A 56,589-nucleotide genomic window follows, 5' to 3' on the forward strand; every position below is an offset into this window, starting at 1 on the left:
GGTGGTCGAGCCGCCAACACGGCGGAGTTTCGGCACCCGGATGATGGGGTCGCTCGGCCAGCAATTGGCCGGTCAGGTGAGCCTCGCGTATGAACCGCGCGGCTTCGTTTACGCGCTGGACGTGCCGCTGAGCTCGGTCGCTGCGGTCGTGTGAGCAAGTCTTCGGGCGTCGTGTGAGAGATCGACGCCCGGTCGCTCGGCGTTGACGGCAAGGCGTGCGTGCCGCGAGATGCGGTGCGCCAACCGGATCTCGCCGTCCTGGACAGGTGTCAGTTGCCCCGTCCGCCCAAATGCCTGAGCATCTCCGCGGCGTTCTTCAGGATCACGGCCTGCTGCATCGCTTCTGCACGCTCCTCGCCGAGCGGCATGTTCCGAGCTTTGTCGCGAGCGTCCGAGGCCTTGAGGTTCAGTCTGCCAATCAGGGACGGCTGAGCCAGGGCCAGTGGATGAAGCCGTTCGTCGGCCGGAGCCGATAGTGCGCGTCCGTCCAGGTGATCTACCATTGAAGGAGCATCGCACAGACGATCAGAAGCACAAAGAAGATCGGCAGCAGCACGGGCGGAACGAGCCGCTCGTGAATGCCGGATGGGGAGTTCGTGACATGTAACCGCCTCATTGTCGCGGCGGGAGCGCGATGCTCTCAGTCACCGATGATAGCCGAGGGGCGCGCGGTGATATCAGTGATGTGGCGTTCCATGCCTGGAATAGCTAGAGGACCTCAACAATTTAAGTGGTCGTTGCTCGTGTATTTCGAGAGCATGTCTGGGGCGTTCGTTTCTGCCCACCGACCGATCGCCTGAGAAAATACGACGAAGAAAATACGACGAAAAAGGCCGCGGATTGCGCCGCGACCTCCTGCATTTGCCTGCTTCGTCTCTCAGTAAGTGCCGATTCCGACGCTCACGCCGGGAGCGCGGAAGCCGACGCCGCCGCGGTCGTCATAGCCACGGCGCTCGATGTAGCGCTCGCGTGGTGCATATCCGTAAGCATCGCGCCCTTCGCGGATGATGACGCGTCTTTCGCCACGTTCGCGCCAGCATCGTCCGTCTTCGTTGCAGACCATACGGACGTTTTGAAGGCTGCTCTCCGGCGTGAACGATGCGCTGGGGGAAAGCGGGGCCGCCGAAGCAGCGGTCACGATGAGCGTACCGGCTGCGGCTGCTAGAACTGTGAATATTTTCATGAAGTATCTCCAAAATAAGTTTGCGTCAGTGAGCCAATAGACTTGCGGAGCAATGGTTCCACGCAAGCAGGAAGAAACTCGTCCACTGCAGCAGTTTGTTCGCCACACACGGCCGCTACCATGAGGTCCGGCCCTAGCCGCGCACCAGCGACACCAACCAGCGGCGGCCGAACAGGATGAGGATCGCGAGCGCGTAGACGATGGCGCCGCCGGCAGCCAGCAGCACCAGCGTCACTTCATCGTGGAAATGCATCGCGCCCAGCCAAGAACCGCTGAAGCGCGCGATCAGCCAGAAGGCGGCCGCGAGGATGATGCCCGTCAGCAGAAACTTGACGAGCGACATCAGCCAGGCGCGGTCGAGCACGAGAAAACCGCGCCGCACGGCGAAGAACAGCACCAGCAGCAGATTGGTCCAGACACCGACGGCTGTTGCCAGCGCGAGGCCGATCTGGGCGAGCGATCCCATCAAGGCGAGTTTCAGCGCGACGTTGACCCCGATGCCGGTCAGCGACGCTCGCACCGGCGTCGCTGTGTCCTTGCGCGCATAGAAGGTCGCGACTGCGCTGCGGATCAGCACGAACGGGATCAGACCGATGGCATAGGCCGCGAGCGTACCGCCTGCAGCAACCGCATCGGCCTTGGAGAATGCGCCGCGGGCGAACAGCGCGCGCATGATCTCGTCGGGCACCGTGAGGAAGGCCGCGACAAACGGCACCGAAAACAGCAGCGTGAAGTCGAAGGCGCGGCGCTGCGCCTTCATCGCGCCGTCATGATCGTTGGCGGTGATCCGACGCGACATCTCCGGCAGCAGCACCGTGCCGATGGCGATGCCGATCACGCCGATCGGAAGCTGGTTGAGGCGGTCGGCATAATAGAGCGCCGACAGTGCGCCCGCGGGCAGGAACGTCGCGATGATGGTGTCGGCGAACAGCGCGACCTGCGTCCCCATCGAGCCCAATGTCGCGGGCCCGAGCGCTTTGAAGAAACCGCGGATGTCGTCGTCGAGCTTCAATGGCGCAAAGCGCGGCAGGCCGCCATGGCGGGCGAGATCGCCGGCCAACAGGACATATTGCAGGAAGCCCGAGATCAGCACGCCCCAGGCGGCGGCATGGCCCGCGCTGGGAAACCAGGCGGCGAGCGCCAGCGTCATCATCATCGAGATATTGAGGAAGATCGACGCGGCCGCAGCGCTGGCGAAGCGCTGCATCACGTTGAGCATGCCGCCATACAGCGTCACCAGCGTGATCAGCAGCAGATAGGGAAAGGTGATCCGGGTCAGCTCGATCGCGAGCTTGCGCTGCTCGGCATCCTCACTGAAGCCCGGGGCCAGGATGCTCATGGCCTGCGGCATGAACAGCCACGCCACGATCAGCAGCACCACCTGCGAGGCCAGCAGCAGCGTGAAGATACGGTCGGCGAACAGTTTGGCCGCCCCCTCCCCGCGCTCGCCATGGACGTGGGCATAGGCCGGCACCCAGGCGGCGTTGAAGGCGCCTTCGGCAAAGATCGCGCGGAAATGATTGGGCAGCCGCAGCGCCACGAAAAAGGCGTCGGCCACCGGGCCGGCGCCGAGGATCGCCGCGAGCATGATGTCGCGGGCAAATCCCGTCAGCCGCGACAGCAGCGTGTAACCACCAACCGTGAAGATGCGTCCGAGCATGCGTCTGTTTTAGAGCATGGCGAGATTAGGTCTAGGTGCTAGCCGCACGGGAGATCTGCTCCCTCCCCCGCTTGCGGGGAGGGTTTCTCCGCAACGGGACAATCCCCCAGAGGAGAAAGCCCTCACCCGCGCCTTCGGCCCGACCTCTCCCGCAAGCGGGAGAGGCGAAGCAAGATCAGCCCGCAATTGCACCGCGGACGGCCGCGATGATTCGCTCCTGGTCGGCTTCGGTCAGATAAGCGTGCATCGGCAGGCTTATGACGTCCTGCGACAGACTCTCGCAAGCAGGCAGGCCGCCGTCAGCGACCGGATATTGCTTGTAGGCGGTCTGCTGATGCATCGACTTGCCGTAATAGATCGCCGTCGGCACGCCCTGGGCTTTTAGCGCGGCAGCGAAACCGTCCCGATCGGTCCCCTTCGGAAGGCGGATCGTGTACTGCGCCCAGACCGAGGTGTTGCCGGGCGCAAGGCGCGGCACGGTGACGACATTGGACAGGCCGCGTTCATAGCGTTCGGCAACTCTGTTGCGGGCGGCGATCTCGTCGTCAAAGATCTTCAGCTTCTCGATCAGCACCGCGGCCTGCATGGTGTCGAGCCGGCCGGTCAGGCCGAGGCGGACGTTGTCGTATTTATCGACGCCCTGCCCGTGCACGCGGATGCTGCGCAAGGTCGCGGCGAGCCCGTCGTCATCGGTGAAAATCGCGCCGCCGTCGCCGAAACAACCCAGCGGTTTTGCCGGGAAGAAGCTGGTCGCGGTGGCGAGCCCGAAAGTGCCGAGCTTTCGGCCCTTGTAGCTCGCGCCAAAGCCCTGGGCGGCATCGTCGAGCACGAACAGGCCTTCGTCCCTGGCGATCTCGGCGATGGCATCGTGATCGGCGGGCTGGCCGAACAAATCGACCGGAATGACCGCAACGGGCTTGAGCCCGGCCTTGCGGGCCGTCGCGATGCCGCGCTTCAGCGACTTCGGGCACATGTTGAAGGTCGTCTCGTCGACGTCGACATAAACGGGCGTCGCGCCGGTCCGCGCCACCGGCGAAGCCGTTGCGATGAAGGTGAAGGACGGACAGAACACGGCATCGCCGGGCCCGACATTCTGCGCCATCATCACCATCAGGATCGCGTCGGTGCCGCTGGCGCAGCCGATCACGTGCTTGGCGCCGGAATAGGCCGCGAGCTGCTTCTCGAGCTCGGCGACTTCAGGTCCGTTGACGAACTGGCAATGGTCGAGCACGCGCTTGACGGCCTCATCGAGCGAGGCACCAAGCCGGCGGCGCTGAGAGGCGACGTCGATGAAGGGAATGGGTTCGGAACGCAGATGCTGGTTCATGGTCTGGTTCTTGGCGCCTTGCTGATTGTCTTGCGAAGCTTGAGTAGTCGACATGGAAAGGGTTCAGCCGGCGACGCGGCGCGGGCCCGTGCGGGCAGGCGCCTTGGCCGCAGGCCGCGACGGCGTCTCCAGGCACTGCGTCGCGATCTCGAGGCTGGCGACGCCTTCGTCGCCGGTGACCGCCGGCGTCTCGCCGTTGCGCACCGCCTTGAGGAAGGCGAGCAGCTCGGCACGGAGCGGCTCGTCATGGCCGACAGGCAGATGCCGCATCGAATAGCTGCCATCAGGTTTGAAGCCGAAGCACTCAGTGACCTGGCGCGTCAAGAGATCGCCCATCACGTATTTGCCGCGAGTCGCGACCGTGACGCTGCGCGCCTTGAACGGCGTCAGCCAGTTGGTGTTGATGTGGGCGAGCACGCCGTTGGCGGTGCGGAACTGCAACAGCGCGATATCCTCGCGCTCGGCGACCGCGCTCGACAATTGCGGCTGCACCTCGACGATGTCGGATTCGGTGAACCAGCGGATCAAATCGATATCATGCACGGCCAGATCAATGACGACGCCGACATTGGACATGCGCGGCGGGAACGGGCCGACGCGCGTGATCGCGATCGACAGGATGTCTTCGCCCGCGATCGCCTGCTTGACGGCGGCGACCGCCGGATTGAAGCGCTCGACATGGCCGACCATCAGCGTCACGCCGGCCTTTTGCGCAGCCGTGACGATCTCGCGGCCTTCGGCGACCGTGGAGGCGATCGGCTTCTCAACCAGCACATGGATGTTCTTGGCGATACAGGCGAGCGAGACCTCGTGGTGCAGATGGGTCGGCGCGGCGATGGTGACCGCATCGACGCCCGCGGCGAACAGCTGGTCGATGGTCTCGAAACCCTCGCAGCTCGCAAGCTCGGTGGTGCGCGTCAGATGCGCCGGCGACGGATCGACCACGCCGACGAGGGTGACGCCGGGAAGACCGGCGAGAACGCGCGCATGGTTGCTGCCCATCACGCCGGCGCCAATGACGCCGACGCGCAAGCCGGCCTTTGCCGGTGCAGACACTTTGGAACTCATCTGAGCAAACCCCGATTCAACGCAAATCCCCGGGCCGCTTCTAGCACGGGTGCCACATTTGTGGCGAATGCCGCCCTATTCGGCCGGACACGATTTGATTCAAAAAGTTACACGTTCCCCGGGCCTAAGCCGCTGAAAGAGTGCGCTCTTTCGGCCCGGGTGGCGTGATTCGGAGCCTGCTGGTTACGACCTTTGATAGTCGTCTTCAATCCGGATGATGTCGTCTTCCCCGAGATAGCTTCCAGTCTGGACCTCGATCAGCTCCAGCATGATTTTACCGGGGTTCTCCATCCGGTGCACCGCGCCCATCGGGATGTAGATGGACTCGTTCTCGTGCACTGTCTTCACGGTCTCGTTGACGGTGACGCGAGCCGCACCGCGGACCACGATCCAGTGCTCGGCACGATGATGGTGCTTCTGCAGCGACAGCCGCCCGCCCGGCTTCACCACAATGCGCTTGACCTGGTGGCGCTCGCCATTGTCGACGGACTGGTAGCTGCCCCAGGGCCGATGCACCCTAAGATGCTCCTCGGTGACCTTCGGCGCGACCGTCTTCAGCTTCGTCACCAGCCGCTTCAGGCCGTTGGCATCCTTCTGGCGCGAGACCAGCACCGCATCTGCGGTCGCGACCACGACGAGATCGTCGACACCTTCGAGCGCGACCAGCGCGGAATCGGTGGTGACGTTACAGTTGCGCGAGTCTTCGAACACCGCGGTGCCGTGCGACGCATTGCCTTGCGCGTCCTTGTCGGACAATTCCCACACCGCGTGCCAGGAGCCGACATCGGACCAGCCGCACGACACCGGCACGACCGCGGCGCGCGAGGTCTTCTCCATCACGGCATAGTCGATCGAGATCGCCTTCGCCGCGCCGAACGCCTCCGGCTCCAGCGTCACGAAGCCGAGATCGCGGCCGGCGTTGGTGACGGCACTGGAGACCGTCTCCACGCTCGCCGCATCGACCTTGCGGTATTCGTCGAGCAGGACGCTGGCCGGGAACATGAAGTTGCCGCTGTTCCAGAGATAGCCGGAGCTGACATAGTCGGCGGCCTTCACGGCGTCCGGCTTCTCGACGAAGCGCGCGACCGCGTGCACCTCGCCGGAGATCACTTCACCAGGGCTGATATAGCCGTATTCGGTCGCCGGCCGCTCCGGCTTGACGCCGAAGGTGACGATGCGCCCGGCGCTCGCGGCGGTAAGGCCTTCGCGGCAGGCCGCGACGAAGGCGGCGTTGTCCTGCACGACGTGGTCGGCGGCGAGCGCGAGCACGATTGCATCACTCGCGCGGTTCTGCGCGAACACCGCGCCCGCGGCGATCGCGGGGCCGGAGTCACGCCGCATCGGCTCGAGGATCACGTCGGCCTCGATGCCGATCTCGGCGAGCTGCTCCAGCACCATGAAGCGGTAGGACGCGTTGGTGATGACAACAGGACGATCGAACAGCGTGCTGTCTGAGACGCGCAGCAGCGTGTCCTGGAAGGTCGAGCGCGGGCCGAACAGCGGCAAAAATTGCTTGGGGCGCACCTCGCGCGAAGCCGGCCACAGCCGCGTACCGGCGCCGCCGCACATGATCAGGGGGATAATGCGTTTGTCCATCGTCATTTCAAACCTTGAAGTAGTCCCGATACCAGGTGACAAAATTACGAACCCCGTGCGCAATCGGCGTTGACGGTGCAAAGCCGGTGTCGCGCATCAGATCCTCGACATCCGCGAACGTTTCCAAAACGTCTCCCGGCTGCATCGGCAGCAATTCTTTGATTGCCGTCCGACCCAGCTCCTGCTCCAGAAGTCCGACGACATGCATCAGCTCTTCCGGGTGGTGATTGCCGACATTGTAGACCTTAGACGGCGCATTTGCGGCAGCCGGGTCATCCGCGGGCACAAGATCAATGAGCTTGGATACTACACGGGTGACGTCGTCAATATGGGTGAAGTCGCGGCGCATTTTGCCATGGTTAAAGAGCCGGATCGGCTTTCCCGCCATGATGGCGTTCACAAACAGAAACAGGGCCATATCGGGTCGTCCCCACGGCCCGTAAATGGTGAAGAAACGCAAGGCGGTGACCGGCAGCCGGTAGAGATGGCTGTAGGACTGCGCCATCAATTCGTTCGCCTTCTTGGTCGCGGCGTACAAGCTCACGGGATGGTCGGTGCGGTCCTGCACGGCAAATGGCAGTTTTGTGTTGGCGCCGTAAACGGAGGATGACGAGGCGTAGACGAGATGACGACAGGAGTTGCGCCGGCAGCCCTCCAGTACGTTGAGAAAGCCCGCCAGATTGGAATCGGCGTAGGCCTGCGGCTGCTCGATCGAGTAGCGCACGCCGGCTTGCGCGGCGAGATGCACGACCTTGGCAAATCGATGGCGCGCGAACAGCGCCGCAATCGTCTCGCGGTCGGCGAGATCGGCCTCGACGAAGGAAAAACGCGGATCGTTCCGCAGCAGCGCCAGACGCGCCCGTTTCAGCGCCGGATCGTAATAGCTGTTGAGATTGTCGAGCCCGACGACCGGCCGGCCTTCGCCAAGGAGCTGCCGGGCCACGTGGAAGCCGATGAAGCCGGCGGCCCCCGTGACCAAAATCGCCTGATCCGTCATCCTGTTCCCGCGGGATCCCTAGCTCACGGCGCCTGTTTAGCCGCTTTCGAGGGGGTCGCAATAGCCCGAGAGACAGCTATTGCAAGATCGGCGCCAAAACCATACCAAAGCGGCCGAATTCGGCGCCCTGCGTCGGGTTGCCTCAAATCTTCGCAAACCCTGATCATGCGGGCGAGATGCGCCAAATCCTGCTGTCGACGGCCAAGATCCTGATTTCCGCGGCGCTGCTCTATCTGGCGCTGCGCAAGGTCGATCTGACCGAACTGTTGTCGCGCTTCACCGCGACCAGCCTGTTCTGGATCGCGATGGCGATCGCGGTCACATTCCTGCAGATCTTCGTCGGCGTGCTGCGCTGGCGCGAGATCAGCACCGAATGCGGCGCGCCGCTCGAGCTCGGCCGGGCCATGCGCTACAACGTGATCGGCTCCTTCTTCAACCAGACCCTGCCGTCCGCGATCGGCGGCGATGCGGTGCGGCTGTGGCTGGTCGCGCGCGCCGGCGCCGGCTGGCGCGCGGCCACCTACTCGATCTTCGTCGATCGCGCCATCGGCCTCGTCGCGCTTGCGATCGTCATCGGCGCGAGCCTGCCCTGGAGCTACCAGCTCATCACCGATCCGCACGGGCGCTCGGCGCTGCTGCTGCTCGATCTCGTCGCGCTGGCGGGCGGCGTCGGCTTCCTGATCTTCGGTGCGCTGAAATGGCCGTGGCTGAAGACCTGGTGGGCCACCCATCACCTTCACGCCTGCGCCGTGATCGCCAACCGCGTGATCTTCAACGCAAAGCGCGGACTGATCGTCGCAATTCTGTCGCTTCTCATTCATGTGCTCGCCATCGTCATGGCGTGGTGCGTGGTGCAGTCGATCACAGCACCGGTCAGCTTCGGCCAGACATTCCTCCTCATTCCGCCGATCATGCTGATCACCCTGATGCCGATCTCGATCGCCGGCTGGGGCGTGCGCGAGACGACGATGGGCCTGGCCTTCGGTTTCGCCGGGCTTTCCGCCAACGAAGGCATCAACGTCTCGCTGCTGTTCGGCGCCGTGCTCTTCATCGTCGGCGCGATCGGCGGCCTGGTCTGGATCTTCAGCGCGGAGAAAGCCGCGCAAGGCTCGGCGCAGCTCGGGGTCCCGGAGTGAGTCCGACCACCGATGCCCTCGCCGTCGTGCCCTCGCTGCTTGCCGTTGCGGTCGCTGCACTGATAGCGGCCGTCGTCACGTGGACCAGCCGCCCCCTGCTCCAGCGCTATGCGCTGGCGCGGCCCAACGCGCGGTCCTCCCATCGCATCCCGACCCCGCAAGGCGCAGGCATCGCGGTGATATCGGCGACGCTCATCGTCGCTTCCGTGTGGGCTACCTGGGCGAATGTCGCGATCCCGCCGATCCTGGTCATTGCGGCAATCGTGATTGCGCTGGTCGGATTTGCCGACGATATCCTGTCGCTGCCGGTGCTCGTGCGGCTCGTGCTGCAAGCAGCCTGCGTCGGCGCAATCGTGTTCATCATGCCCGAGACAGCGCGCATCTTGCCGGCGGTGCCGCTCGGCCTGGAGCGCGTCCTCATCCTTCTCGCCGGAATCTGGTTCGTGAACCTCGTCAACTTCATGGACGGGCTCGACCTGATGACGGTGGCGGAGGTGATGCCGGTCACCGCTTCGCTACTGCTGCTGGGCTGGCTCGGCCATCTCGCGTGGCCGGCCGCATTGATCGCCGCGGCGCTGTGCGGCGCCGTGCTCGGCTTTGCGCCGTTCAACAAGCCGGTCGCAAAAGTGTTTTTGGGCGATGTCGGCAGCCTGCCGATCGGCCTTTTGCTCGGATGGTGCCTGCTGGAGCTCGTCTGGCAGGGACAGCCTGCCGCGGCGCTGCTGCTGCCCGGCTATTACCTCGCGGATTCCACGATAACGCTGCTTCGCCGCATCATCAGGCGTGAGCAATTCTGGTCGGCGCACCGCTCGCATTTCTATCAGCGTGCAACGGACAACGGCTTCACGGTTTCGCAGGTGATCGGCGAGGTGTTCGCGCTCAATCTCGTGCTGGCAGGGCTGGCCCTCGTCACCGTTCGCGCCGGCTCGACCGCGATCACGATCGTCTCGCTCCTCGCAGGCGCGACCGCGATCGGCTTCGTGCTGCGCCGCTTCTCCCGGCCTCAGATCTCCTGAGCCGACAGCGCGAGCCGCAAGCCCTCGTCGAGCGAGACCTGCGGTTGCCAGCCGGTCGCGATCGCCTTGGAGACGTTGAGCTCGAGCGAGCCGATCAGGCTGTCATGCGTATCCTGCCGGCCGATCATGCTGAGCAGCGCGGCAAGCAGGTCCGGCGACATGCCGAACAGCCGCGGGCTCTTGCCCGACGCCCGCGCCAGCCGCTCGATGAATTCGGGCGTCGACACCTGCTCCCGGTCCGCCACCAGAAAAATCTCGAAATTGCTCTCGGGGTCGGGATGAGCGAGCCGGCGCTGAATGAACGACGACAGGTTCTGCACCGCGAGGAAGGCGCGGTGATTGCTGATCGCGCCGAACGGCAGCGGCAGCCCCAGATGCACCGCACGCGTCAGCAGCGCGAAATTGCCCCTGGCGCCCGCCCCATAGACCAGCGGCGGCCTGATCACCGAGATCTTCATGGCGCTGTCGCGCGCGAGCGTCCTCAAGCCGGCCTCGGCTGCGGCCTTGGACATGCCATAGAGACCGCGGGGCGTGAGGATGTCCTCCTCGCTGAACGGCGCACGGCCGTCATTGCTGCGTCCGTGCACGAGAACGGTGCTGAGAAAGATGAACTGGCGCACGCCTGCCGTCGCCGCGGAGCGCGCCAGATGCAGCGTGCCGGCGATGTTGACGTTGCGGTAGAGCTGGACCGCGTGCTCCTCGTGCTTGTGATGCACGCGCGCGGCGAGATGGACGACGGCATCGACGCCTTCGAGCGCGGCCTGCCAGTCGCTCTCCGGGCCGATCGTTTCGATCACGACCTCGTCGTCCATGCCCCCCGGGCTGCGCACGGCGCGGCGGACCTTCCAGCCCGCCTGGGCGAGTGCGGGCGCCACGTGACTTCCAACGAAGCCGTTTGCTCCCGTCACCAGCACGACCGGTTTGCGTTCGGTCATCATTACTCCGAAAGGTCCGGGTTACGCAGCAATTCGTCGATCAGGCCGGCATAGGCGTTCATCGCGGTCGTCCGGTCGAATTTTGCAGCTGCCTTCACCGCGCGCTCCGCCATTGCACCGTCGTCGGATCGGGACGCGATGCGGATCGCGTCGGCGAGCTGATCGGCGCGGCCCGGCGTCACGACCCAGCCGAGCCCGTTCTCGACCACCGTCAACGCGGCCTCCGCCTCCGGCTCGGAGACCAGCACCACAGGACGGCCGACCGCCAGCAGATTGTAGAACCGGCTCGGCACCGACACCCCCGCAACGTCCTTCCGATACGGAATGATCCAGAGATTGGCAGACGCCAGGAACGCCTCGAGTTCGGCATCCTCGACCCGCCCCAGAAAGGAGACATTGGAGAGGTTTGCGTCCGCCTGCAACTGCTTCAGCCGCTCGAAGCCGATGCCCCAGCCGGACAGCAGGAAGTGGATGTCCGGCTCGCCCTTCAACAGGCGCGCCGCCTCGAACACGATATCCGGGTCATGGGTGAAGCCGAGATTGCCCGACAGGCCGACGATGAAGCGCGCGGAGAGTGCTTTTCGGAACGGATTGTCCGATGCGAGCGGACGTACCCCGGGCACCAGCGTCGCCCAGTTCGGGATGAAGCGGATCTTGTTCCGCCGCATGCCGGAGTAGCTCAGCAGCGACTGCTCCGCATCGCGGCCGATGGTGATGACGGCGTTGAGCGCGCGAAACATCAGGCTGTTGGCGAAGCGCATCGTCCGCGTCACGAGCGAGTCGGGCTTCAGCAGGCCCGCCATCACCAGCACATCGGGGAACAGGTCGTGCATGATCAGCGCCGAGCGCGCGCCCTTGAGCTTTGCGGCTGCGGCAACGGCATAAGGCAGCATGAACGGTGCGGTGACGGTCAGTACGACGTCGCCTGCCTTAAGCTCCCGGATCAGCGCGAAGAACGTGCGCGAAGCGAACAGCAGCTCGGACACTCCGCGCCGCACCAGCGCGGCCTTGCCCACCATCCGGTTCTTGACGGCAACGATGCGCGGCTTGCCCGGACCGGTCTGCGGGGCAGGCAGCGCGCCTGATCCCGACAGCACGACGACCTCGTGATCCCCGGCGACGCGACAGGCGATCTCGGCCATGATCGCCGCGGTCGTGCTCGGATCAGGCGGGTAATGCTGGCTCGCCACGACGATCTTACCAGCGATCTTGCCTTGGGACTGCATGGTCAGGCCGCGGTCGACCCGAATTCCGGAACCGCATCCTTCAGGATGGTCCTGATCGTGGTGCGATCGTCGCGCGCAATCGCCTGCTCCAGCGCTGCGATCCATTTGCGCAGCGTCTGCATCGGCGGCTCGTTCGGCTGCGCGGCCATGATGCCGGCAACCCCGATCTCGCGGGTCGGCTCCTCGGAGGCAAACAGTATCTCGTGCAGGCGCTCGCCCGGCCGCATGCCGGTGAACACGATCTCGATGTCGTAGCCGGGCTGCAGGCCGGAGAGGCGGATCATGCGCTCGGCGAGGTCGACGATCTTCACCGGCTGACCCATGTTGAGCACGTAGACCGAGACATCATGACGCTGCGTTCCGAGCGCGTGCGTCGCTGCCGTGATGACCAGGTCGCAGGCCTCGCGGATGGTCATGAAGTAGCGGACCATGTCGGGATGGGTGACGGTCACCGGACCGCCGGCCTCGATCTGGGCCTTGAACTTCGGCACCACCGAGCCGTTCGACGCCAGCACATTGCCGAACCGGACCGAGATCAGCCGCATCGGCGGCCTGGCACTGCCGTCACCTGCCGCGAGGTCGTGGTCGAGCGCCTGGCAATACATCTCGGCGAAGCGCTTGGTCAGGCCCAGCATCGACACCGGCTCGATCGCCTTGTCGGTCGAGATCATCACCATGGCGCCCGCGCCGGCGCTGTGCGCGGCGTCGGCCACGTTGATCGAGCCGAAGATGTTGGTCTTGACGCCCTCGCTCCAGTCGCGCTCGAGGATCGGCACGTGCTTGAGGGCTGCGGCGTGGAACACGATATCAGGCTTGAACTCCCCCATCAGGCGCATGATGCGCTCACGGTCGCGAATGTCGGCGATACGTCCTTCGATCGTGGCCGTCGCACCGTGCGCGGCGAGCGTTTCCGTGACCGCGTAGAGCGCCGGTTCGGAATTTTCCACGATCAGGAGGCGCGCAGCGCCGAAGGCGACGACGCGCTCGCAGATCTCCGAACCGATCGAGCCGCCGCCGCCGGTGACGATGACGGCCTTGCCCTTGATCAGCGCTTCGAGCCGCGCATAGTCGATCGTCTCGCTCGGCCGCAGGAGGAGATCCTCGACAGCAACGGGCGTGAGACGCGGCGCATCGCCGCTCTCGAGCGATGGCATGCGGCTGACGATGACGCCGAGCTTGCGGGCCCGCATCAGGATCTGCTCCGGATGCACCTCCGGCTCGAACGCCGACGGCGTCATCACGACGCGCGCAATCGCCTTGTTGCGCTTGGCGAAATCGGCCACGACATCCTCGATGTCCTCGATGTCGCCCAGCACCGGCACGTTGCGGATCGATTGGCCGCGGTCCGAGCTCGACGGCGACAGCACGCCGACCGGCCAGATCCGCTTGATCGCCCCGCTCTCGATGCCGCGGAGCAGCACCTCGGCATCCGCGGCGCGGCCGATCAGCAGCGTCGGCGCGGCATCCTCGGTGCGTGCATGACGCCGCACCCGCGTATAGCGGAAATAGCGATAGGCCATGCGCAGCGCGCTGAGGAAGGATATTTCAAGGAACCAATAGAGGACGATCGTCACCTTGCCGAGGAAGAAGGTGCCGCGGACATTGGGGGCGACGAAGATGTAGTCGAGCACCAGCAGCGCCACCGTCAGCGCGGTCGCGACGCGAATGATGTTCAGCGCATCGGGCAGCGAGATGAAGCGCCATTTCGTCGTGGTCAGGTTGAAGACAAAGAACACGACCACGCTGAAGGCGAGGAAATAGGGCAGGATCTGGAACAGCAGCGGCAAACGGTCGTAGAAGCCGTCGCCCCCCTCGAAACGCAGATAAAACGCCGCGAACAGCGCCGCCGTGGTCGCCAGCAGGTCGTGGAGCGCGATCATGAAATTGCGCAAAGTAAGATGCGAAAGACGCGTCATCCGCCGACCGATGAATATCCCGTTGGGTTGCAACCTGACCGCGCTGATAACCCATCTGAGCCAGACTTGCCAGTACAAGACTTGCCAGCACTAGGACTTGCCAGCACTAGGACCTGCCAGCATTAAGACTTGCCAGCCGCTCGGCCGTTCAGGAACCGGCCTCCCCCAGCTTCGCTTCCACCCGTTGTGCCCGGATCACCATGCCGCCGGCGACACCGACGCCGATGACGTACATCCAGCCCTCGTGGAAGTCGAACAGATGGGAGTTGAACAGCGAGGTGAAGACGTTCTGGACCACCACCAGCAAGCCGATCCAGCGGGCGAATCCGTCGCCGCGAAACAGCAGGAAGTGGGAGATCCAGATCGCGTAGAGAACGACGATGCCGATGAGGCCCCATTGCACGGCGACATGCAGCGTCTGGTTATGTGGATTCGGAAACACCCTCACGCCTGGAACCCATGAGGGCTCCCTGGAGGCTCGCTCGAACAACCCTTGAGAGGAGCCGGTCCCATGTCCCGCAAGCGGAGCCTGCACGAAGAACTGCGCCGAGTGCCGCCAATATTCGAGGCGCTCGCCCATGGACGTCGGGACGTTCTCCTCCATGTAGAGCCGGTAGTCGCGCGAAAACGTGTCCGCGGTCTTGCGCAATTGCGGCGAGGCCTGCCAGGCGACGGCGGCGCCGGCGATCAGGGTAACGCAGATGATGGCGATGCTGCGCCATCTCAAATGAAGCAGCGCGAACACGGCGAGCATGATCGGCACGGTCACGAGCGCGGTGCGCGAGACCACCACGAACGCCATGTTGACCAGAAAGCTCAGCGCCAGCGCGATCAGCAGTCCGGCGAGCCCATAGCGCTTCTCTCGCAACAGCATCATCACGGGATAGGCGAGCGCGACCGCACACAGCGTGAATTCCTGACTCTGGTCGATGTAGTTCTTGACGAAGATGCCGCGCTCGAGCGGATCGTAGGGTTTTAGCGACAGGCCGGGATAGAAGGCGACCAGCCACGACATCACCGACAGCAGCGCGCAGGACACCAGGAAGGCGATCAGCATCCAGTTGCCGCGCGGCGAGCGCTCGAAATGATAGAGCAGGACGGGAAGCACGAGCAGCTTGACGGTCGGGCCCACGGCATAGAGGCGCGCGCCCCAGGCCGCGTCCGACCACAGCGTTCCCACCAGCGCGAGCAGGAACAGCGCGATCGGCGCCGCGGAGATCGGACGCTTCAGCGATTGCAGGAACGCGCGGACATCGAGGAACGGCACCATGCAGACCAGGAACACGGCGTTGAAGATCGCCACGAGCGATGTCGACCAGGGCAGCGAGGCCACGGTCAGGATCGCGAACAAATCGACCGTCTCGCCCCAGGCCGCGGGGCTGCGAACGCGCCGCCATAACATCTGGCCGGTCGTCTCGCGGGCCAGCGTCGTCACTTGCCCCCTCCCCGCGCGCGATGGACCAGCGCGGTGGTGCTAAAGCCCTGGAGGATGTCGACCAGCACGACCACCCCGCCTGCGGCCTCGACGACCTCGTGGCCGACCACCTGCTCGCGGGTGTAGTCGCCGCCCTTCACCAATGCGCTCGGCTTGATGCGGGTAATCAGTTCGATCGGCGTGTCTTCCTCGAAAATCACGACGAGGTCGACGGCTTCGAGCGCCGCGAGCACTTCCGCGCGTGCGCGTTCGTCCTGCACCGGACGCTCCGCGCCCTTCAGGCGCCGCACCGAGGCGTCGCTGTTGAGGCCGACGATCAGGCGATCGCAGGCGGCGCGCGCCGCGGTCAGCACCTTGACGTGGCCAGGATGCAGGATGTCGAAGCAGCCATTGGTGAAGCCGACGCGCAGACCCTGCCGCTTCCACTCGGCGAGCTGCACATCGAGCGCGCCGGGCGCGAGCACGATCTTCTCCTCGGCCGCGAGATAAGCATGCGGCAAAATCTTTCGCCGCAACTCGGCCGCGCTGACGCTGGCGGTGCCCTGCTTGCTGACGGCAACGGCAGCGGCGGCATTGGCCACGCGTAGCGCCGTATCCCAGTCCGCACCCGTCGCGAGCGAGACCGCGAGCGCGGCTGCAACAGTGTCGCCGGCGCCGGAGACGTCGCGCACCTTCACCGGGACAGCCGGAACATGGACGGCATCGCCATTGCGCGGCACCAGCGTCATACCAAGCTCGCCTTGCGTGACCAGGATCGCCTCGCAATCGGCGAGCCGCATCACGTCCTCGCTGGCATCGACGATGCTCTGCGGCGTGTCGGCGCGGCTGCGGGTGGCTTCCGCAAATTCCTTGCGGTTGGGCGTGAGCAGCGTGGCGCCGCGATAGATCGCCCAATTGAGACTCTTGGGATCGACGATCACGGGCCTATTGAGCTTTCGCGCGGCGTCGATGGTGTGGCGGATCACCCGCGCGGTCAGCACACCCTTGGCGTAGTCGGACAGCAGCACGATGTCGGCGCGTGCGATCTGCGGCAGGATCGCCTCGATGAGCTTCGTCTCGACCTCGTCGGAGGCAGGCTGTGCCTGCTCCCAGTCCGCGCGCAGCATATGCGTGGAGAAATGCTCGGAGACGAAGCGGACCTTTCGCGTGGTCGGGCGCGACGAATCGCACACCAGCACGCTTTCGATGCCGCCATGGTCGGCCATCGCCGAGGCGAGCCGCTTGCCCGAATCATCCTCGCCGACGAGACCGACGAAGACGCAGCGCGCGCCGAGGGAGGCGACATTGCGCGCGACGTTGCCGGCGCCGCCGATATGGATCTCGCTGCGCTGGGCAAGGATGACAGGCGTCGGCGCTTCCGGCGAAATCCGCGACACCTCGCCATAGACGAACTCGTCCAGCATGATGTCGCCGATGCACAGCACCGTGCGGCGCGCGATGTCCTGCGCGACCGAATCGAAATCGAGAATGGGCGTCACCATGATCCAAAGCCCTCAGCGGAAGCGGTCGGGCCGGTCGAGATAATTCCCGACATAGGCCTTCACCGAATCCTCGAGCGTCGTGAAACCACCATTATAGCCGGCGCGGTGGAGGCGATCGACCTTGCTCTGGGTGAAATATTGGTAGCTGCCCCGGATCTGCTCGGGCATGTCGATGTATTCGATGTTGGGTCTGGTGCCGAGCGCGGCATAGGCAGCTAGCATCAGATCCCTGAAGCTGCGCGCCGTGCCGGTGCCGACATTGAACAGCCCGGAGACCCCAGGCGTTGCCACAAGCCACATGATCACGCGCACGACGTCGTCGACATAGATGAAATCGCGGCGCTGGTCGCCGTCGGCGATGCCCTCGCGATGCGACTTGAACAGCTGCACGACGCGGCCGGCTTTCACGTCGTCGAAGCGGCGCGCCAGCACGCTCATCATCGATCCCTTGTGGTATTCGTTCGGCCCGAACACGTTGAAGAATTTCAGCCCGGCCCATTGCGGCGGCAGCTTCTCGCCGTTCGCGACGCGTTCGGCAACGGCGAGATCGAACATGTGCTTGCTCCAGCCGTAGAGATTCATCGGCCGCAGCTTTTTCAGCGCAGGAACCGAGGCGTCGTCGTCAAAGCCCGCCTCGCCGTCACCATAGGTCGCCGCCGAGGAGGCGTAGATCAACGGCACAGCGCCAGCCGTGCACCAGTCCAACAGGCGCATCGACATGCGGAAATTGGTCTCGAATACGTGGTCGCCGTCGGTCGCGGTGGTCGCGGAGATCGCCCCGAGATGGATCACGGCGTCGAGCTTACGGCCCTTCAGCCAGTCGAGCAGTTCGGCCGGCGGGACGATATCCACAAGCTGGCGCTTGGCGAGGTTCCGCCACTTGCCGTCCGAGCCAAGGAGATCGCAGACAACGACGTCGCTGCGGCCGGCCTCGTTCAGCGCGGCCACGACATTCGATCCGATAAAACCGGCCCCGCCGGTCACCAGCAACATTCCAACCACCTGCCCGATTTTTGCGGCCCGATACCTGCCGTAGCGCATCATCCGCCAAAGTGTAAGCATTTTGGGCAACGCTTTTGGACTCGGGCTCTCCCGGCTTTACGTCCCGGCCCGGAGCGGCTAACCGAACCGCCACGATCTGCACACCTTCGGTCCTATTAAAGAATGAACATTGATTCGCAACTTAGCGGAGACGCAGACCGGAGCGACACGCGCCCGATCCTGATCGTCCCCTACATGTGGATCGGCGATTTCGTCCGGAATCACACCGTGGTCCGGGTCCTGAAGCAGCGCTGGCCGAACCGGCCGGTCGATCTCCTCACCACGTCCCTGTGCGCCCCTCTGGTCGATTACATGCCCGGCGTGCGCGATGGGCTCGTCTGGGACCTGCCCCGCAGTCGCCTCGCCGTGGGCCGCCAGTTCGGCTTGGCGCGGCTCCTGCGTGAGCGGAACTACGGCACCGCTCTGGTGCTGCCCCGGACCTGGAAGGCGGCCATTGCGCCCGCGCTGGCCGGCATCCCTGAACGGGTCGGCTTCGTCGGCGAGTTCCGGTTCGGCCTGCTCAACCGCTGGCGCTGGGGCGAGAGGAAGCTGCCCCGCTTCATCGACAAGAACGCCGCCCTGGCCCAGCCCGACGGCGCCCCCCTGCCCCCGGAATGGCCGGTGCCGCAACTCCGGGTCCCGGCCGAGGACATCGCCCGCTGGCGGCAGGCCAATGGCCTCAGCGCCGGCGCCGCCGTGGCGCTGGCCCCCGGCTCGGTCGGGGTCTCCAAACGTTGGACCTACTATCCGGAGGCCGCCCGGCTACTGGTCGAACGCGGCCTGGAAGTCTGGGTGGTCGGCGGCCCCGGCGAAAAGGGGCTGGCCCAGGAGATCGTCGCCGCCGGCGGCGCCGGGGTGCGAGACCTCACCGGCACGGATCTGCGCAACGGCGTCCTCGCCATGGCCGCCGCCGGCGTCGCCATCTCCAACGATTCTGGCCTGATGCATATCGCGGCCGCGCTCGGCACGCCCACCATGGGCATCTTCGGCCCAACCAGCCCCTACCTCTGGGCCCCGTTGAATGGCCTTGCCGCGACCATCGTGCAAGACAAGAGCCTGCTGTCGTGCCAACCATGCCAGAGCACGATCTGCAAGATGAACGACCACCGCTGTATGCGGGATATCGCGGCGAGCGAGGTGGTCGCCATCACGCAGCGCGTGCTCGGGAACGCCCCATCAGGGGCGACGACCTGAGCCTTATCGGCCTAACCGCTTCTCGACCTTCTTGCGGCTGTTGCCGACTTTCTTGACGGCCTTCTTCACCGCCGGCGCCGAGCGACGCGTCTTTTTGGCTTCGTACCCGACTTCGTAGTCCTGTCCTGCCGCGACGCGGGCGCGGTCCTGCTTGCGACCGCGCGCGGTCTGTTTCTTTGCTTTGGCCATGTGGCACCTCCTTGCGCTTTAATGACGCGAGAAGATTCAATTTGGTTCCCCCTGTAGAGATTAGCGGTGCCCGCGCGTGCCGATTTGCGCCACCGCGGCCGAACTAACATTTGTTGCTTACATCCTCGAGAAGACTTGGCATCGTCCCGTTTCGCGCCGGGGACACCAGCCAATGGACGAAGACTTCATCGAAGAACGGGTGCGGGACATTCGCCAGCTTGCGGCGAAAGCGGATCCGTTCACTCGGAAACGCCTGCTCGATCTTGCCGATACCTATGAGCGAAAGCTTCGGCCGGTGCAGCCCGCGGCGACCAGAGGGACACCAAGGCTTTCGCAGACGATGCGTTAGGCATGCCCAATGAAAAGGAGCGCGAGGCTCGGCGCGTGGTCTTCGAGCGGCCGCTGACCGCGCAGATGATGGCCATCGACGGCACCTGGCGCCGCCCCTGCCTCGTCAAGGACGTCTCCGAGAATTCAGCAACGCTCAAGGTTGAGACCTCCATCGAGGGGCTGGCGCTGACCGAGTTCTTCCTCGTGCTCTCCTCGACCGGCCTTGCCTATCGCAGGTGCCAGCTTGACCGCGTCAACGGCGATGAACTCGAAGTCAGCTTCCTGCATCAGAAGGCCAAGAAGAAACAGGCCCGCGGGACGCCCACTTGATCAGGGCCGAGAACCGACCGCGCGCCGAGCCTGCATCGCGCAGGCGCTCGCGGCAGCGAGCGAAAGGACTTTCGGGACGTTTGGGATCATGCCAATCTAACCCTGTTTTGCCCGACGAGTCAACCCGAATTTCGCAAAATCCGCAACGGCCATTACCCCAACTTCCAAGCCGTTGATTTCGCGGCCGCCGGCTACTGTGCATGGGGTTGTTTTCGCGTTTTTGTTTGTGGCCGGCGAATGCGAGGGGTCAGAGCACCGACCGATAGACCTCCCCGATCCGCGCCGCTTCCGCATCGAGGCTGAACTTGGCCAGCACCCGCGCCCGCCCCCGCTCGCCCATGGCGGTCGCAGCAGCGACATCGCGCATCAGCGGCTCCAGCGCCGCAGTCAGCGCATCGGCATCGCCGGTCGGGACCAGCACGCCGCTCACGCCATCCTCGACCACGAGCTCGGCCGCACCGGCACGTGCGGCGACCAGCGCGCTGCCCGATGCCATCGCTTCGATCAGCGTCAGGCCAAAACCCTCGTTGCGCGAGGTGAAGGCGTAGATCGTCAGCCGCTGATACCAGCGCTGCACTGCTTCGATCGGCAGCTCGCCAGTGATGACGATGCGCGATTGCAGGCTGGCAGCTTCGATCCGCTTTTTGAGATCATTCGCAAAGGGCGTTTGCTCAGTCGTGACCTGACCGACGATGACAGCGGTGAAGTCTGGATAGCGCGGCAAGAGGCGGCACATCGCATCGACGAAGACATCCGTGCCCTTCTGCGCGCGCACGCGACCAAAACAGCCGATGGCGTAGCGACCCGGCAGCGCGGCTTCCGCGAAGGCAGCGGCACGATCGCTCGGCGGCGCATAGACATCGGTGTCGACGCCGTGCGGGATCACCGTTGCCGTCACCTTCAGGAACGAGGCCGAGATGTCCGACGTCGCGATAATCGCGTCCATGCGCCGGATCAGCCAGCGCGTGATCCAGCTGTGATGCCGCTGCGCTGCCGAGGTGAACACGAGTTTTAATGGCCAGCCGAGCAGGCGCAACGCGACGCCCGCGATCATCTCGTTGTTGCGGCGCGCGTGCCAGATCAGAGCCCGCTTGCGGCGCCATAGTTTCAGGAGATCGGCAGCGCCCAGCCGCGCGATCCCCTCCGGCGCGTCCGAGCCGAACCAGGCGGCGCGAACCAGCCTTGCCAGCCGCGGCGCGACCATCCGGTTGGTCGCGGTGACCCCGGAATAGCGCCTGTGCAGATTTGGCACGATCAATTCGAGATCGCCGGGGATTTTCGCCACGTCACGCTCCGTCTCAGGAGCCCCCTATACGCAACATTAAGCATAGTGACCAGTTCAGCCGCGCCGATACCCCCTCTTCACCACGTAAACGCTAGCATCCCGCGTTGATCGAAGACGGGTGAGATCATGACTGTGCTAGTCACCGGCGGCGCCGGCTATATCGGAAGTCACACGGTCCTGGCGCTGGCGGAAGCCGGCGAGGACGTCGTCGTGATCGACGATCTCTCGACCGGTTTCTCGGCCTACCTGCCGGAAGGCGTGCCGCTGTTCATTGGCGACGCCGGCGACGAGAATTTGCTCGAAGGCGTGATCGCCCAGCACAACATCGAGAGCATCATCCATTTTGCGGGCTCGGTGGTCGTGCCGGATTCGATGCGCGATCCGCTCGGCTATTACCGCAACAATTTCACGACCGCGCGCAACCTGCTCAATGTCGCGGTCAAGCGCGGCATCAACCGCTTCATCTTCTCCTCGACCGCGGCCGTCTACGGCAATCCGGACCAGGTGCCGGTGCCCGAGCACGCGCCGACGCGGCCGCTGTCGCCTTACGGCTCGTCGAAGCTGATGACCGAGATCATGCTGCACGACGTCGCCGCCGCCTACGGCATGCAGTACGTGACGCTACGCTATTTCAACGTCGCCGGTGCCGACCCGCAGGCGCGCATTGGCCTTGCCACCGTCGGCGCCACGCATCTGCTCAAGATCGCGGTTGAAGCCGCGACCGGGCAGCGCGCCAAGATCGACGTGTTCGGCACCGACTATCCGACCCAGGACGGCAGCTGCATCCGCGACTTCATCCACGTCTCGGACCTCTCGCAGGCGCATCGCTCGGCGCTTGCGTATCTGCGCAACGGCGGCGCCTCGACGACGCTGAATTGCGGCTATGGCCGCGGCTATTCGGTGCTGGAGACAATCGACGCGGTGCGCCGGGTCTCGGGCCGCAGCTTCGCCGTGCAATACGCCCCGCGCCGGCCCGGCGACATCATGACCATGGTCGCCGACACCAGCCGCATCCGCGGCCTGCTCGACTGGAAGCCGCAATACGAGGACCTCGAGACCATCGCGGCCCACGCGCTGGCCTGGGAGGACAAGCTGTACCGCGAACGCCATGGCGAGCTCCGCCACGCCGCCTCGGCCTAGATTCCCTCCCAACGCAAGCCCTTAATTGGGCTTGAAAAACCCCGCTTGAGCGGGCACAGAGGCCATTCGATCCCTGACGCGCGCGCAGGCCTTTCCCTGCGCCGTCAATGGACACCGGATGGCTCAGTTTCCAAAGAAAATCACCGACGATCCCTATGCGGCAGCGGTTCTCGTTCGCCGCCTGGTCATGGAACAGGGGATCGTCTACTGGCGGCGCTACCTCGTTGCCTTCGCGCTGATGGCGCTCGCCGCCGGATCGACTGCGGGCGCGACCTACGTGCTCGGCCAGGTCATCAACCAGGCCTATGTCGACAAGAACATCCCGGGCATCGCGATGTTCTCGGGCATCACGGTGATCCTGCTCTTCATCAAGGGCGTGGCGACCTACGGCCACATGGTGATCCTGACCAAGATCTCGAACGCCATCCTCGCCACCAACCAGCGCCAGCTGTTCGCAAAGCTGATGCGCGAGAGCGTCGGCTTCTTCTCCGAGCGGCACTCGTCCGAGTTTCTGGCGCGGCTCACGGCCGGCGCCAAGTCGATCACCGACGTGCTCAACATGCTGGTCAACGCCGTCGGCCGCGACCTCATGATGCTGCTCGCCATGATCGGCGTGATGGTGTGGCAGGATCCGCTGATGTCGCTGATCGGCCTTGTCGCGGTGCCGCCGGCGATGCTGGTGCTGCGCAAGCTGGTCAAGCGCATCAAAGGCCTCGCCTACAACCAGTTCACCGGCACTGCCGACATCATGGAGACGATGCAGGAATCGCTGCAAGGCATCCGCACGGTCAAGGCGTTCACGCTCGAGGAGACCATGCAGAAGCGCATCGACGAGAACATCGCGATCGTCGAGCGCAACGCCAACAAGATGGCCCGCGTCGCCAACCGCTCCAATCCGCTGATGGAGATGCTCGGCGGCTTCGCCGTCGCCGGCTGCCTGATGTACGGCGGCTATGCCGTGGTCGCGCTCAACGCCACGCCCGGCGCGTTCTTCTCCTTCATGACCGCCTTCCTGATGGCGACCGAGCCGGCCAAACGGCTGGCGCGGCTCAACATCGATCTCAACAGCCAGCTCGTCGGCGCGCGCATGCTGCTCGAGGTCGTCGACAGCCCGGCGAGCGAGCATTCCGACGACGACAAGCCGGCGCTGAAACTGTCCGATGCGCGGATCGAGCTGCGCGACGTCAGCTTCTCCTATCGCGCCAATGAGACCGTGCTCAACCGCATGAGCTTCACCGCCGAGCCCGGCAAGGTCACCGCGCTGGTCGGCCCGTCCGGCGGCGGCAAGTCGACGGTGCTGGGTCTGCTGTTGCGCTTCTACGAGGTGACGCAAGGCGACATCGTGATCGACGGCCAGTCGATCAACGCTGTCTCGCGAAAGTCGCTGCGGGCGCAGACCGCCTATGTCGGCCAGGACGTCTATCTGTTCCGCGACACCATCCGCAACAACATCGCCTTCGGCAAGCCCGGCGCGAGCGAGGACGAGATCATCGACGCGGCGAAGGCCGCCTGCGCGCATGATTTCATCATGGGCTTCCCGCTCGGCTACGACACGCCCGTCGGCGAGCACGGCACCCAGCTCTCCGGCGGCCAGCGCCAGCGCATCGCGGTGGCGCGCGCGCTGATCAAGAACGCGCCGATCATCCTTTTGGACGAAGCCACCGCGGCACTGGATTCGGAGTCGGAGCGGCAGGTGCAGGAGGCGATCGAGCATCTCTGCCAGAACCGCACCACCATCGTGATCGCCCATCGCCTGCACACCATCATGCACGCCGACGCGATTCTGGTGGTCGAGGGCGGCGAGATCGTCGAGCAGGGCCGGCACGACGAGCTGCTCCGCCGCTCGGGCCGCTACGCCTCGTTCTTCCGCCTGCAACATCACGACGCCGGCGCTCTGGCGCCGATCAGCGCAACCGCATAGAGTTCGTTCCACCTCAAGAGCAGCGAGACCGCTTCATGAACGCCGCCTCCTACGTCATCCCGCTTCCGCACCAGGCCTCGCTTCCCGTCGTCGGGGAAAATGGCCTGTTTCCGGTCCGCCGCATCTGGTGCGTCGGCCGTAACTATCTCGAGCACATCCGCGAGATGGGCAATGACGAGCGCGCCCCGCCGTTCTTCTTCGCCAAGCACGCCGACATGCTGGTGCCGAACGGCGCCACCATTCCCTATCCGCCGCTGACCAAGGACCTGCATCACGAGGTCGAGCTGATCGTCGCGCTCAAGGGCGGCGGCCTCAACATTCCCGCCGACAAGGCGCTCGACCATGTCTACGGCTACGCCGTCGGCATCGACCTCACGCGCCGCGACCTCCAGATCGCCTCGCGCAAGAAGGAGCGCCCTTGGGAAATCGGCAAATCGTTCGACGGCTCCGCACCGGCCTCCGCGATACAGCCGGCCTCGAAGATCGGCCATCCCTCCAAGGGCAAGATCTGGCTCACGGTCAACGGCAAGGAAGCTCAGACGGGCGACCTCGAGCAGATGATCTGGAATGTGCCGGAGACCATCTGGCAGCTCTCGCAGCAGGTGAAGCTCGCCGCCGGCGACATCATCATGACGGGCACGCCGGCCGGCGTGTCGCAGCTCCAGCCCGGCGACAAGCTCGCATGCGGCGTCGACGGCGTCGGCACGCTCGAGGTCTCGATCGGCCAGCCGGAGTAATCCGCACGATCTCTGGAAATCAAAAGGCCCCGGGCGTGTCCGGGGCCTTTTTCATTTCGAGCGCGCGGGCACGATGTCCCGATCTACCAGGCCTTCACCGGCCGATTGGCGTGGCTTGCCTGCGGGACACCGCGATTGAGCGACATGTGGGAATGCACACACAGCCAACCATCGGCATTCCTGGAGAACACCATCGTCGCCCGGCCCGGACGCGAAAACGCGCTGCCGTCGGGATGGTAGCCCGTGCTCGTCCACGGCGCGATCACGGTCGCCGTCGTGCCGTCCGGGGACGCCAGGACAGCGGTCTGATCGAGCACGAAACGGAAATCGCTCGTCTTCGGCCAGACATTATTCCACTGCGTCATGACCCATTGGTCAAGGCCGGGGATGACATCGTTATGTGTGCCGAAGGCAAGCACCTCGGGGTGAAAGAGCGGCCGTGCCGAGGCGTAGTCGACCTCACGGACATAGCCGGCGAAGGTTTCCAGCCATTGGCGGAAGAACTGCGTTAGATCGATGTTCGCGATCGGCAAGGAGGCCATTGCCTGCTCCATATTCGGCAACTCAATTCCGGCAATCTTTGTTGCCATGGGCCGCACTATCCGGCAAGACGCGCAGCGCGCCGGCGGTCCAGAGGACCCACCGCAGAGAATGCATTGACAACGAGAGGTGTCTCTGATGTCGACCACGACCACCGAGCTCGAAGCACTGCTGATGCAGCGCTCGCTCACCGACCCGCAGTTGGTCGCCGCAGCGGCAGGGCGGATTAGCGAAGCGTAATCCCCCAACGCATCGCGCCACAACACCCGGTGTCAATCGCTGATCTGTCGAATGGTGGATTACGCTGCGCTAATTCACCCCACACACCGACGTCACCGCAGCGCCGAAAACACGATGAGGCCGAGGATCAGCGCCGTCAGCGAATATTTCAGCGTGTAGTAGACGTTGCGATTCCATTCCTTGACCTTGCGGCTCGCAAGATGGATCTCGTAGAGCTTGCCGAACACCTTGTTGAGAACACCGACGCTCTCGCCGTCGACGTTCTGGGTCGCCGAGGCCTTGACGATGTGATGGCTGACCCAGCGGTTGATCGCGGTCATGAAGCCGTACTTCATCGGGCGTTCGACGTCGCAGAACAGGATGATGCGGTTGACGTCGGTCTGATTCTCCGCGCTGTGAATAAAAGTCTCGTCGAACATGAAGGCCTCGCCGTCGCGCCAGACGCATTCGACGCCATCGACCAGGATGCGGCACTTGTTCGAGTTCGGCGTGACGAGGCCGAGGTGATAGCGCAGCGAGCCGGCGAAGGGATCGCGATGCGCGCCTAACTTGCCGCCCGGCGGCAGCATCGCGAACATCGCGCCGTGCACGGACGGAATCGACTTGAGCAGCTCCACCGTGTTCGGGCACAGCGTGTTTGCCGACGGCAGGAAGTCGTCGTACCATTTCAGGTAAAACCGCTTCCAGCCGCTCTTGAAGAACGAATAGAAGCCCCAGTCGTTGTTCTTCGCGGCAGCGCGAATAAAACCTTCGTCGAACAGGCGCACGGCCTCGTCGCGAATGGTCTCCCAGTTCTCGCTGAGCGGCCTCAGCTCTGGAAACTGCTCGACCGAGATCACCGGCTTGTTCGGCACGGCCGAGCCCGCATACATCAGCACGTTGTAGGGCGCGAGATAGGTCGAGTGATCGCCGAGCTGGCGAGCAAAGCGCAATCGCTGCTTGCCGCGGAAGTGAACGTAAATCGTCGATGCCGCAAGTACATAGAGTATGACAAGTTGCGGCGCAAAAAGCTGTTTCAACATCTCCCCGTTCCCCAGTGAGCCAGCTGGGGACGTCATCTACCCCGACCCGGCCCAAGCGGCAAGATATTCACCGGTGAGTTGCAATCACTCTGGTGAGAGCGCGGGGGCGAAAAACGAACCGGATCACGCCCGCGACAGCGCCTGCAGGCCCTTGAAGGTCAGGCGCTTGGGGTCGGTGACGCCGGCGAGATAGAGCCGGCGGATGAATGCGATGACGGCGTCGCGGTCGCAATCGGTCAGCGCGACGACGGCGTCGACCGCGATCTTCTGGGCTTCCATTGGGCTCACCTCGGCCTTGCGAGTAACCCGGCCGAGACAGGCTAGGACTCACCGGTTAATCCGGCGTTAACCGTTTGGGCAGCATGGCCGATTCACCGGGGTCACCGAATACGCAAAACCACGCATTGGCGCTGATACGAGGCGGCCGGCGCGTGCCGGACGCCCATGGCGGTTTCACTTCCGGCGAGATCGACGACGGCCTCGGCAAACGCGTGCGCCGCATGCCCGGCGATCATCTGACGCTCCTGCAGGCTATTCGGCGCCGGACGTCGTGACCTTCCGGGTCAATGATTTCAGCAATTCGGCCTGCTGCAGCACCAGTTCGCACTGCTTTCGCGCATGAGCGCTCGACAACTCAATCCATTCCGAGAGCGTTTTCGCGCGGTTCAACTCACGGGTATATTGCAAGGTCGCACCAGCATTCACTTTCATCAGTTCGAGTGCCACGGCGTGACACTCAGCCGCCGGTCCCTTTTGGAGGTCGCTGTCCGGACTGGTAAAGTCCTTCGCATAGTCCAACGCAGCGTGCATGCCCACCTTCATTGCCTCCAAGGCATGCGCCTGCATGTCCTTGGCAATTTCCGCCGCGAGATCGATGGTGCTGCCGGAGTTTTGGGATTGCGTTGAGCTCAACGCCCCCTTCGTAGACGATGGCGCCTCGACAATCCCGTCCAGAGCCGCTGGAGGAGCCGTCTCCGCAGGCGTCATCCGAGCAGATGCCTCGTGATCAGGTACCTCGGAAGCAGGTATTTTGCCGGCCTGCTCGCTCCGCGGTCCATCGTGTTGGGGAACACCAACCGGGGTGGCCCGCATCTCCAGCAGGCCCTCGTCGATGGTACGGCTCACCACCGCCGTCAGTTCCACCAGCGAACGACGCCTGGCGCGGGTTCCATCAGGAGGCTGTCTTGAGCGCTGCTTGTCCATAATCCCTCGAGTCCGCGAGAAGGTGCTCCGAAATCCACCCCCACAGGGCAACCATCTCCTCCGAGGCCTTTCCTTGCGGCGAGAATTCGGTCACGCCTAACCCTGCCCCGAGGGCATCCTGGTGATCGTTACGCTGGCCAACAAAGGGAAGCGCAAGCACGCCGAGCGAGTTGAGCGACGTGGCAGCTTCGCTCAGCCGGCCCCCCCGTGTGGGCGTCTGATTGAGAATGAAGGCGAATCGGCGGTTGAGCCTGCGAATGGCAATCAGCGTTGGGATCGCTGCTTCGATATCGGCCGGGCTCGGACGCGCCGGGATGAGACAGAGATCGGCCCTGCCGATGGCGTTCATCGCCAGGTTGTTGGTCGTGGCGGCGGTGTCGATGATTGTCAGCCAGATTCCTTCCGCCCGAAGGCGGGAGATCATGGACTCGATTTCGGCGGGATCATCGATGCACTCGACGCGCGGATAAGGATTCTCACGACGCTCTTTCCACTTCGAGATCGTGCCTTGGGCGTCTGCCTCAACGAGAGCGACTCGCTCTCCGTGCGCCATCGCGGCCACTGCAAGTCCTGCGGCCAGCGTGCTCTTACCGCTTCCACCTTTTTGCGTGACCAGAGCAAGGACATACATGTCCAGCGCTCCCCTCAATTGGTAGCAACGAGGAACTCACACACACTATCGGAAATAAAATTGCAGCGCGACGCACAATACTACTTCAAGTCGCGATTCGACTCAAGCAATCCCCGGCAACGTACGGAGATCACGAATACTGCATTACGCCGTCGTCGATCTTGCCGAAGCGCAAGGAGACGATGTCGAGAGCATAGTTCTGGTACAGCCGCCACGGCTGCTTCGAGCCCTGCTTCGGCATTTTTGCGACCGAGCGCTGCACATAGCCCGAGGTGAAAGCGAGCGACGGCTGCGCTGTGATTTCTGGGTCGTCATTGTGCGGCATGCACTGGCGGAAATTGTGCCGGTCCATGTAGTTGATCAGACGGCAGACATATTCGCAGGTGAGGTCGCATTTCAGTGTCCACGACGCGTTGGTGTAGCCGAAAGCCGACGCCATGTTCGGCACGTCGGCATACATCATGCCCTTGTAGGTCAGCGTATTGGCAAAATCGACGGCGCTGCCGTCGACGCTAACCTCGAGGCCACCGACGACCTGGAGCACGAGGCCCGTCGCCGTCACGATGATATCGGCCGCAAGCTCGCTGCCGTCCTTCAGGCGAATGCCATCGCGCGTAAACGTATCGATCTCGTTGGTGACGACGGAAGCGCGCTGCTCGCGGATCGCCTTGAACAGATCTCCATCAGGAACGAGGCACAGCCGCTGGTCCCAGGGATTGTAGCGCGGCGTGAAATGGGTCGCGACGTCGTAGTCCGGGCCGAGCGCCATACGGACGCCGCCAAGGATCAGGCTCTTCACCTTGTCCGGCCGCCGGCGGCTGAGCTGGAAGAAGAACATCCCCCACATCACGTTGCGCCAGCGGATGACATGATAGGCAAGCCGCGTCGGCAGATTGCGGCGCAGCTTGTTGGCGACAGGGTCCTGCGCCGGACGCGACACCACATAGGTCGGCGAGCGCTGCAGCATGGTGACCTGCGCTGCGGTCTTGGCGAGCTCCGGCACCAGCGTCACCGCAGTCGCGCCCGAGCCGATCACGACAACGCGCTTGCCTGCATAGTCGATGTCCTCGGTCCATTTCTGCGGATGCACGATGCGGCCGGCGAAATCCGCGACGCCCTTGAACTCCGGCGTGTAGCCGGCCTCGTATTTGTAATAGCCTGAGCACATGAACAGAAAATTGCAGGTGAAGCGCACGAGCTCGGTCGCACCCTCACCGGTGATGCGTTCAACCTCGACGGTCCAGCGCGCATCAGGCATCGACCACGCCGCGCGCTTGACGCGATGGCGGAAGCGGATGTGCCGCTCGATGCCGTTCTCACTGGCTGTCTCGCACACATAGTTCAGGATCTGCGGACCATCCGCGATCGCCTTCGGATCGGTCCACGGCTTGAAGGAATAGCCGAGCGTGAACATGTCGCTGTCGGAGCGGATGCCGGGATAGCGAAACAAATCCCAGGTCCCGCCGATGCAGTCGCGGCCCTCGAGGATGACGTAGCTCTTGCTCGGGCACTTCGTCTGAAGATGATAGCCCGCGCCGATGCCGGACAGGCCGGCCCCGACGATCAGCACGTCGAAATGTTCTTGTTGCATGGTTTCCTCCGCCGCCGGCGATTGTCCGCCCGCGGCTGCCGGCCGTCAATTGGCAATCGGCCGTAGCGCAACTGCAAAGCGAGTTGAATTCCATGCGCCGAAACAACGAAGCCCCGGATCGCTCCGGGGCTTCGCGTCGAAGATCGATGTGATCGGCGGTATCAGTAGCGGTAATGGTCGCTCTTGTACGGACCTTCCTGCTTCACGCCGATATAATCGGCCTGGTCCTTGCGGAGCTCGGTGAGCTTGACGCCGATCTTGGCGAGATGCAGACGGGCCACCTTCTCGTCGAGCGACTTCGGCAGCACGTAGACTTCCTTCTTGTACTTGCCGTCCTTGTTGTTGGCATAAAGCTCGATCTGCGCCAGCGTCTGGTTGGTGAAGGACGCCGACATCACGAAGGACGGATGGCCCATCGCGTTGCCGAGGTTCACGAGGCGGCCCTCCGACAGCATGATGATGCGGTGCTTGTCGGGGAATTCGATCTCGTCGACCTGCGGCTTGATGTTGGTCCACTTCAGGTTACGCAGACCCGCGATCTGGATCTCGTTGTCGAAGTGGCCGATGTTGCAGACGATGGCGCGATCCTTCATCGCGCGCATGTGCTCGATCGTGATGATGTCCTTGTTGCCGGTCGCGGTGACGAAGATGTCGGCTCGGGGCGCTGCGTCTTCCATCGTCACGACTTCGTAGCCTTCCATCGCGGCCTGGAGCGCGCAGATCGGATCGACTTCCGACACCATCACGCGGCAGCCGGCCTGGCGCAGCGAGGCGGCCGAACCCTTGCCGACATCGCCGAAGCCCGCGACCATCGCGACCTTGCCCGACATCATCACGTCGGTGCCGCGGCGGATGCCGTCGACAAGCGATTCACGGCAGCCATAGAGGTTGTCGAATTTCGACTTGGTGACGCTGTCGTTGACGTTGATGGCGGGCCACAGCAGCGTGCCGGCCTTCTGCATGTCATAGAGACGATGCACGCCCGTGGTGGTCTCTTCGGAAACGCCCTTGATGCTCTTGGCGATCTCGGCGAAGTAGCCCTTCGGCTTTTCCTTGAGCTGCTTCTTCAGAAGCGCGAAGAAGACTTCCTCTTCTTCCGAACCCGGCTTGTCGAGGAACGCGGCGTCGCCGTTCTCGGCGCGCAGACCGAGATGGACGTACATGGTGGCATCGCCGCCATCATCGAGGATCATGTTCGGGTGACCGCCGCCGTGCCAGTCGAACAGCTTTGCGGTGTAGTCCCAGTATTCGGTCAGGCTCTCGCCCTTGACCGCGAACACGGGAATGCCGGCGGCTGCGATCGCGGCGGCGGCGTGGTCCTGCGTCGAATAGATGTTGCAGGAGACCCAGCGGATGTCGGCGCCGAGTGCTGCCAGCGTCTCGATCAGCACGCCGGTCTGGATTGTCATGTGCAGCGAGCCGGCGATACGCGCGCCCTTCAGCGGCTGCTTCGGGCCATACTCTTCGCGGGTGGCCATCAGGCCGGGCATCTCGGTCTCGGCGAGCGAGAGTTCCTTGCGGCCGAAATCGGCGAGCGAAATATCCTTGACGATGTAATCGGTGAAGCCGGGCTTCGCGTTCATTGCGAGTGTCCTGTTGTTGAACGGGCATTCCGGGACACCTCGAAGAGGCGCCCCGGAATCGCGAGGTGTGGATGAGGGGTTCCGGGTTCGCGCGCGAACCCGGAATGACACAGAAATCAGAGCGCGCGCTTGAGCTGCTCGACGAGGTCGGTCTTCTCCCAGGAGAAGCCGCCCTCGTTGTCGGGCGTGCGGCCGAAATGGCCGTAGGCCGAGGTGCGCGCATAGATCGGGCGGTTGAGGTCGAGGTGGGAGCGGATACCGCGCGGGGTGAGGTCCATCGCCTTGGCGGCGGCCTTCTCGAGCTGATCCTCCGACACCTTACCGGTGCCGTGGGTGTCGATGTAGATCGACAGCGGACGCGCCACGCCGATGGCGTAGGCGAGCTGCAGCGTGCAGCGGTCGGCAAGACCGGCCGCGACGATGTTCTTGGCGACGTAGCGGGCAGCATAGGCCGCCGAACGATCGACCTTGGTCGGATCCTTGCCGGAGAACGCGCCGCCGCCATGCGGAGCCGCACCACCATAGGTGTCGACGATGATCTTGCGGCCGGTCAGGCCGGAGTCGCCGTCGGGACCGCCGATGAAGAACTTGCCGGTCGGGTTGATGTGCCAGATGGTCTTCGGGGTGATCCAGTCCTTCGGCAGCGCCTCGCGCACATAGGGCTCGACGATGTCGCGGATCTGCTTCGACGAGATGTCCTCGACCAGATGCTGGTGCGACACCACGATCTCGCGCACGCCGACCGGCTTGCCGTTCTCGTACTGCACGGTGACCTGGCTCTTGGAATCCGGACCGAGCACCTTCTCCTTGCCGGAGTGGCGCGCTTCGGAGATCAGGCGGAGGATCTTGTGGGCATAGAAGATCGGCGCCGGCATCAGGTCAGGCGTCTCGTTGGTGGCGTAACCGAACATGATGCCCTGGTCGCCCGCGCCTTCTTCCTTGACTTCGCCCGGCTGGAGCGCGTCGACGCCCTGCGCGATGTCGGCCGACTGCGGATGCAAGAGGATCTCGATGTCGGCGGTCTTCCAGTGGAAGCCGTCCTGCTCGTAGCCGATGTCCTTGATCGCGGCGCGCACGACGCCCTCGATCTGCTCGTTGGTGACGGACGACGGACCGCGGGTCTCGCCGGCGATCACGACCTTGTTGGTGGTCGCCAGAGTTTCGCAGGCGGCGCGGATCTGCCACGGATCGATGCCGGCTTTCGGCCCCTCGCGGTAGAACAGATCGACGATTTCGTCGGAGATCCGGTCGCACACCTTGTCCGGATGGCCCTCGGACACGGACTCGCTGGTGAAGAGATAGGACGCGCGCATCAGTAACCCCTTGTTCCGCCGCTAAGCTGGCGGGCGTTTGCGATGTTTAGCCTTGGATTATGTCAATCACGCCGTCGCGAGATGACGTAGGATTCGTCGAGAAACCAGAGCCCGTTGTATTTTCGAAGCACGTCCCTGGCGGCGTCCAGAGTGCGGCCGTTCTGAGTCATATCTGCCAACCGGTCGTCCTCAATCTGAGCGACATACACCGCCGCATTCCACGCTGCAAAGGCCGTCGAGGTTCCGATGGAGCCGGTGACCTCGTTGGGCAGCGCTTCCATATCATACCTGAAGATCGAGCGGTTGTCGGCGTAAGCATTAAAATTTAGGTCGCGGCCCAACGACCCGAGCTCGTACTTCACGGCGCGCAATAGCTCATGACGGCTGACTGAGAAAGGATTTTCTCCGGGCCAGATCGCCCGGATCATTTCCATGCCCGGATCCTGGCCATGGGAGTGGATTCCGATCAGCCGCCCCCCGGGCCGGAGCGCCCGCGCCAGCGGCGCAATGATCCGTTTTGCCCGGAAATTGACCGAGGACAGCGCGCGGTAGGGCTGGGAGGCAATGACGAGGTCGAAATTGGCCTCGGTCTGGCCGGGCCGCGGAATGGTCGAATCCAGCAGGAACCTATGGTCCTCGCGATAGAGCACCAGAACGACGGGCCGCTCGTAGAGCGGCATGGCCGTCCGCGGGCTGATCGCGGCGCGCCAGTTTTGCTCCAGGAACGGCCTCAGCTCCGCAATCTGGGCCTCGAACTCACCCGATGAGCCCCCCCGCAGCGGGACCTCGTGCCAGACGGTGGCCGCCGCCGCCGCAGGCGAGGCCGGCGTCAGCCAGGGCGCCTCCGAATAGAACATGTTGGTGAAGACGAATACCGACGCGGGATGCTCGAAAATGCGATCCGGCACCTTCTCCAGCGTCAGGCGCAAATCCTCGAGGCTGAGCTCCTTGCCGGCCACATAGAACGGCATATGCGGGTAGCGCTGATGCGTAGCACGCAGCACCCGCGCCAGCACCGTACCGTCGCCGACGCCGGCGTCGAAGATGCGCAGTGCCGGCGGCCGCGGATGGATGGCGGCCAGCTCCAGCGCCACGCGGTCGGCGACGACCCGCTTTTCGCTGCAGGTGTGGACGAACAGCAGGTATTTCTGGCGGTTCTCGAAGAAGCGGAAATTGCCGCGCGGGTCGCGCTTTTCCGGCGGCACCTGAAGCCCCCGCGGCGGCGGCAGGCCGCCGGTCGTCGATGCCGCGATATAGGCCTGGAGCCGCTCCAGCGTGTCGACGGTAATGCGTTTGCCCTCGCGCAGGCGCTGCACGAGCTTCCCATCGTTCACCGCACGCCGGCCGAAGGTCGATTCCGCCATGCCCGCCTTGCGGCAGAACTCGGTGATTTGGCTCAGGATTTCGTCGTTTTTCATAAGTGGGAAGGCGGTGGGCAGAAGAGTTGGGACCCGCGTCGTAGCAAATTCTGCCCACTGAGGGAATACCGCTTCCCCGCTTTACCCAAGTCCGATGACGCGCACGTGAACCCCAACGTGCCGCCGGACAACAAACAAGCACTTCTCGTCAAGGAATCACCATCATGAGCCGCCTTCTCGTCGCGCTCGCTCTGCTCGCTGCAACGCTGTGGTCGGCGCCCGCGTCCGCCCAGGCGCGCAGCCAGCTGGGACCGCTCTGCACTACCGAGACCACACCGGCGGACCAGATGGTCGACGCCTGCAGCAAGATCATCGCGCTGAAGGTCTTCAAGGGCGCGCAGCTCGCGACTGTGTATTTCTGGCGCGCCGTGGGCGCGAACAAGAAGGGCGACTACGCCAAGGTCATCGCGGATAGCACCGAGGCGATCCGGCTGCAGCCGAGCCAGGCGGTCTACAATCTCAGAGGATCGGCCTATTACGACAAGGGCGACTACGACATCGCCATCGCCGATTTCGACGATGCGCTGAAGCTTGGACCACCCAGCGGCATCATCTTCCACAACCGCGGCAATGCCTGGCGCGGCAAGGGCGACTATACCAAGGCGATCGCCGACTACGACATGTCGATCAAGGCCGACCCGAGATCGGCATTCTCGTTCCAGAACCGCGGCATCTCGAAGGAGGCGCTCGGCGATTACGACGGCGCGCTCGCCGACATCAACCAGGCCATCCGGCTCGACCCGACGCTGCCGCAGCCGCTGATCAACCGCACCTCGATCTGGCGCGCCAAGGGCGATCTCGATCGCGCCATCGCCGATGGCAGCGAAGCGATCCGGCTCGCCAAAGAGAAGCCGCCGGTCAACATCATGACGCCGCCGAACAGCGTGCTGATCTCGGGCTATACCCATCGTGCGCTCGCCTATGAGGCGAAGGGCGACTACGCCCTTGCACGCGAGGATTACAAGGCGACGCTGGCGATCGTGGCGTCGGATGCCGGCAGCAAGGCGAGCCAGGCGACCGCAAAGGTGCGGCTGTCGCTGGTGACGGATGCAGCCGCGCCGATCCCGCGCGATGCGCCCTCGCCCACAGCGCAGCCGACGACAACTCCCGCCCCGCAGCAGACCGGTGCGGCACCCGCGCCTTCACCTGCTCCAGCCGTTCGCGGCACGCGCGTGGCGCTGATCATCGGCAACGGCGCCTATGCGCATGTGAAGGCGCTGCCCAATCCGCCCAACGATGCGCGCGCGGTCGCGAAGAGCCTGCGCGACATCGGCTTCACCGTGTCGGAGGGCGTCGATCTCGACCGCGCGGCGATGCAGAAGATGACGCGCGACTTCTTGCGCGACGCGGCACGGGCGCAGGTGGCCGTGGTCTATTATGCCGGCCATGGCGTGCAGGTCGACGGCCGCAACTATCTCATCCCCGTCGACGTCGAGCTCAAGCCGGGCACGGGCATGACGGAAGCGATGATCGACATGGACACGATCATGGCCGGCCTCGACGACCAGGTCCGCACCAACATTTTGATCTTTGATGCCTGCCGCAACAATCCAATGGCGCAACAGGTGGCGTCGGCCGGCGCCAGCCGCGCCATCGAAGGCGCCTCGGGCCTCGCAGCGCCGTCGAGCCTCGGTGCTGGTGCAACGCTCGGGGCCGGCACACTAATCGCCTTCGCCACCGCGCCGGGACAGGTGGCACTCGACGGCGAAGGCGCGAACTCGCCGTTCTCCGCCGCCCTCTCCCGTCATCTCGGCACGCCGGGACTGGAAGTGCAGCAGATGCTGACGCGCGTGCGGGCGGAGGTGGTTTCGAGCACGAAGAACAAGCAGGTGCCGTGGTCGAACTCGTCGCTGCTGGGCGAGGTCTATCTGACGGCGAAGTAACGGTGGGTGGGGCCGTCACCGGTCAGGGGGCGCTGCCAGCCACACACTCGGCGTCATCGCCCGGCCTTGACCGGGCGATCCAGTACTCCGTGACGGTTATGATTCAGTCGATAGGCCGCGGCGTACTGGATTCCCCGCCTTCGCGGGGAATGACAGCAGCCTCGTGGCAAACTTAATTGCCCCACACTTCCTTTGCGATTTCCACAGCGAGGCTCAGCTTGGCCCACTGCTCTTCCTCGGAGAGGATGTTGCCCTCTTCCGTCGAGGCAAAACCGCACTGCGGCGACAGCGCGAGCTGCTCCAGCGGCGCGAACTTGGCGGCTTCTTCCAGACGACGCTTGATGTCGTCCTTCTTCTCGAGCTCGCCGAACTTCGAGGTGATCACGCCGACCACGACGACCTTGTTCCCCTTGGGCAGGAAGCGCAGCGGCTCGAAGCCGCCGGCACGGTCGCTGTCGTATTCGAGGAAATAGCCGTCGTAATTGGTGCCGGCGAGCATGGTCTCGGCCACCGGCTCGTAGCCGCCCGAAGAAATCCAGGTCGAGCGGAAATTGCCGCGGCAGACATGCGTCGTCACCACCATGTCGGCGGGCTTCTCGGCCAGCGCGTAGTTGATGATGCGCGCATAGATCTGCTGGAGGCCTTCCGGATTGTCGCCGCGCTCGCGCGCCTTCTGCAATTCGTCCGGCGAGCAGAGATAGGCCCACACGGTATCGTCGAACTGGAGGTAGCGGCAGCCGGCGTCATAGAACGCCTTCACGGCCTTGCGGTAGGTCTTGCCGAGGTCTTGATAGAACGCGTCGAGGTCGGGATAGACGTCCTTGGAGATCGCCTTGCGGCCACCACGGAAGTGCAGCACCGCTGGCGAGGGGATCGTCATCTTGGCGGTGACGTGGGCTTGATCAGCGTTCTTCTTGAGGAAGCGGAAGTGATCAAGCATCGGGTGATCGTCGGGGAAGTCGAGCTTGCCGATGACGCGCACCGCATCGTGACGGGTCTGCACGCCCGCGAACTGAATGCCGGTATCGGGGTGGAACAGCTCGCAGCCGGTGAGCTTGGCCAGGAAGTCGAAATGCCACCAGGAGCGGCGGAATTCGCCGTCGGTCGCAAGCTGCAGGCCGACCGAGGCCTGCTTATGCACGACCTTCTCGATCTCCATGTCCTCGATCTTGCGCAGATCGTCGGCCGAGATCTCGCCCTTCTCCAGCCTGATGCGGGCTTCCTTGATCTTGGCGGGGCGCAGGAGACTGCCGACCTCGTCGGCGCGGAAGGGGGCTTTGGTTCGCTGCATTTCTTACTCCCGGGATTTTCTAGTGGGCCGCCGCCCCTGCCACCCCGAGATGACGCTCCAGGACCGAGGGGTCGGCCTTCAGGGCGGCGCTCGGGGCGTCGTGGACGATCGTTCCGCGCTCCAATATCACAACACGGTCGGCGAGCCCCAGAATCTTTTGCGCGTTCTGCTCGACGATGATCGAGCAGATGCCGCCTGCCCGGGTGATGGCTCCGATCGCCTTCAAGAGCTCCTCGACGATGATGGGGGCGAGCCCCTCGGTCGGCTCGTCCAGCAGCAGGACCTTTGGGTTGAGGGTCAGCGCACGGCCTATCGCCAGCATCTGCTGCTCACCGCCGGAGAGCTGGTTGCCAAAATTGCTGCGGCGTTCCTTCAGCCGCGGGAACATCTCGTAGACCTTATCGACGGTCCATGGACCGGGCTGGGCTACCGCGGTCATGTTCTCCTCCACCGTGAGCGAGCGGAAGATATTGCGCTCCTGCGGCACCCAGCCGATGCCGGCGCGGGCCCGCTGGTCGGGGCGCAGGCTCGTGACGTCGGTGCCGGCGAGCGCAACGGTGCCGGAGAAGCGGCGGGTGACGCCGACGATGGAATTGATCAGCGTGGTCTTGCCGGTGCCGTTGCGCCCAAGCAGCGCCAGCACTTGGCCCTCGGCGAGGGACAGGCTCATCTTCGGCAGCACCACCGCCTCGCCATAGCCGGCGCGCAGGGCGTCGATCGCGAGCAGGTCAGACATTGACCGCCTCCTCGCCGAGATAGACGGCCTTGACCTGCGGATCGCGCGCGACCAGCTCGGGCGGGCCTTCGGTCAACAGCGCGCCGGAGACCAGCACCGAGATGCGGTCGGCGAAGGAGAAGACGAGATCCATGTCGTGCTCGATCAGCAGCACGGTGACGTCACGCGGGAGGCTGCCTACGACCGCGAGAATGTCATGGCGCTCGCTCTCGGGCACGCCGGCGGCGGGCTCGTCGAGCAGCAGCACGCGCGGCTTGGCGGCAATCGCGACCGCGATCTCGAGCAGGCGCTGCTTGCCGTAAGGCAGCGTCACGGTCTCTTCGTTCATGACGTCGAGCAGATGGAAGCGCGTCAGCAGGTCTGCGATCTCGCCGTTGACGTCGCTGCGCGTCCCCATCCGCCGCCACCAGTCGCCGCCATGGCCGAGGCGCTCGGAGACGGCAAGGCCGATGGTTTCGAGCGGGGTCAGATCGGGATAGAGCTGGTTGATCTGGAAGGTGCGGGAGAGACCACGCAGCACGCGCTTGTGCACGGGCAAATCCGTGATGTCCTGGCCTTCGAGCAGGATGCGGCCAGAGTTCGGCTTCAGCACGCCGGTGAGCTGGTTGATGACCGTGGTCTTGCCGGCGCCGTTCGGGCCGATCAGCGCGTGACGGGCGCCCTGCTCGATCTTCAGCGACAGATCGCGGGTAACGCGCAGGCCGCCGAACTGCTTTTCGAGGTTCTGGGTTTCGAGCGCGATGGTCATGAATCGCTCTCCGGCACGGCGACGACCGCTTTGCGGCCCGCAACCTGCTTGATGATCAGGTTCGGCACATACAGCACCCAGCGATGCAGGCGCTGGCGGCCGACCAGCACAATCACGACCAGCACGAGGCCGATCCAGAACTGCCAATATTGCGGGGTGATGGTGGCGAACACTTCCTGGAGCATGCGGAAGATCACCGCGCCGACGAGGCCGCCATAGAGATAACCGGTGCCGCCGATGACCAGCACCAGCATCAGGTCCGCGGAGCGCTCGAAAGCGAATACGTCGAGCGAGGCGATCGCGGTGGTCTGGGTGAACAGCGCGCCTGCGATGCCGGCATAAAACGCCGCGAGCGTGTAGATCGCGATCAGGCGGCGGTTGACGGGAATGCCGATCGCGGCGGCGCGCAGCGGATTGTTCTTGATCGCGCGCAGCGACAGGCCGAACGGCGAATGCACGACGCGGCGGGCGAACAGGAACAGCACGAACAGCACGGCCAGCGAATAGAAGAAGCCGGCCTTGCCGAACATGTCGAACGGGATCTCGCCGAAGATCGGCTGCATCTCGATGCCTTGCAGACCGTCGGTGCCGCCGGTGATGTTGGAGAAACGCTCTGCGAGCGCCTCCAGCAGCAGCGCGATGCCGAGCGTGACCATCAGCCGGGTCAGGTCGACGCCGCGGATCACCAGGAAGCTGGTAGCAAAGCCGAGCACCATTGCGGCAAGCCCGGCAACGATCAGCGCGAGCACGGGCTCGTTGATGATGCCGTGCAGCGCAAGCAGCCCCGCGGCATAGGCGCCGACGCCGAAGAAGGCGGCGTGGCCGAGCGAGACGATGCCGGCATAGCCGAGGATGAGATCGAGCGACATCGCGAACAGCGCCAGCCGCAGGATGTCGGTCATGATCAGATAGCGCGTGGGAAACAAAAAGCCGCAGGCCAGCACGATGAGCCAGAAGGCGGCTTCGCCAAAGTGCCAGCGCGCCTTGCGCTGGGCGTGATAACCGACGTCGGAAGAAGCGCTCATCGGCGAACTCAACGCGCGGCCGTGCGGCCGAACAGGCCGTTCGGGCGCCAGATCAGGATCACGATCATCATGGTGTAGATCACGAAGGGTCCCATCTTCGGCACGTAATATTTGCCGGCGACGTCGCCGATGCCGAGCAGGAGCGAGGCCAGGAACGGTCCGGTGATCGAAGACGAGCCGCCGACGGTGACCACGATCAGGAAGTAGATCATGAATTTTAGCGGGAAATACGGATCGAGGCCGAGGATTTCGGCGCTCAGCGCGCCGCCGAGACCGGCAAGGCCGCAACCAAATGCAAACGTGAAGGCGAACACCTGCGGCACGTTGATGCCGAGGCCGCTCGCGGCGCGCGGATCGTCAACGGCGGCGCGTAGCCGGCTGCCAAAGCGGGTCTTGGCCAGCACCATCTGGAGACCGATGGTGAGCAGGCCGCAAATCACGATGATCATCAACCGATAGCGGCCGATGCCGACGCCGAACAGGTCGAACTGCCCCTGGAGCGCGGCAGGCAGGTTGATGAAGACGCGCGAGGAGCCCTGGATGTAATCGACCGCCGCAACCGACATGAACGTGAGGCCGATGGTGAATAGCACCTGGTCGAGATGGCTGCGCGCATAGAGATGTCGGTAGAGCGTGCGTTCGAGCACGATGCCGATCGCGGCCGACGAGACGAAGGCGAGCGGCAGCGCGGCGAAGAACGGCCAGCCCATCCGGTTGACCAGCACCATGCAGACATAGCCGCCGGCCATGGCGAAAGCGCCATGGGCAAGGTTGACGAAGTTCATCAGGCCGAGCGTGACCGCAAGCCCGCAAGCGAGCACGAACAGCAGCATGCCGTAGGCTACGCCATCGAACAGGTTGGTGAGGATTGAGGTCATCGTCTCTGCTTGGAGTTATTCGTCTCGTCATGGCCGGGCTTGTCCCGGCCATCCACGTTCTTGTTCAGGCCCCCGTGGATGCCCGGGACAAGCCCGGGCATGACGCTGAGAGCGGGATGCGCGCCCGGGACGACGCGCTTTCGCGCGTCACTTCTTGGTCTTGCCGAGATCCTTGACAGCTTCGAAGGTCGCGAACTCGACATTGTAGAGTTCGCCGTCGACCTTCTCGACCTTGCGGATGTAAATGTTCTGCACGATGTCGCGGGTCTCGGGATCGATCGAGATCGGGCCGCGCGGGCTCTCCCACTTCTGGCCCTTCATCGCTTCGATCAGCTTGTCGCCATTGGTGTCGCCACCCGTCTTCTTCAAAGCTTCGTAGATCAGGTGGATTCCGTCATAGCCGCTCACCGCCATGAAGCCCGGACGGTTGCCGTAGGCCTTCTTGTAGGCCGCGACAAAGTCCTTGTTCATCTGCGAGGGGTGCGCCGCGGAGTAGAGATGCGCGGTGACCGTGCCGAGCACGGCGTCGCCCATGTTGTTGAGCAGATCGTCGTCGGTGACGTCGCCGGGTCCGATCACCTTGATGCCGGCCTTGTCGAGGCCACGCTCGGCATATTGCTTCATGAAGTTGCCGCCCTGACCGGCCGGCACGAACACGAAGATCGCGTCGGGCTTGGCATCCTTCATGCGCTGGAGGAACGGCGCGAAATCGGGATTGGCGAGCGGCGTCTTGACCTCTTCGACCACCTCGCCGCCGCCGGCGGTGAAATTCTGCTTGAAGAAGTTCAGCGCGTCATTGCCGGGCGCGTAGTCGGAGGTGAGCGTCGCCACCTTCTTGATGCCGTTCTTCACGGCCCAGTCGGCGATGATGGTCGAGGACTGCGCCAGCGTGAAGCTGGTGCGCACGATATAGGGCGAGCGCTCGGTGATGATGGAGGTGCCGGCCGCCATCACGACTTCCGGAATCTTGGCCTGCGTCGCGAGCGGCGCAGCAGCGAGGGCTGCCGGCGTCACGCCGAAGCCGGCGATGAAGTTGACCTTGTCGTTGACGATCAGTTCCTGCGCGGCGGTCTTGGTCTTGTCCGGGATTGCCGCGTCATCCTTGAGGATGATCTCGATCTTCTTGCCGGCGACGGTGTCGCCCTTCTGCTGCATATACAGCTTGATCGCGTTCTCGATCTGCTTGCCGGTGGAAGCCTGGCCGCCGGTCATCGGCAGGATCAGACCGACCTTGACGCTGTCCTCGGCCTTGGCCGGAACGACGGCCGCGAGGCCCGCGATGGCGGCCGCTGCTGCGGTGCGTGAAAACTGTTTTCGTTCGAACATCAGATGTCCCTCCCCTTCATTCCTGACCTCTTGTGCGCCGAACCGAGTGCCCGGTCCTTGCCTTAACCTTAGCTCACGCGTGCGCGATGTCGCGCGTCACATGGCGTCTTTCGCGCCCTTATTGTCAATCGGACGTTTGGCGACCATTCGGCGCAAGCCGAGCGTTCCGATTGCCGAGGGTGGTGGGGCGGCGTCGTGGTTACATCGGAGTAACCCGAGCACCTCGATCTTGTCCGCCATCTGCGTCGCCTTCATTTGTACGATTGTACAAATAAAATGGACCTGTCAACGAAAAAGCCCCCGTGACGGCCGAGCCAGATTGCCGCGAGCAGGTCATGCAGTCTAGGAAAGGCGGCGGCGGGGTGGCTGGAGGATTTCGCCTTTCATTTGCAGAATTTGAACATTGGCGAGCACGGCACGCGCCATGCCATTTCGGTATTTTTATACCTATCTCGAATAAGCCAATTTTACCTTGTTGAAGGCTATCCTTCCTGGGCGCCGGTGATCCGGCATCCGACCTCCTGTTTCGACCCGGCGTGCCCACACCATGATGATGCAGATCCGTTCCCTCCTGCTCCTCCTCGCGATTACCGCGGGGCTGTCGGGCTGCGGCACGGTCAATGAGAAGCTCTCGGCCGGGATGGGCGACTATGTTCCGCAATGGGCCGGCGGCCTGCCGGCGGACGCTCCGCCGCGGCCGGGCACGCCGCAATACGATGCCTACATGAAGGAGCGCGAGCGCAAGCGGCTGCTGCCGGCGACCGACCGCGAAAAGGAAGAGCAGGCGCAGAAGGGCGCGACGGGATCGACGTCGGCCGGCGCGGTGCGCTGAGGAAGCGAATGGCGAATAGGGAGTGGCGCTAATCGCCACTCACCATTTGCTAATCCACAAACACCACGGTCTTGCGGCCGTTGGGGATGACGCGGTCGTCGAGATGGTAGCGGATCGCGCGCGCCAGCACGCGGCGCTCGATGTCGCGGCCCTTGCGAACGAGATCTTCCGGCGTGTCGCGATGGCTGATGCGCTCGACGTCCTGGTCTATGATCGGGCCCTCGTCGAGGTCGCGCGTGACGTAATGCGCGGTGGCGCCGATCAGCTTGACGCCGCGCTCATGGGCCTGGTGGTAGGGTTTTGCGCCCTTGAAGCCCGGCAGGAACGAGTGGTGGATGTTGATGCAGCGCCCCGAGAGCTTTGCCGAGAGATCGTCGGACAAGATCTGCATGTAGCGGGCGAGCACGACCAGATCGGTTCCGGTCTTCGCGACGAGATCGAGGATCTGCGCCTCCTGCTCGCGCTTGGTCTCCTTGGTGACAGGCAGATAGTGAAATGGGATGGCGCCGAAATCGAGCCCGTCATAGACCTCGCGCGGATGGTTGGACACGATCGCGGCCAAGGTCATCGGCAGCTCGCCGGTGCGCCAGCGGTAGAGGATGTCGACCAGGCAGTGGTCCGACTTCGACACCAGCAGCATCACCTTGCGATGCGCGGCGCGGTCGCGCATCTGCCACTCCATGCCGAAACGCTCGGCGATCGCGGCAAAGCCGGTCTGGAGCGCCGTGAGCTCCACGGCGAGATCGGCCGCGGTGAACACCACGCGCATGAAGAACTTCTTGGTCTCGACATCGTCGAACTGCTGGGCGTCGAGAATGTTCTGTCCGGAATTCGCCAGGAAGGTCGACACCGCCGAGACAATGCCGGGGCGATCCGGACAGGACAGGGTCAGGACATATTGATGATCGGGCATGACTGTTGAGAACTGGCTCTTGATCAAGGTTTGTGCAGCGGTGCGCGGAACATCCGCGATTGCGCCCTGCTCTATCACCGACGCGACCCTTGCGCCAATCCCGACCGCAGAGTCAGGATGAACGTACCATTGAAATTCTGACCGGAGCACGCCCATGGCCGACCGCTTGAACGGCACCCGCATCCTGATCCTGGAAACGCGCGAGGAAGCCCAGTTTTCCAAACTTCTGGCCGAGCAAGGCGCCGAGGTCGTGCAATGCCCGATGTTCACGATCGAGGATGCACCGGACCCCGCCCCGGTCGAGGCCTGGATCCGCCGCGCCATTGACAAGCCCCTTGACGACCTCGTGCTGATGACCGGCGAAGGCCTGCGGCGGATCATGAAGCTCGCGCGCACCCGCGGGCTCGACCAGGCCCTTGTCGCGGCGCTCGCCAAATCGCGAAAATTCACCCGCGGGCCAAAGCCCGGCAAGGCGCTGCGCGAGAACGGGCTCGAGGCGCAGCAGACCACGGAGAAGCCGACCACCGAGGGCGTGATCGAGATGCTGGGCAAGCTCGACCTGAAAGGACGCCGCCTCGGTCTCCAGCTCTATCCCGACAAAGACCACAGCGCGCTGACCGGCGCGCTCTCGGCGCAAGGCGCCGAGGTCGATACCGTGCTGCCCTACGTCTACGATTCCAAGGCAGCCGATGCCAACATCGTCGCCGCCATCGATGACATGGCGCAGGGACGAATCGATTCCATCGCGCTCACCAATCTCGGCCAGGTCCGCCGGCTGATCGAGGCTGCGAAGGCGCATGGCAGCGACGCGAAGCTGCGCGCAGGGTTGGAGCGGACGCTGATTGCGTCGGTGGGCCCTGCGGTGTCGGGGGAGCTCGCCGCGCATGGCCTGCGCACGGACATCGCACCGGCGGAAGACCAATATTTCATGCGCCCGCTGATCTCGGCGATGGCGGCAGCGCTCGCCGGGAAACGGCCGAAGGTGGCGGGTTAATCACCAGGCGGCGGTGCCTAGCTTGCCATCTGCGAGGCGGCCGACATCACCTCCTGAGGGCTCGGCGCCCCGAACATGCGCCGGCCGCCTTCTGGAACCTCGGTAAAGGTCCAGCGCACGACCCCTTCCCGATCGAGCAGGAACTGGCCGAACAGCTGACCCTGGCCGGTTGCCGCCATACGCTGATCGGCTTCCATCATCTCGTAGCCATCTTTGTTGTTGAGATGCTCGGCAGCCGCCAAACGATTCATCGGCCCGGACAATTCTCCGGGAATGTCCACTTGCATGCTCATGACCACATCCATGCCCACCTTGTGCGGCCACTCGGTTTCCTTCTCCGTGAACTCGAGATTGGGCAGGCCGAACGCACGGTGCGAGACCCGTTCGGGATCGGACGCGGCGAGCAGATTGGGCAAAGGGTGATAACGGAAGTAGAGCCGCGCGCGCTCGATCGGCGTGTTCACGACCGTGAGACTTTCGACGCCCTTGTCGCGCAGAGCCGCGTCGAGTTGAGCCTGTGCCGCGATATGGCGGCGGCAGAACGGGCAGTGTAGGCCGCGATACAAGCCGATCAATATCGGACTATGCCCGCGAAAATCCTGGAGCGCGATCGTTCCATCGCGTGTGATGGCGTCCAGCACGATGTTCGGTGCGCGATCGCCCGGTTGAAGCGGTCCGTCGACATGAAGTTCTGACATGGTTGAACTCCTTCATATGACCTAGTCAAGAAATGGCAGTACGATCAGCCCGGCGGGATCAAGCCCGTGGCGGGCGCAGACATCATGGGCCAGCGCGAAATATCGGTCGGCCTCGGGCATATCGCCTCGATCGAGGCTCAGCGTCGCGAGACCATCATAGCATGGAAAGAGCTGCTGCGGTTCACCGGTTTCGTTCGCCACCTCGATAGCCTCATTGTAGCAGAGGGCGGCCAGATCGGGGCGGAAATGGCATTGATGGATTTGCCCGAGCACGATCAAGGGCACGGAGAGATGCTCGCGCTGATCGAGCGCACGGTCGATTTCGATCGCCTTTTCGGCAGCCGGCACCCCTTCCTCGGTACATCTGTCCGTGAAGGTGCAACAGGCAACGGCAAAATTGGCAAGAAGACGCGCCTGGAAGCCGAGATCCCCGATCCGAAGCGCGACATCGAGCCCACGCCGGCAGACCTCCACGGCTTTCGCCGGGTCGGCAATCGTGTAGAGCACACCGAGATTGGTGTAACCGCGGCAGGCTACGTTCAGGAGGCCGGCTGTTTCGGCGGCTGCAACACTTTGCTCCACCTCGCGCACCGCCTCCTCGTGTCGTCCAAGCCGCGCCAGCGCAACCCCCTTGGTGTTGAGGGCCTCCGCAATGGCACGTGCCGCCTCGAGACCGCCCTGCTCGTCCCCGTCCGCCGGTACGGACCGTGCATGGCCGAGCGCCTCGTCTGCCCATCTTGCGGCGGCCACGTGATCGCCCGTCCGAAACGCGAGACGGCCGCGCTCCTGCAAGAGATGCGCCCACTCGATGGGCGCGTCGGTCCCTCCAAGCAGTTTGGCCGCCTCGGCGTAATGCGTCTCTGCCATGATCCGCTTGCCGGCGTCCCACAGCAATCGGCCAAGCTTGCGAAGAATTCGCGCTTCGCCGATCTGGTCCTGTATGGCGCGGTGCCCTTCCAACGCGCTCTGATAGTGCTCCTCGGCAGTGCTTCGGCGGCCAGCCGCACCACAGAGGTCCGCAATCCGCTCGTACAGGACCAGACGTTCCGGCTCCCGTTCGCCGCCGGTCAACAGCACGGCGAGGGCCTGTTGGTAGAGACGGATGGCATCGTCATTGGCATAGCTGGCGCGTGCGCGATCGCCGGCCGCGCGCAGATAGCGCGCGCCCTTCGGCTTGCTCGCGCTCAGACTGAAGTGATGTCCGAGCAATATGAGATCTTCGAGGCGCTCGGGCTCGGTGCCATAGAGCCTCTCGAGCGCCCCACCGATCCGTCCATGAAGCTCGATCCGGCGCTGCAGAAGCAGGTTTTGATAGATCACGTCCTGAAGCATGGTTTGCGTGAAGCGGTAGGTCCGCAGTGAAATCGAGTTCGAGCCCGCGATCTCCTCGATGATCTCCGCGTCGCACAGAAGTTCGAGCCCTGCTTCAACCCTTGCCGGCTCGGTTGCCGCCGCACCGAGAGCAGCCGCATCAAAACGCGGGCCGATCACCGCGGCCTCCTGTGCCAGGCGGCGCACCTGATGCGGCAACCGGTCGAGACGCGCCAGCAACAACGCCTGAATGCTTGCCGGAATATCGGCGGCGGCATCATCCGATTTCATCCGCCACTGCGCACCGTCGCGCTCCAGGGCGCCGGCTTCGATCAGGCCGCGTATGATCTCCTCGAGGAAAAGCGGATTGCCGCCGGCGCGATCGAGGATTCGACCGAACAGACGTCCCGGCGGTCCACGCCAACCGTGACTGAAATAAGCTGCGAGCAGCTTTTGTCCGTCAGCGTCGCCAAGCGGGGGCAGCCGAAGGGTTGTGTGACTGATTCTGCTCGAACCGAACTGGTCCAGTTCCAGCATCGGCCGATGCGTGAACAGCAGCATCAGCCGCGTCCGCTCCAGTCGGTCCATCAGGAATCGCAACGCTTCGAGAGACACCGCATCGGCCCAATGCAGATCCTCGACGATGATCAGCAATGGCGACAGTGCCAGGCGGCGTTCGAAGACGGTGCGAATCGCGAAGAATATCTGCCGGCGGAGCTGTTCGGGCTCGACATGCCTGAGCACGGCGTTGGGGTCGCCGAGGCCGAGCACGTGCAGATAGAGGGGCATCAGGCGGTCGGCCTCGTCTGTCGCGAGGCCAAGCTCCGACAGCGCTTCGGCGACCTTCGCCTCCGCCTCTGTAGCGCTCGCCTTCTGCGCAATGCCATAGGCGCTGCGCAGCACGGCGGCGAGCGTGCCGTAGGATTGTTCGCCGAGCGGCGAGCAGGACGCCTGCCGGATCGCCACGCCTGCGAATCGATCCTGGTCGCGGATGCGGGCGGCGAACTCGCCGACCAGGCGCGTTTTCCCGATGCCGGCTTCACCGACCAACCGCACCAGTTGAGCCGCGCCGCCGCACGCGAGATCAAGGCTGCCGATCATGCGCACAAGCTCGGCGTCGCGCCCGATCAACGGCGCATTGAGGCCCAGCGTGTCGAGACCTCGCGCCGCACGGGGCGTGTCGAGCGGCTCCTTCAGACGGTGGACCAGCACGCTGCCCATCTTGCCCTTGAGCGAGACCTCGCCAAGCGAGTCATAGGAGAAGGCATGCCGCGTCAGACGGTGGGTCAACGGCCCGACCAGCACCTCGCCCGGAGCCGCCATCGACTGTAGTCGCTGGGCGGTATTCACCGTGTCGCCGGTCACCGAATAGGATTTGGCAGCGCCCACACCGAGCCCGCCCGCGACGACGTGACCGGTGTTGATGCCGACATGGAGCAGCAGCGGTGAACCTGCATACGCCTTCGCGCGTTCGCTGAGGCGCTCCGTCCGGCCGATCATGTCGAGGGCGGCGCGCACCGCCCGCTCCGGGTCGTCCTCGTGCGCCGCCGGCGCACCGAACAGAGCAAGCAGCGCATCGCCGATGAATTTGTCCACGAAGCCGCCAAAGCTTTGCACCGCAGCCGTCAACTCCGCGAACAATTCGTTTTGAAGCGTCTGCATGACTTCGGGGTCGAGCCGCTCGCTCATCGCAGTGAAGCCGCTGAGGTCGGCAAACAGCACGGTGATGGTGCGGCGGTTCGCCTCGCTGTCGATCTTGTCCGACGGAGTTCGAAATGCGGCTTGAGCCTCCTCCGTCGGCACGAGCGGCGGAGAGGAGGACCGGATCGGAAGCGTGGTCGGGCTCGTCCGCGCCGATGCCTGCCCGCCTGCAGGGACCTCAGAGACGAAGGCACCGCATTTGGGGCAATAGGCGAAATCCGGCGCGCATGGAAAGCCGCAGCCAGGGCACGCGTTCGGCTGCTTCGTGCCGCACTTCGGGCAGAAGGCAAAGCCGCTCTGGACCTCTAAACCACAGCAAGAGCAGTTCATGGGTCAAGACCTCGCGGAAGCCGCGACGGCGCGATCTACTGGACCTAACGGATGGGCCCAGGAACCAGGCGAGCATGGGCTCTGCGCGCCGGAAGCGCAAGCGGCGGCCAATCTACCTCTCCGTATCGGCTGGGCAACGAAGCGATGCTGCGGCCGCACTGGCGCACCGCTCGGCGTCGGTAAGCATGGCGGCATGCGGCAGCGCCAATTGACAGGGGCATCGCCGGGGCTACCCTGCCGAACAGAAAAACGAATAATAAGGGCAGGGAATCGCCGTGAAACCCCTCATCGCATCTTGAGCACACCCGCACGACCTTCCGCACTCGCGCCATTCCGTATCCGCAACTATCGCTTCCAGTGGCCGTCGGATCTGCTCACCTCCTGGGCGTTCGAGATCGAGACGCTGGTGCTCGGCTGGTACATCCTGGTCGAAACGGGCTCGGTGCTGCTGCTGACCGTGCTCGCCTCGCTCCAGTTCGTCGGGACACTCGTCGCGCCGGTGTTCGGCATGATCGGCGACCGCATGGGACATCGCGATCTCCTGGTCGTGCTGCGCCTCACCTACACGGTGCTCGCCTCGACCATCATGGTGCTGGCGCTAACCGGCCGCCTGGCGCCGCTCAACGTCATGATCATCGTTGCGATCATGGGCCTGATCCGCTCCTCCGATCTCGGCATTCGCAGCGCACTGCTCGCCGACATCATGCCAGCCGAGCGGCTGGTGGGCGCAATCGGCCTGTCACGCACGACCCAGGATAGCGCGCGCATCGCCGGAGCGCTGACGGGGGCCGGACTGTTTGCCGTGCTCGGCATTGGGCTCGTCTATGCGGCAGTTGCGAGCCTCTATTTCGTGGCCGCGATTCTCATGTCCTGCCTGACCCGGCCGAAACGGACCGTCACCACGAGCGATCTTCCGGCCAACAGCCACGCGGTCTCGCGATTGCTCGGCGACCTCAAGGAAGGGATCGTTTACGCCTGGAGCGGACCGGGAATGGGCGCAGCACTGTGCGTCGCCTTCCTGGCCAATCTCACCGCATTTCCGTTCACCGGTGGATTGCTGCCCTACATCGCCCGCGAGATCTTTCACACCGACCAGACCGGCCTCGGTTATCTCTCGGCGAGCTTCGCCGTCGGCTCGCTGATCGGCTCGATCACGCTCAGCCTCGTTGGCGGACTGCGCATTGCGCGCCTCCTGATCGGCGCGACGCTGGCCTGGTACACCATGCTGCTGGTGTTCGTCGAAATCAGGACCATGCCGGTGGCGATGGCCTGCCTCGTTCTCGCCGGCATCGCCCAGAGCATGTCGATGATATCAGCGGCCGTAATCTTGATGCGGACGGCCAGTGCGCACCTGCGCGGCCGCGTGATGGGCGTGCGCATGATGGTGATCTATGGCTTGCCGATCGGATTGCTCGCGGCCGGCAGCCTGATCGACATCATCGGCTACTCCGCGACGGGCTCGCTCTACGCCGCCGCGGGCTTCATTGCGATGCTGGCGATCGCAATCCGCTGGCGCGCCGACCTCTGGCCATTGCACGCCCCCGCCAACGCGCGCTAATCGCCATACCCGCGCAGCCGCTCGACATCGAGAATGGTGACACCGCCATATTCGAGCCGCAGCAGGCCCTCCTTCTCCAGCCGGTTCAGCGCGCGATTGGCGTTCTGGCGGGACATGCCGGAGAGCGCGCCGATCTCCTCCTGGGTGATCTCCAGATGCGCGGTCGATTCCGGATAGAGGATCGGATTGAACAACGAGGCGATGCTGCGGGCGAGGCGTGCGGTGGCATCCAGCGTGCGGTTGACCTCGAGCATGCCGATGAACTGGCCGAGCCGCTCGTTGAGCTGGCGCACCAGGAATCGGTTGAAGCCGACGCTGTTCTCGAACAGCCACATGAAGGCGCTGCGTTCCATCAGCGCGACGCGGCTGCTGCGGAGCGCGACCACGTCGTAGCGGCGCGGCTCGTTCTTGAGCACGCTGCCCTCGCCGAACCAGGCCCCGGCCGTCAGCCCGGCCAGGCTGGTCTCCTTGCCGTCGCGCGAGACCCCGCCCATCCGGGCCAGGCCAAAGACCATCCCGGCCCAGTAATCGAACGTGTCGCCGCGCATGAACACGCTCTCGCCGGTGCCGTAGGACCGCTCCGTGATTCCGGCGCGGGCGACCTCGATCTCAGCTTGCGTGAGCTCGCGCGACCAGGCGGCGACGCGCTTCAGTTGATCCTCTGAAATCATGATCCCGAAGCCAGCCGCACCGTTTCGTCACTCCGCTGTTTCCGCCGCATTGCAGCATGGCCATCCCGCCGCAATCCGACGGAAGATGGAGGCCGCCGCCGCCCAGAAATGTTGTCGCAGAATGTCGGGGCCCGACGGTATGGCAAAATAGCGTTTTCCCCCATTGAGAGCCACCTCGGGCGATGCGGCTTTTAACCCCAAGCAAGAGAAAAATGCGCAGGTTGATCGCTTCCAAAGGTTGCAACGCCTCTCCGTCGCAGCTCCATCAGGCTCGCGCCAGAAGCCCAGGGACCTGCCGTCGCATCACAATAGGGCGGGCCAGGAGAAACCGATCGATCGTCGCGTCAATGAGGTGCTAGCATAGGAGCACGTCAAGAGACCATTGATCCAGCCCTCGCCGGTCATCGCCTGCAATCGGTCCATATCCATGGCGGCATATCCAACCCTGTCCCGGATCGACATCAGTTCGCCTCCCGGCGCTGAGTTGTTGGCGCGCGCAAGCAGGATTGCCTCTCCTGAGGTCATCGACATTGTCAATCGCCTGACCAGACTCTTCGCGGTCCACTCCCCTTTCGCGCCTGGCTTTTGCTGCATTGGCGGAGAGGTGGCACTCGGCGGCGACAACACGGGCTACGCGTCGCTGATGAGCGTGACAGGCAACGGCGAGAACTTCGAGACGGCACTCGTGTCGTGTCTGGCTGAGGCGGCCGATTTTCTTTCCCAGGTCGAGAGGCCCGGCGACGTCGAAGTGGCCGGTCCACGGGCTTCGATCGAGGCATCGGTCGCGGACGGCTGGATCGCCGAGATATTCACCAATATCGACCATCCAGTCGATTGGATTCGCGCAAAGTCCGCCGCGGCGGGCACCAATGTTCTGCTCCCGGCGGACATTTGTCTTCGCAGGGCGCTTGCAAGACAGCAGATCATTCCTCCCGCTCCCCTCTCGTCGGGCGCGGCAGCGGGACCCGACGTCGCATCTGCCGCCCTGCGCGCAGTGCTCGAACTGTGCGAACGCGATGCTGTCACCCTTTGGTGGCGGGGCGGACGACGCCCTCGCGGCTTTCCGCTCGAACACCCCGCAAACAGGGCAGCGACCGCGCTCATCGAACGCTTGCGAGGACCGATCCGCGAACGGAGAACCTGGCTGCTTGATATTACGGCAGACCTCGGCATCGCCACTGTCGCGGCGGTCTCCGTAGAGGCGTCAGGACGCGGCCTCGCATGCGGCTTCGCGGCGAGGCTGGATGAGGCTGACGCTGCTTGCGCCGCCGTGCTCGAGCTCTGTCAAATGGAGATGTCGGCCCCTGTCGCCGACATCAAGCGCAAAGAAATGGGCGAGAATGCATTGAACGACGCCGACCGGCGCCACCTGCGCCGGGCAGACTTTTCGACGATCGACTGTGACCTGCTGGCTCCGGCGGTCGGTATCGATCTAGATCCGTACGAGCCGCCCGGCAATCTTGACGATCTGATCGACCGGTTGATGCGGCAGGGTATACCGCTGTATTTGATGGACATGACACGTGCCGACGTAAAGGTCCCCACCGTCCGAGCGGTGTCTCCTGCGCTGCAGCCGTTTACCGACACTGTCTTGACCGACCGTCTCAGGCGGACTCGCGAGGAAAGCGGCAACGCGCATCTCGAAGTCGATGGCGTGTCGCTGATGTAGCGACGCGTTCGCGGCGCCTCACCTCAAACAAAGGGAATTGCGACCTTCTCCTGATCCATTCCCTGTCCGACGAAATGAATGAGATCCGCCATGGTGCAAATGTTCGGCATGCAGCGTTCGAACCGCGCAGCCCCATGTGCATGCCCAAGCGCGATCATGCAGGCAGCGTCGATCGCCGCATGTCGATCGGAGCACATTCCCCTCAGGGCTCCATAGAGGGTCTCGGCGAGGACAAGCGATGCCAATACGCCGAGACGCTCGCCCTCCATCTCGTAGGCCGCCTCGAACAACACGTAAAGAAACAAGGGAGGGTCCCTGGCCAGATCGTCGATGTCGCTCCCGGAGAGGCCGTTCGACATCGCGTAACTGGCAAGCCATTCCCGGAGGCGGCGAATTCGAAGCTCATCATCGCGCAAGAGCGGAGAGAGGCCTGCGAGCTCCGGCTTGCGCACGCGGATTTCGTCCGCCAGAGCCGAAACAGACCAGAGGCCGACGAACGCACCGCTGAGCAGATCGCGGTAGCCGAGGCCGACACTTCCGGTTTGGTCGATCGGGCCGAAAATTTCCCCCGAGAACAAGCCGCCCGAAAATTCCGGACCTATTCGTCGACTTAGGTTAGGCCCGTGTTCGCCCCCCATGTCGAAAAAATACGACCATTGCGCCATCCAGGTTTCGTCCAACGGCATGCGCCACGGCCTCGCTGCGGAGGTCGACAGCATCATGTCGATCAGATCCTCGCCATAGCTGTTCAGATCGTTGAAGACGTAGGAATGTCGAACCATGGCATGCCCGAAACGAAGCACACTCACGAACTCGATCGGCAACGCCTCGCCCCCCGGCTGATCGACAAGCTCAAATGACGGCTGCTCGTAGACCGTCACCACAGCGGGATGCAAAATGCGCGGTAGCAGATCATGGCGGATGACGTCTCTGTAGATGTGCTCGCACAGCATCCTGCTGATGAAATAGATTCGATACCCCCTAATCACCACGTTCGGGAGCGACTCTCCGGCCAAAACGGCCTCGACGTCGGCGGCTATCCTGTTGTGCAAAAGAATGAACAGCGTCGTCAGCTGGGCCAGCGCCGCATGAATGTCGTTGCGCGCATCGGCCAGCTGCGCTGCAGATTCATCTGGTGCCACGGTCGCCCGGCCGACATCGCGAAAGAGATATAGACCTTTTTCGCTGTGCCGCGCGTATGGACCGCCTATGGCGAGCCTGCTCCTTGCGCCGTAATTCGCACCATGGGCGAGGTAGGCGTCAGGCTCTGAATCCGGCCCTAAGCCGTAAATCGTCTCCAGCCGCAGCAATGAAGATCGCCGACTGGTGTGGCCTGCAAAGGGGCAAAGCGCTCCCGTGGGGACCGACGTAAAGACGCAGTCGTGAGCCACCAGCTGCGCCAAGTAGGTATACCCGGACGGAATCCTGGGATTCTCCCATGACTTCCGACCTGATGTCCCGGCGCCTTTCCACGGGTACGGCATTGATAGCTGTTTTGCGACACCGCTCATCAGCTGTCGCATGCGATCATTGCCGCCCTTGATGCCCGCGCCAAAGCGCTCGGCCTCGGAAGGCGGCCGCAAAAAATTGCGGAACTGCATCTCTTCGACTCGCGCCTTGAAGCCTTGGCTCGATCCTGAGCCAAGGCTTCAGATGACGATCAACCGCAGCCGTTTATCGTGTAATCAGCAATACGTTCGGCTTGGAATTTCATCTTGTCCTCGACGTGAGGCTTCGACCGGAATGTCCTCTCGTAGAAGGCAGGCAGCGTGTAGTCGGCTTCTTCAAGCCGCTTTTCCGACGCTTCGAGGTACTGCTTGGCCGGGAGTCTGACGATCCAGGTGTCGTCGTCCGCCTGGATGAACTTCACTTTCGTGATGTTGTCCGGAATCGTGGCTCCGACCTCGGCGGCCGCGAGCTGCTCTCTCAACTCTTCAAGATCACCCGGGATCGGGTCATTCCCCTTTGCCCAGGCCTTCACCTTTTCGCCGAACGCGGTGTAATTGGCGAGCTTGATCTGGCGAAATTCCATGGCACACCTCCGCTATGTTCGTGTCTGCAATGTGGGTTTTTGTCGCCCAATTTCGGCGACACCTCACCTCATCACAACACTTCTAGTTGTCAAGCGCAAAGGTTGTTCAAACGATTTACCTCGTGTACAAGGGGAGCGACGGACGCGGGCGTGACCATGGCGCACGACTTAGAGAGCGACCCGAAGAACTCCGCCGGCGGCCGTGTGGGCGCCCTTCTGGTTCTGACCTCGGCGCTTCCCATATTTCAAGCCGTTCTGATCACGCCAATTTTGTCGATCGTCCGCGACGCGGACAGCCAGCACGCGTTCGCAACCTTCGCCTTGCGTTGCATCGTCGCGGCCCCCGCGGTCTCGGTCCTGTTCCTGCTGCCGTTCTTCGGCAGATTTGCTGATCGCTTTCAGCGCCGTCACATTCTCATTTTTGGCCTGACACTCTACGCGGTGAGCGGCGTATTCATCTATGCCTCGCCCGGACTGATATCTATGTTCGCAGGCCGCCTGCTGCTTGGCGTAGCTGTCGCCTGCGTGATGACGGCAACGGCATCGTTGACCGGCGACCTCTTCCGGGGAAACGAGCGCAACCGCATCCTGGGTTTGCAATACGCCGCCAGTGCAGCGGTCGGAATGCTGTTTCCGATCATCGGCGGCTTGATCGCGCTGGCGGACTGGCATCTCGTTTTCCTGTTCTATTTGATCGCGCTGCCACTTATTTTGCCTGCGACAAGGCTACCTGATCGGATCGTCGCCGCGCCAGGTGAGGAACGGAGCTTCCGCGCGCTTGCGCTTAAGCCGTTGCTTGGATCCTATGCGCTGTTGGCGATCGGGACGATGGTGCTCTGGCTGATCACGATACAACTCGCCTTTCATCTTTCAGGCCTTGGATACACCTCGCCGGTTACTGCGGGCATCGCGCTCGGCACGCCCTGCCTGTCGGGCATTCTCGTTGCAATACTCTATGGCAGAGTCAAACGACATTTGAGTTTTCGAACGATCGCTGCCGCAGCGTTCTTGTTGATGAGCGTCAGCTACGGCGCCATATCCGTGACCACGAGCCTTCCTCTGCTGATATTCGCCCTCTTGCTCGCCGGCGCCGGCTTCGGCCTCAATCAACCCAACTGCAGCGCGTGGCTTCTGAGCCAAGTGACGACAGAGTTTGCGGGGCGAGCAGCGGCGGGCCTCACATTTGCGGTGTGCGTCGGCCAAATCGCCGCACCACTCATCTATCAAGCTTTGATCACGAGCATCGGATCGGCCGCCTGCTTCGCCGTCGTTTCATTCGCTTGTTTGCTGGTCGCGCTGGCCGCATTTT

52 protein-coding genes (2 of these 52 only partly in view) are annotated in these 56,589 nt (G+C 64.0%); 15 read left to right on the top strand and 37 right to left on the bottom strand.

Annotated elements, in window-relative coordinates; all coding sequences use genetic code 11:
* Positions 1-154 carry the end of an HWE histidine kinase domain-containing protein gene (locus B5V03_RS16965; RefSeq protein ID WP_129271500.1) on the top strand. Its footprint begins 1,037 nt before the window's first position, so 154 of the gene's 1,191 nt are visible here — the last part of the coding sequence; the start codon falls outside the window, past its left edge; it ends in the stop codon at positions 152-154.
* Between the two features lie 115 nt (positions 155-269).
* Here B5V03_RS16965 and B5V03_RS16970 read toward each other — a convergent pair whose 3' ends face one another.
* The 7 genes from B5V03_RS16970 to B5V03_RS17000 form a co-directional block, all read right to left on the bottom strand.
* On the bottom strand, positions 270-503 hold the full coding sequence (locus B5V03_RS16970; RefSeq protein ID WP_129271502.1) for a hypothetical protein: 234 nt from the start codon (positions 501-503) through the stop codon (positions 270-272).
* 374 nt (positions 504-877) lie between these two features.
* Positions 878-1,183 carry a hypothetical protein gene (locus B5V03_RS16975; protein ID WP_129271504.1) on the bottom strand — a complete coding sequence of 102 codons (306 nt, stop codon included), beginning with the start codon at positions 1,181-1,183 and terminating at the stop codon, positions 878-880.
* A 133-nt stretch (positions 1,184-1,316) separates the two neighbouring features.
* Positions 1,317-2,843, bottom strand: coding sequence for a murein biosynthesis integral membrane protein MurJ (gene murJ, locus B5V03_RS16980; protein WP_129271506.1), 1,527 nt, complete (start codon positions 2,841-2,843; stop codon positions 1,317-1,319).
* Positions 2,844-3,018: 175 nt separating this feature from the next.
* The gene (locus B5V03_RS16985; protein WP_164988082.1) at positions 3,019-4,170 is read right to left on the bottom strand and encodes a DegT/DnrJ/EryC1/StrS family aminotransferase; all 1,152 of its coding nucleotides are present in this window, start codon (positions 4,168-4,170) and stop codon (positions 3,019-3,021) included.
* Positions 4,171-4,233: 63 nt separating this feature from the next.
* Positions 4,234-5,238, bottom strand: a complete 1,005-nt coding sequence (locus B5V03_RS16990) for a Gfo/Idh/MocA family protein (protein ID WP_129271510.1) — start codon at positions 5,236-5,238, stop codon at positions 4,234-4,236.
* 183 nt (positions 5,239-5,421) lie between these two features.
* Positions 5,422-6,834: a mannose-1-phosphate guanylyltransferase/mannose-6-phosphate isomerase gene (locus B5V03_RS16995; RefSeq protein ID WP_164988076.1), complete on the bottom strand. Its 1,413-nt coding sequence runs from the start codon at positions 6,832-6,834 to the stop codon at positions 5,422-5,424.
* Between the two features lie 7 nt (positions 6,835-6,841).
* On the bottom strand, positions 6,842-7,831 hold the full coding sequence (locus B5V03_RS17000; RefSeq protein WP_129271514.1) for an SDR family NAD(P)-dependent oxidoreductase: 990 nt from the start codon (positions 7,829-7,831) through the stop codon (positions 6,842-6,844).
* Between the two features lie 176 nt (positions 7,832-8,007).
* Between B5V03_RS17000 and B5V03_RS17005 the strand changes: the two genes are divergently transcribed.
* The gene (locus B5V03_RS17005) at positions 8,008-8,967 is read left to right on the top strand and encodes a lysylphosphatidylglycerol synthase transmembrane domain-containing protein (RefSeq protein WP_129271516.1); all 960 of its coding nucleotides are present in this window, start codon (positions 8,008-8,010) and stop codon (positions 8,965-8,967) included.
* Positions 8,964-9,983 (top strand): MraY family glycosyltransferase, encoded by a 1,020-nt coding sequence (locus B5V03_RS17010; protein WP_129271518.1) that lies wholly within the window; start codon positions 8,964-8,966, stop codon positions 9,981-9,983. Before B5V03_RS17005 ends, B5V03_RS17010 begins: the two co-directional genes overlap by 4 nt.
* Here the strand turns inward: B5V03_RS17010 and B5V03_RS17015 are convergent.
* From B5V03_RS17015 to rfaD, 6 genes are all read right to left on the bottom strand, one after another.
* Positions 9,971-10,918 (bottom strand): NAD-dependent epimerase/dehydratase family protein, encoded by a 948-nt coding sequence (locus B5V03_RS17015; RefSeq protein ID WP_129271520.1) that lies wholly within the window; start codon positions 10,916-10,918, stop codon positions 9,971-9,973. The two genes, B5V03_RS17010 and B5V03_RS17015, sit on opposite strands and share 13 nt — an antisense overlap.
* Positions 10,919-10,920: 2 nt before the next feature.
* Complete coding sequence (locus tag B5V03_RS17020) at positions 10,921-12,144, bottom strand: glycosyltransferase family 4 protein (protein WP_164988077.1); 1,224 nt, start codon at positions 12,142-12,144, stop codon at positions 10,921-10,923.
* A 2-nt stretch (positions 12,145-12,146) separates the two neighbouring features.
* On the bottom strand, positions 12,147-14,060 hold the full coding sequence (locus tag B5V03_RS17025; protein WP_129271523.1) for a nucleoside-diphosphate sugar epimerase/dehydratase: 1,914 nt from the start codon (positions 14,058-14,060) through the stop codon (positions 12,147-12,149).
* Between the two features lie 148 nt (positions 14,061-14,208).
* Positions 14,209-15,495, bottom strand: a complete 1,287-nt coding sequence (locus B5V03_RS17030; protein WP_129271526.1) for an O-antigen ligase family protein — start codon at positions 15,493-15,495, stop codon at positions 14,209-14,211.
* Positions 15,492-16,976 (bottom strand): D-glycero-beta-D-manno-heptose-7-phosphate kinase, encoded by a 1,485-nt coding sequence (gene rfaE1, locus B5V03_RS17035; RefSeq protein ID WP_129271528.1) that lies wholly within the window; start codon positions 16,974-16,976, stop codon positions 15,492-15,494. Before rfaE1 ends, B5V03_RS17030 begins: the two co-directional genes overlap by 4 nt.
* Positions 16,977-16,988: 12 nt before the next feature.
* Entirely contained in the window at positions 16,989-17,969 is a 981-nt protein-coding gene (gene rfaD, locus B5V03_RS17040) for an ADP-glyceromanno-heptose 6-epimerase (protein ID WP_129271530.1), read from the bottom strand.
* 171 nt (positions 17,970-18,140) lie between these two features.
* On the opposite strand from rfaD, the gene waaF reads away from it, so the two are divergent.
* On the top strand, positions 18,141-19,211 hold the full coding sequence (gene waaF / locus B5V03_RS17045) for a lipopolysaccharide heptosyltransferase II (protein ID WP_129271532.1): 1,071 nt from the start codon (positions 18,141-18,143) through the stop codon (positions 19,209-19,211).
* A 3-nt stretch (positions 19,212-19,214) separates the two neighbouring features.
* Here waaF and B5V03_RS17050 read toward each other — a convergent pair whose 3' ends face one another.
* A complete protein-coding gene (locus B5V03_RS17050) occupies positions 19,215-19,400 on the bottom strand; it encodes a DUF3606 domain-containing protein (protein ID WP_129271534.1) in 186 nt (61 codons plus the stop codon).
* A 172-nt stretch (positions 19,401-19,572) separates the two neighbouring features.
* Between B5V03_RS17050 and B5V03_RS41495 the strand changes: the two genes are divergently transcribed.
* Together B5V03_RS41495 and B5V03_RS17055 are read left to right on the top strand one after the other, a co-directional pair.
* Positions 19,573-19,749, top strand: a complete 177-nt coding sequence (locus tag B5V03_RS41495; protein ID WP_164988078.1) for a hypothetical protein — start codon at positions 19,573-19,575, stop codon at positions 19,747-19,749.
* A gap of 2 nt (positions 19,750-19,751) precedes the next feature.
* On the top strand, positions 19,752-20,060 hold the full coding sequence (locus B5V03_RS17055) for a PilZ domain-containing protein (protein WP_129271536.1): 309 nt from the start codon (positions 19,752-19,754) through the stop codon (positions 20,058-20,060).
* A gap of 247 nt (positions 20,061-20,307) precedes the next feature.
* On the opposite strand, the gene B5V03_RS17060 is transcribed toward B5V03_RS17055, so the two are convergent.
* Positions 20,308-21,345 (bottom strand): glycosyltransferase family 4 protein, encoded by a 1,038-nt coding sequence (locus B5V03_RS17060; protein WP_129271538.1) that lies wholly within the window; start codon positions 21,343-21,345, stop codon positions 20,308-20,310.
* A 126-nt stretch (positions 21,346-21,471) separates the two neighbouring features.
* Here B5V03_RS17060 and galE point away from each other — a divergent pair, with 126 nt between their 5' ends.
* The 3 genes from galE (at position 21,472) to B5V03_RS17075 (ending at position 25,143) form a co-directional block, all read left to right on the top strand.
* Positions 21,472-22,485: a UDP-glucose 4-epimerase GalE gene (gene galE / locus B5V03_RS17065; protein ID WP_129271540.1), complete on the top strand. Its 1,014-nt coding sequence runs from the start codon at positions 21,472-21,474 to the stop codon at positions 22,483-22,485.
* Between the two features lie 118 nt (positions 22,486-22,603).
* Positions 22,604-24,406 carry an ABC transporter ATP-binding protein gene (locus tag B5V03_RS17070; protein ID WP_129271541.1) on the top strand — a complete coding sequence of 601 codons (1,803 nt, stop codon included), beginning with the start codon at positions 22,604-22,606 and terminating at the stop codon, positions 24,404-24,406.
* A gap of 35 nt (positions 24,407-24,441) precedes the next feature.
* The gene (locus B5V03_RS17075; protein WP_129271543.1) at positions 24,442-25,143 is read left to right on the top strand and encodes a fumarylacetoacetate hydrolase family protein; all 702 of its coding nucleotides are present in this window, start codon (positions 24,442-24,444) and stop codon (positions 25,141-25,143) included.
* An 83-nt stretch (positions 25,144-25,226) separates the two neighbouring features.
* Here B5V03_RS17075 and B5V03_RS17080 read toward each other — a convergent pair whose 3' ends face one another.
* From B5V03_RS17080 to B5V03_RS17115, 10 genes are all read right to left on the bottom strand, one after another.
* A complete protein-coding gene (locus B5V03_RS17080; protein ID WP_129271545.1) occupies positions 25,227-25,685 on the bottom strand; it encodes a YybH family protein in 459 nt (152 codons plus the stop codon).
* A 330-nt stretch (positions 25,686-26,015) separates the two neighbouring features.
* Positions 26,016-26,945, bottom strand: a complete 930-nt coding sequence (locus tag B5V03_RS17085; RefSeq protein ID WP_129271547.1) for an aspartyl/asparaginyl beta-hydroxylase domain-containing protein — start codon at positions 26,943-26,945, stop codon at positions 26,016-26,018.
* 123 nt (positions 26,946-27,068) lie between these two features.
* The gene (locus B5V03_RS41500; protein WP_014493894.1) at positions 27,069-27,224 is read right to left on the bottom strand and encodes a hypothetical protein; all 156 of its coding nucleotides are present in this window, start codon (positions 27,222-27,224) and stop codon (positions 27,069-27,071) included.
* Between the two features lie 101 nt (positions 27,225-27,325).
* Positions 27,326-27,460 carry a hypothetical protein gene (locus tag B5V03_RS42735; protein ID WP_283811540.1) on the bottom strand — a complete coding sequence of 45 codons (135 nt, stop codon included), beginning with the start codon at positions 27,458-27,460 and terminating at the stop codon, positions 27,326-27,328.
* 16 nt (positions 27,461-27,476) lie between these two features.
* A complete protein-coding gene (locus B5V03_RS17090; RefSeq protein WP_129271549.1) occupies positions 27,477-28,148 on the bottom strand; it encodes a hypothetical protein in 672 nt (223 codons plus the stop codon).
* Positions 28,117-28,779, bottom strand: coding sequence for an AAA family ATPase (locus B5V03_RS17095; RefSeq protein ID WP_129271551.1), 663 nt, complete (start codon positions 28,777-28,779; stop codon positions 28,117-28,119). The genes B5V03_RS17090 and B5V03_RS17095 overlap by 32 nt, the downstream gene beginning before the upstream one ends.
* Before the next feature lie 130 nt (positions 28,780-28,909).
* A complete protein-coding gene (locus B5V03_RS17100) occupies positions 28,910-30,370 on the bottom strand; it encodes a flavin-containing monooxygenase (RefSeq protein ID WP_129271553.1) in 1,461 nt (486 codons plus the stop codon).
* 161 nt (positions 30,371-30,531) lie between these two features.
* Positions 30,532-31,953 (bottom strand): adenosylhomocysteinase, encoded by a 1,422-nt coding sequence (gene ahcY / locus B5V03_RS17105; RefSeq protein WP_129271555.1) that lies wholly within the window; start codon positions 31,951-31,953, stop codon positions 30,532-30,534.
* Positions 31,954-32,069: 116 nt separating this feature from the next.
* On the bottom strand, positions 32,070-33,266 hold the full coding sequence (metK, locus tag B5V03_RS17110; RefSeq protein WP_129271557.1) for a methionine adenosyltransferase: 1,197 nt from the start codon (positions 33,264-33,266) through the stop codon (positions 32,070-32,072).
* A 62-nt stretch (positions 33,267-33,328) separates the two neighbouring features.
* On the bottom strand, positions 33,329-34,684 hold the full coding sequence (locus tag B5V03_RS17115; protein WP_129271559.1) for a hypothetical protein: 1,356 nt from the start codon (positions 34,682-34,684) through the stop codon (positions 33,329-33,331).
* 164 nt (positions 34,685-34,848) lie between these two features.
* On the opposite strand from B5V03_RS17115, the gene B5V03_RS17120 reads away from it, so the two are divergent.
* Positions 34,849-36,567 (top strand): caspase family protein, encoded by a 1,719-nt coding sequence (locus tag B5V03_RS17120; RefSeq protein WP_129271561.1) that lies wholly within the window; start codon positions 34,849-34,851, stop codon positions 36,565-36,567.
* 172 nt (positions 36,568-36,739) lie between these two features.
* Here the strand turns inward: B5V03_RS17120 and B5V03_RS17125 are convergent, their stop codons facing one another.
* From B5V03_RS17125 to B5V03_RS17150, 6 genes are all read right to left on the bottom strand, one after another.
* Entirely contained in the window at positions 36,740-37,858 is a 1,119-nt protein-coding gene (locus B5V03_RS17125) for a cobalamin-independent methionine synthase II family protein (protein ID WP_129271563.1), read from the bottom strand.
* Between the two features lie 19 nt (positions 37,859-37,877).
* A complete protein-coding gene (locus B5V03_RS17130; RefSeq protein ID WP_129271565.1) occupies positions 37,878-38,594 on the bottom strand; it encodes an ABC transporter ATP-binding protein in 717 nt (238 codons plus the stop codon).
* Positions 38,587-39,342: an ABC transporter ATP-binding protein gene (locus B5V03_RS17135; RefSeq protein ID WP_129271567.1), complete on the bottom strand. Its 756-nt coding sequence runs from the start codon at positions 39,340-39,342 to the stop codon at positions 38,587-38,589. Before B5V03_RS17135 ends, B5V03_RS17130 begins: the two co-directional genes overlap by 8 nt.
* Entirely contained in the window at positions 39,339-40,367 is a 1,029-nt protein-coding gene (locus B5V03_RS17140; protein ID WP_129271569.1) for a branched-chain amino acid ABC transporter permease, read from the bottom strand. Before B5V03_RS17140 ends, B5V03_RS17135 begins: the two co-directional genes overlap by 4 nt.
* 8 nt (positions 40,368-40,375) lie before the next feature.
* Positions 40,376-41,245, bottom strand: a complete 870-nt coding sequence (locus tag B5V03_RS17145; protein ID WP_007601971.1) for a branched-chain amino acid ABC transporter permease — start codon at positions 41,243-41,245, stop codon at positions 40,376-40,378.
* Between the two features lie 147 nt (positions 41,246-41,392).
* Positions 41,393-42,571, bottom strand: a complete 1,179-nt coding sequence (locus tag B5V03_RS17150) for an ABC transporter substrate-binding protein (protein ID WP_129271571.1) — start codon at positions 42,569-42,571, stop codon at positions 41,393-41,395.
* A 547-nt stretch (positions 42,572-43,118) separates the two neighbouring features.
* On the opposite strand from B5V03_RS17150, the gene B5V03_RS17155 reads away from it, so the two are divergent.
* Positions 43,119-43,403, top strand: coding sequence for a hypothetical protein (locus tag B5V03_RS17155; protein ID WP_129271573.1), 285 nt, complete (start codon positions 43,119-43,121; stop codon positions 43,401-43,403).
* A 49-nt stretch (positions 43,404-43,452) separates the two neighbouring features.
* Here the strand turns inward: B5V03_RS17155 and purU are convergent, their stop codons facing one another.
* A complete protein-coding gene (gene purU / locus B5V03_RS17160; RefSeq protein WP_129271575.1) occupies positions 43,453-44,316 on the bottom strand; it encodes a formyltetrahydrofolate deformylase in 864 nt (287 codons plus the stop codon).
* Between the two features lie 154 nt (positions 44,317-44,470).
* Between purU and B5V03_RS17165 the strand changes: the two genes are divergently transcribed.
* Complete coding sequence (locus B5V03_RS17165) at positions 44,471-45,310, top strand: uroporphyrinogen-III synthase (RefSeq protein ID WP_129271577.1); 840 nt, start codon at positions 44,471-44,473, stop codon at positions 45,308-45,310.
* 17 nt (positions 45,311-45,327) lie between these two features.
* On the opposite strand, the gene B5V03_RS17170 is transcribed toward B5V03_RS17165, so the two are convergent.
* Positions 45,328-46,008, bottom strand: coding sequence for a redoxin domain-containing protein (locus B5V03_RS17170; protein ID WP_129271579.1), 681 nt, complete (start codon positions 46,006-46,008; stop codon positions 45,328-45,330).
* 21 nt (positions 46,009-46,029) lie between these two features.
* Complete coding sequence (locus B5V03_RS17175; protein WP_129271581.1) at positions 46,030-49,350, bottom strand: adenylate/guanylate cyclase domain-containing protein; 3,321 nt, start codon at positions 49,348-49,350, stop codon at positions 46,030-46,032.
* A gap of 295 nt (positions 49,351-49,645) precedes the next feature.
* Between B5V03_RS17175 and B5V03_RS17185 the strand changes: the two genes are divergently transcribed.
* Complete coding sequence (locus B5V03_RS17185) at positions 49,646-50,908, top strand: MFS transporter (protein ID WP_129271585.1); 1,263 nt, start codon at positions 49,646-49,648, stop codon at positions 50,906-50,908.
* On the opposite strand, the gene B5V03_RS17190 is transcribed toward B5V03_RS17185, so the two are convergent.
* A complete protein-coding gene (locus B5V03_RS17190; protein WP_129271587.1) occupies positions 50,905-51,579 on the bottom strand; it encodes a Crp/Fnr family transcriptional regulator in 675 nt (224 codons plus the stop codon). The genes B5V03_RS17185 and B5V03_RS17190 overlap by 4 nt on opposite strands.
* Before the next feature lie 382 nt (positions 51,580-51,961).
* Between B5V03_RS17190 and B5V03_RS17195 the strand changes: the two genes are divergently transcribed.
* The gene (locus B5V03_RS17195; protein WP_129271589.1) at positions 51,962-53,248 is read left to right on the top strand and encodes a YcaO-like family protein; all 1,287 of its coding nucleotides are present in this window, start codon (positions 51,962-51,964) and stop codon (positions 53,246-53,248) included.
* A 23-nt stretch (positions 53,249-53,271) separates the two neighbouring features.
* Here B5V03_RS17195 and B5V03_RS17200 read toward each other — a convergent pair whose 3' ends face one another.
* Complete coding sequence (locus B5V03_RS17200; protein ID WP_129271591.1) at positions 53,272-54,849, bottom strand: peroxidase family protein; 1,578 nt, start codon at positions 54,847-54,849, stop codon at positions 53,272-53,274.
* Positions 54,850-54,908: 59 nt separating this feature from the next.
* On the bottom strand, positions 54,909-55,280 hold the full coding sequence (locus B5V03_RS17205) for a hypothetical protein (protein ID WP_129271593.1): 372 nt from the start codon (positions 55,278-55,280) through the stop codon (positions 54,909-54,911).
* Positions 55,281-55,436: 156 nt separating this feature from the next.
* Here B5V03_RS17205 and B5V03_RS17210 point away from each other — a divergent pair, with 156 nt between their 5' ends.
* Positions 55,437-56,589, top strand: partial view of an MFS transporter gene (locus tag B5V03_RS17210; RefSeq protein ID WP_245502248.1) — the 5' portion only. The gene runs 68 nt beyond the window's last position; the window shows 1,153 of its 1,221 coding nt (coding positions 1-1,153); its start codon is at positions 55,437-55,439; its stop codon lies beyond the right edge, outside the window.

The organism is Bradyrhizobium betae (genome assembly GCF_004123905.1).
In the GTDB taxonomy this organism is placed as follows: domain Bacteria; phylum Pseudomonadota; class Alphaproteobacteria; order Rhizobiales; family Xanthobacteraceae; genus Bradyrhizobium; species Bradyrhizobium betae_A.

Bases quoted from the DNA above. Each gene is read 5' to 3' on its own strand.
- B5V03_RS16985 (WP_164988082.1), bottom strand. From the start codon at position 4,170: ATGAACCAGCATCTGCGTTCCGAACCCATTCCCTTCATCGACGTCGCC.
- B5V03_RS17125 (WP_129271563.1), bottom strand. From the start codon at position 37,858: ATGCAGCGAACCAAAGCCCCCTTCCGCGCCGACGAGGTCGGCAGTCTC.
- B5V03_RS17120 (WP_129271561.1), top strand. From the start codon at position 34,849: ATGAGCCGCCTTCTCGTCGCGCTCGCTCTGCTCGCTGCAACGCTGTGG.
- B5V03_RS17025 (WP_129271523.1), bottom strand. From the start codon at position 14,060: ATGACGCGTCTTTCGCATCTTACTTTGCGCAATTTCATGATCGCGCTC.
- B5V03_RS17175 (WP_129271581.1), bottom strand. From the start codon at position 49,350: ATGAACTGCTCTTGCTGTGGTTTAGAGGTCCAGAGCGGCTTTGCCTTC.
- B5V03_RS17095 (WP_129271551.1), bottom strand. From the start codon at position 28,779: ATGTATGTCCTTGCTCTGGTCACGCAAAAAGGTGGAAGCGGTAAGAGC.
- ahcY (WP_129271555.1), bottom strand. From the start codon at position 31,953: ATGAACGCGAAGCCCGGCTTCACCGATTACATCGTCAAGGATATTTCG.
- B5V03_RS17055 (WP_129271536.1), top strand. From the start codon at position 19,752: ATGCCCAATGAAAAGGAGCGCGAGGCTCGGCGCGTGGTCTTCGAGCGG.
- B5V03_RS17080 (WP_129271545.1), bottom strand. From the start codon at position 25,685: ATGGCCTCCTTGCCGATCGCGAACATCGATCTAACGCAGTTCTTCCGC.
- B5V03_RS17130 (WP_129271565.1), bottom strand. From the start codon at position 38,594: ATGTCTGACCTGCTCGCGATCGACGCCCTGCGCGCCGGCTATGGCGAG.
- B5V03_RS17150 (WP_129271571.1), bottom strand. From the start codon at position 42,571: ATGTTCGAACGAAAACAGTTTTCACGCACCGCAGCAGCGGCCGCCATC.
- B5V03_RS41500 (WP_014493894.1), bottom strand. From the start codon at position 27,224: ATGGAAGCCCAGAAGATCGCGGTCGACGCCGTCGTCGCGCTGACCGAT.
- B5V03_RS17085 (WP_129271547.1), bottom strand. From the start codon at position 26,945: ATGTTGAAACAGCTTTTTGCGCCGCAACTTGTCATACTCTATGTACTT.
- waaF (WP_129271532.1), top strand. From the start codon at position 18,141: ATGAACATTGATTCGCAACTTAGCGGAGACGCAGACCGGAGCGACACG.
- B5V03_RS17090 (WP_129271549.1), bottom strand. From the start codon at position 28,148: ATGGACAAGCAGCGCTCAAGACAGCCTCCTGATGGAACCCGCGCCAGG.
- B5V03_RS17155 (WP_129271573.1), top strand. From the start codon at position 43,119: ATGATGATGCAGATCCGTTCCCTCCTGCTCCTCCTCGCGATTACCGCG.
- B5V03_RS17020 (WP_164988077.1), bottom strand. From the start codon at position 12,144: ATGCAGTCCCAAGGCAAGATCGCTGGTAAGATCGTCGTGGCGAGCCAG.
- metK (WP_129271557.1), bottom strand. From the start codon at position 33,266: ATGCGCGCGTCCTATCTCTTCACCAGCGAGTCCGTGTCCGAGGGCCAT.
- rfaD (WP_129271530.1), bottom strand. From the start codon at position 17,969: ATGTTGCTGGTGACCGGCGGGGCCGGTTTTATCGGATCGAATGTCGTG.
- murJ (WP_129271506.1), bottom strand. From the start codon at position 2,843: ATGCTCGGACGCATCTTCACGGTTGGTGGTTACACGCTGCTGTCGCGG.
- B5V03_RS41495 (WP_164988078.1), top strand. From the start codon at position 19,573: ATGGACGAAGACTTCATCGAAGAACGGGTGCGGGACATTCGCCAGCTT.
- B5V03_RS17070 (WP_129271541.1), top strand. From the start codon at position 22,604: ATGGCTCAGTTTCCAAAGAAAATCACCGACGATCCCTATGCGGCAGCG.
- B5V03_RS17190 (WP_129271587.1), bottom strand. From the start codon at position 51,579: ATGATTTCAGAGGATCAACTGAAGCGCGTCGCCGCCTGGTCGCGCGAG.
- B5V03_RS16970 (WP_129271502.1), bottom strand. From the start codon at position 503: ATGGTAGATCACCTGGACGGACGCGCACTATCGGCTCCGGCCGACGAA.
- B5V03_RS17115 (WP_129271559.1), bottom strand. From the start codon at position 34,684: ATGAAAAACGACGAAATCCTGAGCCAAATCACCGAGTTCTGCCGCAAG.
- B5V03_RS17075 (WP_129271543.1), top strand. From the start codon at position 24,442: ATGAACGCCGCCTCCTACGTCATCCCGCTTCCGCACCAGGCCTCGCTT.
- rfaE1 (WP_129271528.1), bottom strand. From the start codon at position 16,976: ATGGTGACGCCCATTCTCGATTTCGATTCGGTCGCGCAGGACATCGCG.
- B5V03_RS17140 (WP_129271569.1), bottom strand. From the start codon at position 40,367: ATGAGCGCTTCTTCCGACGTCGGTTATCACGCCCAGCGCAAGGCGCGC.
- B5V03_RS16990 (WP_129271510.1), bottom strand. From the start codon at position 5,238: ATGAGTTCCAAAGTGTCTGCACCGGCAAAGGCCGGCTTGCGCGTCGGC.
- B5V03_RS16995 (WP_164988076.1), bottom strand. From the start codon at position 6,834: ATGGACAAACGCATTATCCCCCTGATCATGTGCGGCGGCGCCGGTACG.
- B5V03_RS17145 (WP_007601971.1), bottom strand. From the start codon at position 41,245: ATGACCTCAATCCTCACCAACCTGTTCGATGGCGTAGCCTACGGCATG.
- B5V03_RS17200 (WP_129271591.1), bottom strand. From the start codon at position 54,849: ATGCAGTTCCGCAATTTTTTGCGGCCGCCTTCCGAGGCCGAGCGCTTT.
- B5V03_RS16975 (WP_129271504.1), bottom strand. From the start codon at position 1,183: ATGAAAATATTCACAGTTCTAGCAGCCGCAGCCGGTACGCTCATCGTG.
- B5V03_RS17005 (WP_129271516.1), top strand. From the start codon at position 8,008: ATGCGCCAAATCCTGCTGTCGACGGCCAAGATCCTGATTTCCGCGGCG.
- B5V03_RS17015 (WP_129271520.1), bottom strand. From the start codon at position 10,918: ATGACCGAACGCAAACCGGTCGTGCTGGTGACGGGAGCAAACGGCTTC.
- B5V03_RS17165 (WP_129271577.1), top strand. From the start codon at position 44,471: ATGGCCGACCGCTTGAACGGCACCCGCATCCTGATCCTGGAAACGCGC.
- B5V03_RS42735 (WP_283811540.1), bottom strand. From the start codon at position 27,460: ATGATCGCCGGGCATGCGGCGCACGCGTTTGCCGAGGCCGTCGTCGAT.
- purU (WP_129271575.1), bottom strand. From the start codon at position 44,316: ATGCCCGATCATCAATATGTCCTGACCCTGTCCTGTCCGGATCGCCCC.
- B5V03_RS17135 (WP_129271567.1), bottom strand. From the start codon at position 39,342: ATGACCATCGCGCTCGAAACCCAGAACCTCGAAAAGCAGTTCGGCGGC.
- B5V03_RS17170 (WP_129271579.1), bottom strand. From the start codon at position 46,008: ATGTCAGAACTTCATGTCGACGGACCGCTTCAACCGGGCGATCGCGCA.
- B5V03_RS17205 (WP_129271593.1), bottom strand. From the start codon at position 55,280: ATGGAATTTCGCCAGATCAAGCTCGCCAATTACACCGCGTTCGGCGAA.
- B5V03_RS17000 (WP_129271514.1), bottom strand. From the start codon at position 7,831: ATGACGGATCAGGCGATTTTGGTCACGGGGGCCGCCGGCTTCATCGGC.
- galE (WP_129271540.1), top strand. From the start codon at position 21,472: ATGACTGTGCTAGTCACCGGCGGCGCCGGCTATATCGGAAGTCACACG.
- B5V03_RS17050 (WP_129271534.1), bottom strand. From the start codon at position 19,400: ATGGCCAAAGCAAAGAAACAGACCGCGCGCGGTCGCAAGCAGGACCGC.
- B5V03_RS17100 (WP_129271553.1), bottom strand. From the start codon at position 30,370: ATGCAACAAGAACATTTCGACGTGCTGATCGTCGGGGCCGGCCTGTCC.